The organism is Nemorincola caseinilytica (assembly GCF_039540515.1).
Classification (GTDB): Bacteria; Bacteroidota; Bacteroidia; order Chitinophagales; family Chitinophagaceae; genus Nemorincola; species Nemorincola caseinilytica.
In genome coordinates, this window is sequence record NZ_BAABFA010000006.1 from 1 (window position 1) to 51,381 (window position 51,381).

Sequence of the window (51,381 nt, forward strand, 5' to 3'; positions counted from 1 at the left end):
TGTGTTGGTGGTAACGATACCCGAACCGTCTATAGCCGCCACACCGGGTGCGCTGCTGCTCCATGTAGCACTACCCGAGCTGCTCGACATCACTGTAGTGGCACCCTGGCATACCGCATCCACACCGCTTATGGCATTGGGCTGCGGGTTCACCAGTATACCCTTGATAGCGATACAGCCGGTAGGCAGTATGTAGCTGATAACAGTATTGCCTGCACCCACACCTGTTACACTGCCGGTAGAAGGGTCTACAGAAGCTATAGCAGTATTGGCGCTGCTCCAGGTACCCAGCGGATCACTGTCGGAGAACGTGGTAGAGGCATCTACGCACACTGCCGATGCACCTGTGATAGCTGCCGGCAGCGGGTTCACTGTCACAGAACGTACAGAGATACAGCCGTTAGGCACCGTATAAGTGATATTGGCCACACCTACACCCATACCGCTTACAAGGCCTGTAGAAACATCCACAGTGGCCACAGATGCATTGCTGGTGCTCCATGTACCATTGAGGGTAGAACAATCAAGGTCTACTGTGCTGCCATGACATACAGTAACGCTAGCCGGCGATATAGCCGCAGGCGCTGGTATCACAGTAGCCGTGGCAGAGGTGTAGCAACCCGTAGTAGTGAATGTGTAAGTGATATTGGTATTACCTGCAGCTACGCCGGTAAGCGCACCTGTGCCCGAAACGATGGTAGCCTTGGCAGGATCGCTGCTTACCCATGTACCGCCCGCAGTGCTGCTAAGCGTATTGGTAACGCCTTCGCATACGGTAAGGTTACCGGCTATGGCAGCGGGCAACGGATTGGCAGTAACAGAGACAGGCACATTGGTCACACAACCCATGCTGGAAGTAACGGCCATATTATAGCTGTTGGTACCGGTAGCAGTAGGTGTCATGGTAGCTGTAGCGCAGTTGAGGCAGGAAAGACCCGCAGCACCGCTCCATGTATACGAAGATGACGGCATCACACCGGCTATCTTCACATTGTCTATGAGCCAGTAGAGAGAATTGGCATTATAAACGAAACGGACCTTCACATCGGCCTGGTTAGCAGCGCCGGGTATATCCATGCTGAACTCAGGATCGTTGGCATCCCATGCGCCATTATCGCCATTATCCGTTATTACCACCATCGGTCCGGTCACCTGGTTCACAAGCTCTGTCCACGGACCACCATTTATAGAGTACTCTACCGCAGCTGAAACATCCGGAGAGAACGAATACAGGTACTGGTTGAAAGTGAGGCGTACCGACCCATAGCTACCCATAGTAGAGAAAGAAGGAGAGGTAATGATGGTATTGGTACTACCAGTGCCTTGCAGATAGTGAGAACCATCTCCGTTGAAAGGCGCTATACCGGGAGAAGGTACTGTGGCCCAGCCGGTACCCAGTGTTGTGTTCACCGTCCACGGTGCTACACCGCTGTTGAAGTTCTGGCTGTGCAGTACCGTCTGCGGATCGGGCGAGCTGGCTGTGAACGTAGTACCATCACCAAGACATACCACGCCCGATGTAGATGGCGATATGCTCACTACCGGCAGCGGGTTCACTGTTACCTGGCGGGTGATGACGCAGGTATTGGTATTGGTGTAGCTGATGGTAGCGAAACCGGCCGTAACGCCTGTGACAATACCTGATGACAGGCCTATAGTAGCCACAGCCGGATCGGTAGACAGCCATGTACCTGTACCACCATCGGGGTGTGTAAATGTAGTGGTACCTGCCACACACGTCTGGAAGGCCGTAGGTGTGGTTATTGCCGCAGGCGTAGCATTCACCGTTATGTTACGCGTTACATAACATGCCGGACTTGTTGCATAAGTGATGTTGGCAGTACCCGCAGTAGCACCGCCCGTTACTGTGGCCACACCTGCAGCGCCCGTTACTGTGGCCACGCCGGTATTGCTGCTGGTCCATGTACCTACGGTAATGGTATTGCCCAGTGTTATGGTACGTCCCTGGCACACCTGCGAAAGTGCGCCTGTGATAGCCGCAGGAGGCGCAGACACTACAAAGCCTGCAGCATTGGATGGGAAGGATACGTTACATGAGTTCTTTACTACACAATAATAATATTTGGTGCCTACAGCAGCTACCGATGGCGAGTATGTAGCATTGGTAGCGCCCGATATAAGTGTACCGCCTGTATTCGAGTTGGTGGTACCATTATCGTACCACTGATAGGTAACGGTACCGGTAGCAGTAAGGCCCACACTCACAGGTATACCCTGGCAGGCGTTGGTAGTAGCAGGCGGTTGTACAGAAATGGGAGAAACGTTCACCAGAGAAAGTACACCTTCAAAACCGGCGCCGGTCACAGACCCATCAGAATAGAACTCGAAAGTAAGGGAGCCATCTGCGGCAGTAGATGTGAAGTCGGGAGGGAGACCATAGTACTGGCCTACCAGTGGCGCTCCCGTGCTGTTACCATTATATATCTTCAGCCAGTCGCAGCATGTCTCTACGGCAAAGGAGTTGAAGTGTATCTGCACTTTGCTGCCTGTTGCCGATGGGTAGAAGGTATACCTCGATGTTCCGGCAGATGCGTTATAGCTGCCTGACGGGCCGCCATCATCATAGAACATGCCGCTGCATATATTGGCAGACAGGTTGGTGTTGAACGACATGATGTAGCATGTGGTCATAGTGAAGTACTGGCTGGCCGTAGTAGCCGATGAAGCTCCGCAAGACACTATGCATTTGTAGTAGATATTGGCCGTAATGGTAGTATTGAATGTAGAGCTAGTAGCACCCGGCACGTTCGTCCACACAGAATTGTCCGGAGAGGATTGCCACTGGTAGGTAAGGCCCGAAACAAGTGAAGTACCGGAAAGCGCCAATGATGTAGCATATGCCGAGCAACCGTTGGTAACAGAAGCCACTATAGTGCCGGGCGTGGGGGTGCCGCTACAGGCCGGCAGCGCGGGATAGCTTTGCCAGCTCACATCATCCACATATATATCGTTACCATAGGCACTTGTAGCCCTTAATATAAAGTAGTTGGTAGCGCCGGTAAAGCCCGCCGGCAGGTTATATGTATATTGGTACCAGCCATCTGAACCTACTGTTGGCGACAGGCTTCTTGCCCTGTTCACGGTGCCCAGCAGTGTAGCGCCCGTCAGGTTGGCAGCAGTATTCACATATACATCTATCTTGTCGGCAGTACTGGGGTACAGACCATTTTCCCTGTACATCCAGAAGCTCACGTTGGCAGCAGAGGTACCTCTCGCAACGAGCGTAAACGCTGGGGTGATTATCGAACGTACACCGCCATTCGCACTCCACGAGTTGAACATGGCCATACCGGCGCCCGAATGCGGCCCGATGCCGGTGGGGTGGGCGGAAGTGGTGACCCTCGTCCATGTATTGCTTCCCGATGTCAGAAAGTTCGTCCATCCGGCAGGTACGAAGGTCGTTCCGTCAAAGCTCTCGGAGTTCAGTATCTGAGCTCGCCCTGCTAACCCTAAAAGGCAGAGCAACGTTGATAATAAGTAAATTCGCTTCATAGATTATGCTACATTTTAGTTATTAACACTTTCAATTAATATCCCCCGTTTTAATGCGACAAAGTCTAATTGCCATTAGGCAAAATGAAATAAACAATTATTTACTCTTAGTTTAAAGTTAAAGAAATAATACCTGATCTAACAAAATATTCTGAGAAAAAACTTTAACTAAAAGATAAAATTCATGATTTTCATGACGGTTACATATTTGAATCATATATAATTCATCTTGTTTTTTCAGGATTTTGCCAAAAGAATATGTATCATATCCGAAAAGTAATTTTTAGTTACTATTTTGAAGAACAAAAACAAAATAGATGTACATACCTCGGAAAGCCTTGCCGGTCGTGCTTCTTAGCCGCTCAGGTCATATTTACCGGGCTATATGTATGTACACACATGGGAGAACTGCCGTAAATGGTCGTTGAGAATATTAACCGATGGTGCTGGCATTCTGCCGGAAGGCAGCAAGCCGAACAGCACGTTCGTTCAGCATGACCGGTAATGATGCTATGAGTGAAAAAGGATCTGGTGCAGCTATATTAGCCGCAGGTCAAACGTATATACCCGCATGTTCGTCTTGTAGTAATAGATGATCGCTTTTCTATGTGATCTTATTTCCTTTGCTTACATTTACACATTACACTTGCATCAGTAGGTGTGAATGTTGTATGTGGGGTATACGGAATGAACATTTCTATCGACCACTACCAAAAACCTAAAAAAATGAAAAGACTACTATCTCTCTTTCTGCTTGTGGCTGCCGCAGTTCCTTCGTTCTCTCAAACAGCCACCTTCAGCCTTCCTGTAACGCCCTGCAACAACGATGGCGTTCTCACTGCCATCTTCACAGGCCTCACACCACCGCTCACCGTGCAGTGGACCACTATGGGCACTACCGGTACCACCATCACGCACAGTGGTGTCATGGGCATGACCGATGGCCTTACCGGCTATAGCGGCGGCCCCGTATACATTACCGCTTACGATGGCACCTCTATGGCCAGCAACTACTATCCCGGCACACCACCACTTACTTATACGCTTACATCCACACCCAATATATGTCCGGCGCTGGGTAGTGTATCGGGCACTGCAAGCGGCGGCACAGCGCCCTATACCTTTCAGTGGTACGATAGGTCTACGGGCTCTGTCGTAGCCTCCGGCGCCACTGCCAGCCTGCCCGAGGGCGACTATGGCGTTATAGTGACCGATGCTGCAGGATGTACCTTCGGCTCGCGCTACATCAGCGATACGGGCGGCTCTATAGGCTATGTGGGCTATACCGCTACCGTAACGGCCACACCTGCCAACTGTACCGATGGTACCGCCACTGTTGTAGCCGTAGGCGCTAGCGCGGTACCGCCACTCAGCTACCTCTGGAACACAGGCGCTACCACACCCGGCATCACAGGCCTTACAACAGGTAGTTACCAAGTAGAGATAACCGATGCCCTTGGCTGCCGCGCGACTACCGACTACGGCTCGATAATGAGCATCTACGACTCGCTCAATGTATTCGTACCGCAGACCACGGTTATTAGTGTTCCATCTACCATTACGCCTGCTACATGTACATCATCCGATGGCGCTATAGCTACTTTCCCATCGGGCGGTACGGCACCCTATACATACTCGTGGAGCAATGGCGCTACTACGGGTTCGCAAACAGGCCTCACAGCAGGTTTCTATTACCTTACCGTTACCGATGCCAATGGCTGCATAGGCACCAGCGGCATGAGCGTGACCGCTGCTACGCCTATACTCATCACCGCATCCAGCTCGCCTAGCCTTTGCACCAGCTCTACGGGCAATGCCAGCATCATCATCACCGGTGGTACGGCACCATATAGCACCACATGGTATACCACACCGGTGCAAACAAGCCCTACTGCCACATTGCTGCCCCCGGGCACATATGGTTTCCAGGTCACCGATGCGGTAGGCTGTGTTACCACCGGCGCGGTAACGGTTGCTCCTATCAATATCATTACAGGCGCGTTCACATCTACCAGCCCGCTCTGCGCACTGTCTAACGGTACTATCAACGTTACACCTGCCGGTGGTGCAGCGCCCTATACCTACCTGTGGAGCACAGGCGCTACTACAGCCACACTTGGTAGCGTACCCCAGGGTTCATACTCTGTACGCATCACCGACAATATGGGTTGCAAAAAGAACCTTTCTTATTACCTGCCGTCCTACTCTCCTGTAGGTGTAGGCCTTTCTACTACCGATGCTACCTGTATCTTCAACAATGATGGCTCTATCATAGCCACACCGTTCGGCGGTACTGCGCCATATAGCTATGGCTGGAGCACCGGCGGCACAGCTGCTACCATCACAGGTGTAGGTACAGGCCACTATTCTATTCATGTTACCGATGCCAGCGGCTGCACCGCCAGCAACCATGCCTTCCTCAACTACGACCATACCAATACCAGCTGCTACTGCACCATAGAAGGCACCATATACAACGATGCCAATGCCAACTGTACGCAGGATGCAGGTGAGAACGGCATCAACCACATACAGGTACACTGCACAGGCATAGGCTACACCTATACCGATGCTGCAGGTCATTATTCGTTCATAGTGCCATCAGGCTCTTATACCGTTACAGAGACCGTTCAGTCCTACTACCCGCTCTCTCCCTGCCAGACCAATGGCATACCGGTACTAGTTGCCGCAAGCACTGCATGTGTGCATACTATAAACTTTGCAAATGCTGCAGTACCTGTACACAACCTGCGCATCAGCACATCGAGCCTGGTACCTCCCGTACCCGGCAATGTATATAAGCAGCGTGTAGTGGTAGTGAACGAGGGCACCGTTACCGAAGACTCTATACAGAGCTCTTACCGCCACTTCGGCCAGTTGCTGCTGCCTACATTCACACCATCATCAGTGTATGCACCGGTCACCGGCGTACCATACAACTATATGTCTCCTGCATTGGGCTTCCCATCACTTGCGCCCGGCACCAGCCAGGACTTCGTGCTGAACTACAATGTACCCACCACCATACCGCTGGGTACCGTGGTGAATTTCAGGGATAGCGTGGGCTGGAACTCGCCTGTAAGCACATGGCTCGCCGACAATACACCTGCCAATAATGTCGCCCAGCACGCAGCCATAGTAGTAGCCTCATACGACCCCAACTACAAAGAGGTTACACCGCGCGGCACAGGCGCCAATGGCATCATCTACGCCAATGACACCGTGCTGGAATATACCGTACACTTCCAGAACCTGGGCACATGGTATGCACAGGATGTAGTAGTACTGGACACACTGGACAGTGATGTGGACTGGACCACGCTGCACCCTGTGTACGAGTCTGCTCCGTGCAAGATATCGCTCTACACCGCCGGCACGCAGAAGGTGGCCAAGTTCACGTTCAACAACATCAACCTGCCTCCGCAGATGTTCGACGACCTGCGCAGCAATGGCATGTTCACCTACACCGTGCGCGTGAACCCAGGCATAGCAGTAGGTACCCAGATCAGGAACCGCGCATCTATCTACTTCGACTATAACGAGCCTGTTATTACCAACTGGACGCTGAACACACTGGGTAGCACAGGCGGCCCATCGGTGGTGAACAATACGCCACAGGCTACAGCGAACACGCTCACCGTTTACCCCAACCCTGCCGGCGATGTGTTCCATGTCGTGGTGAACACAGAAAAAGGCGGCGCTACTACCATGATCATCACTGATGTGACCGGCAAGACCATGCTGAACAAGACAGTGACTCTGGCGCCCGGCACACAGGCCATCGCTACAGATATCCGCAATTTCTCTGCAGGCATCTACTTCGTGAATGTGCATGTAGATGGCGCTTCTTACACGCAGAAACTCGTAGTGGTGAAATAACCCCTACCCGGAAATACCTATACTACAAAGGCCCCGAACTCACGTTCGGGGCCTTTGCTTTTATGTCTATCTTCTATGACCTCATCAGTGCTCTACATGCACTGTGCAGGTAAGAGTATCCAGGCCGCTCACTATGGTATCGTCTATAGACATCATGTAGTGGCTCTCGTGCCCCGGGCGGGCATCGTGGCTGTATGTGCCACGGCCCCATATGGTCTTGCCATCGGCCGTCTGCACAGGTATGGTCACCTTGTTCGATACCCATGCACGCACCACCACACCGCTGCCCATCTGGTGCAAGTTGGTAAGCCGTAGCAGGTAGGGCGTATCTGTCACCGCAGATACGACAGATATATACCTGCCACTCAGGTCGCCTTCGCAGTAGTTGTAGCAAGAGTCGTAGGTGCCTGCCAGTATGGGTGCATAGTCGGGCGCGGCCACTATCCTCAATACTGCGTTATATGTCTGCACGCCGAATTTTTTGCTGTCCACTTTCAGTTGAAAGGGATGATCGCCCGCAGGCAGGCTACCCAGTTTCAGAGTGAACACACCACCCAGCAAATGAGTAACGGTAAGCGACGCAGGCGTTACCGTCACAGAAGATGGTAAGCCCTCTACAGTACATCTCAATGCATTGTCAGCTATATCGCCCTTCGTTACTTTGATGTAGAACGAGAAGTTGTAGTCTATACCGTTCTGCGTGCTCGATACCGAGTCGTACTTCATGGTATAGGCAAAATCATCCGTGCCATTGTTATCGCCACCGTTCTTGTTCTTTCTGCACCCCAATAGCAATGCAGGTACCAGCAGTGCCAGCCAATATCTTTTCATAAGATAAAGTTAGGCAGAAACTCGTTCGCACGGCTATAATGTACACAGGTGCGCCCATATACAGCATGACCTGCAGTTACTTATTAACTGCAGGTCATGCTGTATATGATGCCGTAACGGCTGTGTATACTTTTACTAAATATGCTGCCTGAAGTATTCCAGCGTGCGTTTCAGGCCTTCGTGCCTGTCTACCTTTGGTTCCCAGCCCAGTATCTCTTTGGCCTTGGTTATGTTCGGCTGGCGCTGCTTGGGGTCGTCCTGAGGCAGCGGCTCGAAAACTATCTTCGACTTAGAGCCAGTAAGCGCCAGTACTTCCTCTGCAAATTGCAGCAGGGTTATCTCTGCAGGGTTGCCTATGTTCACAGGTTTGTGGTAGTCGCTCAGCAGCAGCCTGTATATACCTTCTACAAGGTCGTCTACATAGCAGAACGAGCGCGTCTGCGAGCCATCTCCATATACGGTCACATCCTCGCCCCGCAGCGCCTGGCTCATGAAGGTAGGCAGCGCACGGCCGTCATCTAGCCTCATGCGCGGGCCATAGGTATTGAATATGCGTATGATGCGGGTCTCTACATTGTGGTAGTTGTGGTAGGCCATAGTGATGCTCTCCATAAAGCGTTTGGCCTCGTCATATACACCACGCGGGCCTACGGGGTTCACATTGCCCCAGTATTCCTCTGTCTGCGGGTGTATCAGCGGATCGCCATATACCTCCGATGTAGATGCCACCAGTATGCGTGCGCCCTTGGCCTTGGCCAGGCCCAGCAGGTTGTGCGTGCCCAGTGCGCCCACCTTCAGTGTCTGTATAGGCATCTTCAGGTAATCTATGGGGCTGGCCGGCGATGCGAAATGCAGTATATAATCTATGTTGCCCGGCACATGTACGAACTTCGTCACATCGTGATGATAGAACTGGAATTCCTTTACGGGGAACAGGTGCTCTATGTTCTTGATGTTGCCGGTGAGTAGGTTGTCCATGCCCACCACCTCGTACCCTTCGCGCAGGAAGCGGTCGCACAGGTGCGACCCAAGGAAACCGGCAGCGCCGGTTATGAGTATTCTCTTTGCCATGTAATGCTATTAGTGTCTTGTGTTTAGTCCATTGTACCGCGCTCGCGTATGATGCTGCCATCCTGCACGGCCAGTGTCTCCCTTACATGGGGGTGCACTACCTTGCGGCCTATGCTTTCGTAGTAGAAGCCCAGTGTCTGCATCTTCTCCATAGAGTACACGTTGCGGCCGTCGAATATGGCCGGGTGTACCAGTATGCTTGCTATGCGGTCGAAGTCGGGGTTGCGGAATTCGCTCCACTCTGTTACTATTATTAGTGCACTTGCGCCCTCCAGTGCATCGTACTGGTCTTCTGCATAATGCACCTTATCGCCCATCAGTTGCCTTACATTGTTCATACCCTCGGGGTCGAACACGCGCAGCTTCGCACCTGCGCCGGTAAGCTCCTCTATCAGGTCCAGCGCCGGTGCATCGCGTATATCATCGGTCTCGGGCTTGAAGGAAAGCCCCCATACTGCGAATGTGAGGCCCGAAAGGTCGCTGCCAAAATAGTTGCGCACCTTGCCACCCAGTATCTTCTTCTGCAGGTCGTTCACATGCATCACCACGTTCACCAGCTTGTAGTCATAGTCCATTTCCATGGCAGTATGGGCCAGCGCCTTCACATCTTTAGGGAAGCAGCTGCCGCCATAGCCTATACCGGGGAACAGGAAGCGCTTGCCTATGCGGCTATCGGCGCCCATACCTATACGCACCCAGTCTACATTGGCGCCTGCTTTTTCGCACAGGTTGGCCATTTCGTTCATGAAAGATATACGCATGGCCAGGTAAGAGTTGGCAGCGTATTTCGTCATTTCCGATGAGCGCTCGTCCATAAAGTATATGGGGTTGCCCTGCCTTACAAAAGGCTGGTACAGCTCATCCATAACCTTGCGGGCCTTCTCCGAAGACGAGCCTATCACCACCCTGTCGGGCTTCAGGAAGTCGTCTACGGCCACGCCCTCGCGCAGGAACTCGGGATTCGATACCACATCGTACAAAGACCTGTCCAGCCTTTGTGCCAGCACGGCGGCCACCTTTTCGGCAGTGCCTACAGGTACGGTGCTCTTGTTCACTATCACGGTATACTTGGTAATGATCTTGCTCAGGTCGTCGGCCACCTGCAGTACATATTGCAGGTCGGCAGAGCCATCCTTGCCGGGGGGCGTAGGCAGCGCCAGGAATATCACACGCGCATCGGCTATACCCTCTGTTATAGAGGTAGTGAACTGCAGCCTGCGCTCCTTTATATTGCGCTCCAGCAATACATCCAGCCCAGGCTCATATATGGGGGTCTTGCCCTGTTTCAGGCTTTCTATCTTGCGCTGGTCTATATCTATACATACAACATTGTTGCCGGTCTCGGCAAAGCAGGTTCCTGTCACCAGCCCTACATAGCCGGTACCTATTATCGCTAATTGCATCTTAGTTGCTTAACTTTTTAGGGCGTAAAAGTAAATAATATTTTGCTTGTGTCCTTGCCTGCCTGCATATATTCATGCAGTTATACATTCGTCTCAGGCCAGCAGCAGGAATACCGCAGGCGCTTTTTCCAGCGCAGGGGTATCTTTTTTCCATTCGGCCACCGTACGCGTGCTTATATATTCGTCCGCAGCGGTCACATTCATGGCTATGCATATGCGTGTACCCGGTGCACAGGTACGCAGCAGGTCTTGCAGCAGCGGGTTGTTGCGGTAGGGCGTTTCTATGAAAAGCTGGGTCTGTTTTTCCCTCTGCGAGCGTGCCTCCAGGTCTTTTATGGCCTTGCTGCGGGCAGGCTCTTTTACCGGCAGGTAGCCATTGAAGGCAAAGCTCTGCCCGTTCAGCCCCGATGCCATCAGGGCCAGCAGCAATGAACTGGGACCAGTGAGCGGCACCACCTTTGCGCCCATAGTGTGGGCTATGGCCACCAGCGCACTGCCGGGATCGGCCACGCCGGGGCAGCCTGCCTCGCTCATTATACCTATGTCCACACCCTGCTTCAGCCATGTACGCAGCAGGGCGGTATCGGGGCCGTTGTGCTTGTCTATCTCAGAGAAATGTATGTCGTCTATCACCAATGTAGCATGCAGCGACCGCAGAAAGCGCCTCGCCGTGCGTATGTTCTCTACAAAATAGTGCCTGATACCGGTGGTATACCTGGCCACATCGGGCGACAGGGTATGGTTGGCGCCCTCTGCTACCGGCAGCGGTACCATATATATGGTGCTTCTTGGTGCGGTCATGCCCTTGCTGGCTTTTTTGCAGGGTGAAGGTAATGTTTTTATCGCCCGCCCACCCCTGCCATGCGCGCAATAGCCCTAATTTTGATGCATGATCCTGCCACCCTCCTTCTACCAGCGGGCCGATGTACTTACCATAGCCCGCGAGCTACTGGGAAAGGTCATCGTCACCCGGTTCAATGGCATCATCACATCGGCTATGATAACCGAGACCGAGGCCTATGCAGGCGCGCCAGACCGTGCCTCGCACGCCTTTGGCAACAGGCGCACCACCCGCACCGAGGTGATGTATGCTACCGGGGGTGTGGCCTATGTATACCTGTGTTATGGTATTCACCACCTGTTCAATGTAGTGACCAATGCAGGCGATATACCCCATGCCGTGCTGGTGCGTGCCGTAGAGCCGCTGGAAGGCATAGAGGACATGCTGCTGCGGCGTGGCAGGCATATGGTCACGCCCCAGCTCACGGCCGGGCCCGGTGCGCTCAGTGTGGCGCTGGGCATACATACCTCGCATACAGGCACATCGCTGCAGGGGCCGGAGATAACGATAGAGGACAGGGGCATAAAAGTGCGCCCCAAAAACATAGTGGCCACACCGCGCATAGGTGTTGCCTATGCGCAGGAAGACGCCCTGCTACCCTACCGTTTCTACATTAGCGGCAATGCCTTTGTAAGCAAGGGCAAATACCTCACAGAGCTATGATAGCATTTTTAGCCCCTCCCGAACCTCCCCAATGGGGAGGAGGTGGTTTGAAACCGTATTACTCATTATTTGCTACGGTATATAAATGTCTAATACCAATTTGACTTCAAAATTCGGCACAGGAAAATTTCACGTTATAGCGCTCATAGTTCACCTCCTCCCCTTTGGGGAGGTTCGGGAGGGGCCAAAAAAACGCCTGTTTTCATTGTCTAATTGGTATAAATGGCATTATACCATTTCGACATTTACATTTTGCATGCAAAATGTTTCCTCTACATTCAACAGTTCATCACTTCCCCTCGGGGGAGGCCGGGAGGGGCTAAAAAAAAGACCGGCACATGTGCCGGTCTTTTAAATATTGTACGCTATATCTATTAATACAGCTTAGGACAAGACCAGTTGTAGTTGGGGTTCCTTTCGCGCTTATTGATACGGCCGAAGTATATGAGCGATATCTCGTAAGCACCTGCGCTGCGGGTAGCAGGTGTGAAGCTGGATATGTTCACATCATAACTGATACCTATACGCATCTTAGACCACTCTATACCTACATAGGGCGATACGGCATCCTGGTAGCGGTACCAGCCGCCCAGGTAGAAGATGGTGTTCTTCTGGTATTCCTCGTCATGCTCGGGGTTCAGTACGAAGCCCACAGCAGCGCCTACGGCCACCTCTGTAGAGCCGCCCTGCTGCTGGAAGATACCACTTGCATACAGTACGGTATTGGGGTTCATATCGAAAGAGCCGCCCACATATGCGGTATGGCGGGCATGTATCTTGTTCTGATCCTCGTTCAGGAACGTCTCTACAGGTTTTGTGAGGTGGTACTGCGAGTAGCCCAGGTAGAAGGTAACATGGTCTGCCACCTGGCCCGAGTACATAGCACCCAGGTTTATATCAGGATAGGTAAGGTCCGTATTGTTGAACTTCTCGTTGGTAGGATATGCCAGTGTACCATTGCCATTGTTGTACATGTCCTCGAACGTCAGCCTTGCAAAGTTCAGGTTCTTCTGTACCAGGTTGGCCTGCAGGCCTATAGACAGGTGCTGCAACCTGTCGCGGCCAAAGGCCTTGTGATATGCCAGCGAGCCACCTACTGTAGTATTGGTAAGGCCACCCGAGCCCGATTTGTCGTAGAAACCAAGTATACCTATACCCAGCGCATCGCCCTCGGGCAGCTTGCCTTTCAGTGCGGCTATATCGAAGGAAAGTGATGCGGTAGTATAAGGGTTTGGCGACACAGAGCCCCACTGAGAGCGGTAATTGCCCGAAAAACGAAGGTCATCGGCAACGAGACCCGTCATTGCAGGATTCAGTGTGAGCGGCGATGTGAAATATTGAGTGAAGTGTATATCCTGTGCCCTCAGGCTGCCCGATAAAAGTGTCACTACACATACTCCGGATAATAATTTCTTCATCTTGGTCAGATATTTAGGATCGGTGGCTATGATAAACGAACCACCAAATTAAGCCAATAATTCCTTCCATACAAGACATTCAAAAATTTATTTTAGTTGGGTAGTAATTGCTATCAGATAAATTTTTTTATTCTCAATGCATATAACACCTCTTTAACGTGTTCTTCGGGCCGGCATTATTTTTATAATATGAACATATTCTTTCCTTCAAGAACGTATTCCCGCCATCTGCATTCATCCTCATTTTGTTGTTCTTCATCCCAACCACGACATTTGCTGTGTTTCTAAAATGTGTGCCCACTAACGGGCAAAACAGGTATGACCAAGGTAGAACAGATAGCACGATGGTGCCAGGGCGAATGGCTGGCAGTGGCAGACAAGGATGCCGCACTGACAGAATTGTGTATAGACAGCCGCAATATAGAAGACCCGGCAACTACCCTTTTCATAGCCCTGCGGTCGCCCATGCGCGATGGCCACGGCTTCATTGCCGATGCCTGGCAGCGCGGAGTGCGCAACTTTCTCATATCCCACCCCATAGACACCCTGCCGCAGGATAGCAATGTGATACTGGTAAAAGACACCCTGGCAGCACTGCAACAGGTGGCTGCGGCACACCGCAAGCAGTTCCACATACCGGTGATAGGCATTACGGGCAGCAATGGCAAGACCATAGTGAAGGAATGGCTGGCAGCCCTGCTCAGCGAAGACCGCAGCATAGTGCGCAGCCCGCGCAGCTACAATTCGCAGATAGGCGTGCCGCTTTCGGTATGGCTTATGGCGCCGGAACATCAGTTGGCCATCTTCGAGGCAGGCATATCGCAGCCCGGCGAAATGGAAAAGCTGGAACGCATCATTCACCCCGACATAGGTATCTTCACCAACATAGGCGAGGCCCACAGCGAGGGCTTCCTCAATACCCGGCAAAAGATAAATGAGAAGCTCATACTCTTCCGCCATGTGAAGCAACTGGTATACTGCAGCGACCAGGTGCAACTGCACGAGTGCATAGTACAGTATACGCACGCCCTGCGTGGCAATGACAGCAGCAGCGGCATACAGCTATTCACCTGGTCGCGCAGGCAGGCCGCCGACCTGCAGGTGACACATACCCACAGCACCAATGGCAAGACCACCATACAGGCCCTCTACGATGGCAGCGAGATACAGGTGACCATACCTTTTACCGATGAGGCCTCTGTAGAGAATGCCATACACTGCTGGTGTACCCTGCTGCTGCTGAGCGTGCCGCAAAACGATATACGGGAACGCATGATGGGATTGCAACCCATCTCCATGCGCATGGAGATAAAGCACGGCATCAACGATTCTACCCTCATCAACGACACCTACAATTCCGACCTCACATCGCTGCAACTGGCGCTCAACTACCTGGGCCAGCAGCGGCAGCACAGCTACCATACCGTCATCATGTCCGACATACTGCAGCCCGGCAAGCGCGACCTGGACCTGTACGACGAGGTGGCCGAATACATGAGCCGCCGCAATGTGCAGCGTTTCATAGGCATTGGTCCGGCGCTGTACAAGAACAAGGCATCTTTCCGCAAGTACAAGCAGCTGCGCAGCATATTCTTCCGGTCTACCGAGCATTTCCTGAAGAACTTCCACATGCTCTCTTTCGATAAAGAGGCCATACTGCTGAAGGGCGCGCGCGCCTTTACCTTCGAGAAGATAAGTGTGCTGCTGGAACAGAAGGTACACCAGACCGTCATGTCCATAGACCTTTCGGCACTGCGCCACAACCTTGATGTGTACCGCTCTCTGCTGAGGCCCGGTGTGCGCACCATGGCCATGGTAAAGGCATTTGCCTATGGCAGTGGCAGCTACGAGATAGCCAACCTGCTGCAGTACGCAGGCATTGACTATCTGGCAGTGGCCTATACCGATGAGGGCGTGGCCCTGCGCCGTGCAGGCATAAAGGTGCCCATCATGGTCATGAGCCCCGATGCCACCTCCTTCGACAGGATGATAGCGTGGAAGCTGGAACCCGAGCTGTACAACTTCCGCTCGTTCGATGCGTTCACGGCCATAGCAGCTACACTACAGGTGAGCCAGTACCCTGTACACATCAAGCTCGATACGGGCATGCACCGCCTGGGCTTCAATGCCGCCGATATGGATGCACTTGCAGAGCGCATAGCAGCACAGCCGGGTATAAAGGTGGCCAGCATATTCAGCCACCTGGCGGCCAGCGACGATGCTGCGCAGGACGACTTCACCCGCCAACAGGCAGCCGCCTTCGATACTATGAGCGGCAAGCTGGTGCAGCACCTGCCCTATACACCCATAAGGCACCTGTGCAATACCGCAGGCATAGCCCGCCACACCTCGCTACAGTACGATATGGTGCGCCTGGGCCTGGGCCTCTACGGTATAGACAGCAGCGCCAGCCTGCAGGGCAGGCTGCGGCAGGTAAGCACCCTGCGCACCAGCATAGCACAGGTACGCCATGTACCCGCGGGCGATAGCATAGGGTATGGCCACCACACCATAGCCCCGCGCGATATGCGCATAGCCACCATATGCATAGGCTATGCCGATGGCTACCCCCGCAGCCTGGGCAATGGCAAGGCCCATGTCATCATCAACGGCAGGCCGGCGCCCACAGTGGGCAGTATATGCATGGATATGTGCATGACCGACATTACCGACATACCCGGCGTGGCCGAGGGCGATGAGGCCATCGTGTTCGGGCAAGACCTGGCAGTTACTCAACTGGCCTCATGGGCGGGTACCATACCCTACGAGATAATGACCGGCATATCGCAGCGGGTGAAGCGGGTATATACCAACGGGGAATAACTAGTTTCCGGCTCTTATACAATGATCGCCAATAAGTACGATATGTTAATTATCGATATTGTCTCGGCGGCTGGTAGTATTTTTGTCTAAAGCGCAGCGCTATGTTCTCCAGGAAGATACCCGTTTATTACCTTATCATCTGCATCGTTGTCTTCTCCGGCGCCAGCTATCTTATATCATCGATGCTACTGAAAAAGAACCGGTCGGAAGAAGCACCTGCATCGGCCGATATGGCGACCACCCCCGATTGCGCACCCGGGGTCACGCGCCTCACAGGCTTCAACCATATAGGCCCCATAGCCAATGCAGCCAAAGACTGCGAAGCAGGGTCGCTGATGCCGCTGAAGATGAACATAGCCAGCTATATAGAAAGGGAACAGCAGGCAGGCAATGCCATACAGGCATCGGTATACCTGCGCCGCCTGGCCGATGAAAGCTGGATGAACGTGAACCCCAACGATGTGTTCCACCCTGCATCGCTGCTGAAGGTGCCCCAGCTCATAGCCTACCTGAAGAAGGCAGAAAGCGAACCCGGCCTGCTGGAAAAGAAATTCCTATTCGAAAAACCACACCAGGACATGCCCAACCAATATTACTCTGCCCGCACTTTGCAGCCGGGGCATAGCTATACCATAAAAGAGCTTTTCCACTTCATGATAGTGTACTCGGATAATAATGCCAATATGGAGCTGGTAACAAGAATGGATATGAATGTCTTTGAAGGAACATTCAAAGCCATGAAACTGACCATACCCAATATGCACGATTATAGCTACCAGGTAAGCACGCGCGATTATTCAAAGTTCCTGGAGCTGCTTTTCAATGCCTCCTACCTGTCCATAGACGCATCGGAATATGCCACAGAGCTGCTGGCAGAATCTACTTTCAAAGAAGGCCTTGTAAAGAAGATACCTAAGAACATAGCCGTAGCGCACAAGATGGGCGAATGGGGCGATGGCAATACCGTAGAGCTGCACGACTGCGGCATAGTGTATGTAGATAAGAATCCCTACATCATATCGGTAATGACGCGCGGCAGGGATATGGCCCGCCTGTCCGACATAATAGCCAACATATCCAGCATGGCCTACGACGTAATGTCCACGCCGGCCTTCGCTACACAGGCCACAGCACAGCGTTAGTCTCCTTTTAGTAGTTGCATCACCTTATCGGCATCGGCCTGCGTATTGGCATTCAGTATCTTGGCGGCATCGGGGGCATCCAGCATACGCACATTCGCCTCGTTGAAGATAAGCGCCTTGCGCGGACACTTATACCCATTGGCTATATGCTGTAGTAGTATCGCATATGCGGCAGGCTCCCATATCGTCACCAGTGGTTCGGGCAGCCCATCCTCCGGCCCGCGAAATGTAGTAGCTATACCTTTTGCATCCCTGTTAGCTATCAGGTATCTCAGTGTACCGGCATCCAGCAGTGGCAGGTCGCAGGCCACTACCAGCCACGCCACATCCGGCCGCGCCCTGAATGCCGATAAGATGGCTATGAGCGGTCCGCCACCCTCATAGCTGTCGGGTAGTGTGTGGTATGCGGCATCTATCTCGTCCTGCTGCTCTGCCCTGCACGATATGTATACATGCTCGCACAACGGCGCCAGCATATCTGCCATATAGTAGCGCTGCTCGCGCCCATGCCACGGTATGGCACCCTTGTCTCGCCCCATGCGCACACTGCGCCCGCCTGCCAGTACCAGCCCGTACAATGGCGCCATATCACTCCTCTCTCCTGAAGTCACGTTTGCCTCCCGTTTTTTCTATCAGCCTTGTTTCCTTTATCACTATGTCGTGGCTCATGGCCTTGCACATATCGTATATGGTCAGTGCTGCCATAGTGGCGCCTACCATGGCCTCCATCTCTATACCCGTCTTTGCGGTTATGCTGGCAGTGCAGTCTATCACTACTTCCTGCCTGTCGTTCACATGTATCTCTATATCGCAGCTATCCATACCCAGCGGGTGGCACAGTGGTATCAGCTCACCCGTTCTCTTTGCGGCCATTATACCGCCTATCACAGCGGCCTGGAACACCGACCCCTTCTTCGACCGTATATCGCCATGCTCCAGGTGGCGCATCATTTCCTGCGGCAGCACCACTATGCTGCGCGCCCTGGCCGTACGCAGTGTGGCCTCTTTGGCCGCTACGTTCACCATCTTTACACGGCCCTGTTCATCCAGGTGAGATAATTCGTTCATCGTTTATACTATTCGTTTGAAGGGCCAGATCATGTATACTGCCCCCTGTTCATGTTCATCTTTGTCCTCGGGTAGTTCCATAAAGGCATTGGCCGCTACCAGGTTGGCATGATCGCCCGATCCGTTGCCCTCTATGGGCATGGCCACCAGTTGACCTGTGTCGCTCACATGTACCCTTACCTGTAAGAAGTATTGCAGCCTTGGCGTGAAGGTAACATGCGCTCCCAGCACAGCATAGTGTGGCCTCACGGCCTCGCCATGCAGCGATGCATGCAGCCACGGCACCAGGTACCTATAGGTACACATAAATGCCGATACAGGATTGCCCGGGAACGCGAATACCAATGCACCCGATGCCCCATACCGCCCGAACCAGAAGGGCTTGCCCGGCCGCTGCCGCACCTTGTGGAACAACTGCTCTACCCCCAGTACCTGCAGCGCCTGCGGCACATGATCGTACAGCCCCATAGATACGCCTCCGCTCAGTATCACCACATCGTATATGGCCAGGCACTCGCCTATCTGCTGCCGCATGATGGCGGCATCATCGTTCATATGCTTTGTACCTGCCTCTATGCCATAGTACCGCAGCGCAGCCTTTATGGCATAGCTGTTCGATCGTCTTATCTGGTATTCACCGGGTACTTTGTCCACATCCACCAGTTCGTCCCCTGTAGATATGATCACCACCCGCGGCACCTCCCTTGCCTTTATACTATCCTGTCCTACCGATGCCGCTATGCTTATCACGGCAGCATCTATCATGATGCCTGCAAGGGCTACGGCATCGCCTGCTTGTTTGTCTCTACCCTTGCGGTGTATATTGGCACCCTGCCTTATGGCATCGGGTGTTATAGTAGCCATGCCCTCTTTTATCTCCACATCCTCATACCGCACTACGGTATCTGTGCTAGCAGGCAGGGCACAGCCAGTCATCAGCTCTATACATTCATCATCGGCAGTTATATCTATGGGCATATCTCCCGCGGCCATGGTAGCTTTTATACGGAAAGAACACATGCCTTCGGCAAAGGCCCGGTAACGAATGGCGATGCCATCCATGGTCACACGGTCGTATGGGGGAAGGTCTCTGTCGGCAAGTATATCTTCTGCCAATACCCTGCCCACTGCCTTGTCCAGCGGCACTTCTGCCACCCCATAGGTACGGGCATGGTCCAGTATTATCTTTTCTGCTTCTGTTACGGAGATCAAGCGATGGTTTTATTGCTCAAAGCTACATCATTTGCCTAGCCCGGCGCACACCTCATCACCTATCCACTACTATGCGGTATACGGCATTGCCGGCATCGGTCTGCAGCTCCAGCATATATACGCCATTGGCCAGGCCTGTGGGTAGCTGTATGCGGTCATCTACCACGCCATTGCGCACATCCATATGGCGGCTGTATACTTCGCGCCCTACAAGGTCGCGCACTACTATACCGGCAGTTGTCGCACCTTGTACATTACCCGTTATAGCGAACTGGCCATTGCTGGGGTTAGGTACAACACTCATAGCCAGTGCGCCACCTGCAGCACCTACAGCTAATGTGGCAGGCAGTACGCGCATACGCACAGAGTTGAACGAGTAATAAGCGCACACACCACTACCCCTCACATGGCAGCTCACAGAATCCTCGTCTCGCAACTCATCGGTCACAAATGTGGCATTGGTAGCACCGTTCACAGGTATATTGTTCACTATCCACTGATATTTGGGTGTGCTACCGCCTCCTGTCACGGTAGCGGTCAGCGTAGCGGTCTTCCCGGCTTCAACGGTCAGGCCAGGCTTTGCGTTCAGGCCCACTACAGGCAGGTAGGCCGCATCTACCGACATTGTGACCCCTGCCGACGATACGGTATCGGCAAAGATGCATGGCAAAGTGCTTGCAAGTTTGCACACCACCACATCGCCATGGGTGGGTACATAGTTATAGGTGAGCCCGCTGCCTGCAAAGGCACCATTCCTTAGCCACCATATGGCAGGTGCTGTTCCGCCATTGGTGGGTTTGGCTATGAAGGCCGCCATACTGCCCTGGCACAATGTGCCCATAGGCGCTGTGGTGGTACTTACCGCCGGCAGCACATTACTGGTCACATGCATCGCTATATCGTCATGGGCATAGTTGTCGGTCACACATAGCTCTGTGCTACTGAGTCTGGATGTGATCACATCGCCCTGCACGGGTGTATACAGCAGTGTATCTGCCAGCTCGCCCTGTATTATCTCGCCGTTCACATACCAGGTATAGGTGGGGTCCACACCACCATACACAGGCGTGGCTGTAAATAGCACCGCAGTACCTGCACACAGTATGCCCGGCGCGTCCGATGTTACGGTAACAGACGGTGTCACCATTGGCTGTATGGTAAAGGTATCGGAACTGGCAGTGGTGCCGCAGTAGTTGGTAACCGCATAAGATATCATTGCCGTACCGGCGCTCACACCTGTGAGCAGGCCACCCGCATCTACCGTAGCCACAGCCACATTGCCCGACGACCATATGCCCGATGGCGTGGCATTGTTCAGTACTACTACCCATGCAGGGCATAGTATGTTCATGCCTGTTATACCAGGCACCACAGGCAGCTCCTCTACAAATACTTTCTTTGTGGCCGTGCGTGTCACACAACTGTTGGTTGCGGTATAGCTGATGGTATCCAGCCCGCGCGCTATGCCCGACACAAGGCCACCCGCCACCGTTGCCGATGCATTGCCGGCGGCCCATACGCCACCCTGCAGCGCATTGGATAGCAATATGCGGTCGCCTGCGCATACCGTATCATCACCTGTTATAGCAGGCATGCCCACTATGTTCTCTACTTCGTTGGTCATCACCACAGGATTGTCGTCGAAGTATATACCTACACGATGCCTGATGTGCGTACCATCGGGTACACCGTTACGCGCATTGATGTTGAATATCACCATGCCCTTATTGTCGTCATGCTGAGAGCTGTCTGCCAGTTGTATGTCAGGGAAGTCGAAACGTGCTATGGTATACCCGCCATCGTTCATCACAGATATGTTCATGGCATGCGATGCTATCACGGGCGCTATGCTCGCAGGGTCCAGGTACTCCGATAGTGTATCCAGTACATGCACGTTCTCTGCGGCGGCATTGCCCATGTTCTCGAAGCGTACACGGTACTGCAGTTGCGCACATGGCAGTATGTTGCCCGCAGGCGTTACCATTATATCGTTCGGGTCGTAGGAAGACTTAACGGTATCTATGCGACTCACAGTATTGTTGGCCAGGTCGGTCTCTCCGCTGCCTGCCGTTACTGTTACAGTACTGGCTATTGTATCGCCCGGCATCAGCCAGTTGGTAGGTGGCTCATAGCGCTCCAGGTATACTGTCATATAGGTAGGCCCTGTAGATACAGTATGCGGTGGCAGGTTCCACGTTATGGTATTGCCCGCTACCGTTGTAGGGGTTATGGTAGCATACTGGTAGTCGTATTTGTGGCTGAATGTAAAGGTCACCGTAGGGCTGGTGGCATCGCAGTGATAATTATTGATCACCATATCGTACCGCGCAGTATGCCTGCCGCATCGCATAGTACCTGCAACAGCCACATCCACACCGGGCGTGCCAGAGCAATTGGTGGCTATATAGTTGGTAGAGAATGTGGCATCGGTGGTAACGGTATCATACAGTACCCCCCCCGGCAGGCAGGATATAACAAAACCCGAATGCACCACCATGGGCCTGAACCCATACACCGTTCCGGGCGCACCATATACCTGGTAGAAGAAACCACTGGTAGATACCACGGTATCTATAGGCACCCCTGCAGAATCTATCGCGGTTAGCACGGGCAGCATATTGTATGCCTCACCACCGTCGAAGTTGCAGTTGGTATTATTGTCGCTGTAGAATTTCACAGGTATTGTGCGGCAGAAATAATGCTCGTAAGAAAATGACACCGAATCACTGGGTACGCCACCGTTCAGCAGCACATGCTTCACAGTATAGCTACCCGGCGAGCTGTACACATGATATACCTGTGCCGTTCCGCTCGTGGTACCGCCCAATGCCTGTACGGCATCGGTACCATCGCCGAAGTAAGTATGCACCGCCATAAGTGGCCCATATGCGCAAGACGACACATGAAAGCGTGTAGCATAGCACGATGTATCTGTTGTGGGCACTACGCTATGCACATCTATTCCTGCAGTAGCCGTTATAGCTACCTCCGAAGAAATGCGCGACAGCCCGCTTGTGCCGCAGCTCACCACATTGCGGTACTGCACAGCCGCCGATACCGGCGCGCTATACGTCCAGTTGGTAGCTCCTGTTATGTTTGTCCAACCCGCACCTGTGTTCTGCTGCCACTGGAAATCTATACCACATGGCGCACCTCCCATTTCCACGCTCAGCGATACCGTACTGCCCACACACGCTGTGGTGGCCGATGCGTTCGCCGTAGCCGTGTCCGGCATACCCGAGCATGGTGCCGATGTACTTACCATCACAGGTGCAGAGGCACTGCACCCTGTGACCACAGTATAAGAAACAGTAGTAGTACCCGGGCTCATCGCCGTTAGCACACCTGTGAACATGTTCACGGTCGCTACGGCATCATTATCGCTTGCCCATGTACCGCCTATCGTAGCACTGGATAGTGTAGCTGTAGAGCCGGGGCAAAAGGCCGATGCCGCGCCAACTATAGCTGCGGGAAGAGGGTTCACGGTAACATATGCAGTACGTCTGCAGTTGCTGGGAGTAGCGAAGGTAATGACACATGCTCCCGCAGACACTCCTCTCATCGTTCCCGCGGCATCAATAGTGGCCACCGATGTATTAGAGCTGCTCCATGTACCCACGGGCCCGCTGCTGAGCGTAGAGGTACCACCCACGCATATCTGCATGGTCCCGAAAATACTCATAGGCAAATTATTGACCGTCACCACGGCCTCCGCCCGGCAACCATTGGGCATTATGTAGCTCACACGCGCTGTCCCTCCACTAAGCCCCACCATTATACCCGATGCAGGGTTGATGGTGGCAACACCAGCATTGCTGCTGCTCCAGGTGCCACCCGGCGTTGTACACGAAAGTGTGGTCACCAATCCGTCGCAGAATGCCAGGTCACCCAGTATAGCTGTCGGCGGCGCATTCACCGTTACAGTAGTAGTAGTGCGGCATGTGGTAGGCAGCGTATAGGTAATGATCGCCGTGCCCGTGTTCTGGCCTGTCAGCACTCCGGTTATGGTTATTGTGGCTGTGGTGGCATCACTGCTGCTCCATGTGCCGCCTCCGGGTATACCCGTTAGCGTAATGGATGCATTCTTACACACCATCTGCCCGGTCAAAGACACCGGCAGAGCATCCACTGCCACCGCCATTGTCTTATAACATCCCGTTGCAGACAGCATATACGATATATTGGTGATACCCGCCGCCAGGCCCGTTATCACTCCCGTAGGAGAAATGGTACCCACCACCGGTACACTGCTTGTCCATATACCACCTGCGGTAGTACAATTCATGGTAGTAGTACCACCTACGCATACATGCCCACTACCCGCTATGTTATCGGGCAGTGCGTTCACGGTCACCACCATCGATGTGAAGCAACCCGTCGACAACGTATACTTCACCGTAGCTGTACCCGCTGCTATGCCCGTGAAAACACCTGTAGCGTTTATCGTGCCCACGGCCGGTGCAGAGCTCTCCCATGTCCCCCCGGTCGATGCCGAGCTTAATAGTATACTGCTGCCCGCACATACCGATGCTGCACCGGTAATGGGCGATGGCAGACCGTTCACGGTCACTACACTTGTGCCCTGGCAGCCTGTAGCGGGCACATACCTTATGGTGGCCGTACCCACGCCTACTCCCGTCATAGCGCCCGTAGACATGTTCATGTATACTACCGATGGCGCATTGCTGCTCCATGTTCCCCCTGCCGATGCTATACTCAGTGTTACGGTAGCGCCCAGGCATACCGATGTAGTACCTGTTATATCCCCCACGGTCGGGTTCACTGTAAATATCTTAGTGGTATAACAGCCTGTGGTTGTCGTGTAGGTCACCACCACCGTACCCGCCGATATGCCGAACAGTGCTGCCACAGTGCCTACCGTACCTACTGCAGGCGGGCTGCTGCTCCATGTACCGCCTGCCATGGGGCCTATTGTCAGGGTATCGCCCTGGCAAAGGGTAGAAGGACCCGATATAGCTGCCGGGGTGGCATATACCGTCATCACGGCGGTAGATACATTGCCGCTCTCGGTATACGAAATGGTGGTAGTGCCCGGCCCAAGGCCTGTCACCACACCTGTCGATATATTTATAGAGGCTATACCGGGCGCACTGCTGGCCCATGTGCCCCCCGGCGGCGTACAGCTAAGAGTAACGGTATGACCTATGCATACAGTAAATGCCCCGGTTATGAGCCCCGTAGTGGCTTTTGAAAGAAGGGTGCAGGAAAGCAGCACCAGGAAGAGTAGGATCTTTTTCATTGGGTGTATTTTCAGGTATAGAATATATTTTTTCAACTAAGAGCGGGATGCCACCATGCCAACGCACGATCGCATCCCGCTCATCATATACCATTATGTCACAGACCCTACTGTATCATTGCTCACTCTTCCTGTTATCTGTCCACAACAAAACGGAACACTTTGAGCTCATTGCCATTGCGCAGCCCCAGCATATATACGCCATTGGCTACGCTTGCCGGTAGCTGCACCATAGTATCTATGCTGCCCCGCCTTGGTGTGGCAAGTGCATTGTATACTGTACGGCCCAGCATATCGTTCACTGTTATCAGCACATCATTGGTGGTGGCCCCACCCATATTGGCCTTTATCCTGAAGTCGCCATTATTGGGGTTCGGGAATATGCTCACATTCACATCGCCGCTTACATGCGGCACACCCACAGGCAATATGGTCACGAATACCGAGTTGAATGAAGTGATACTGCATGTACCGCTACCCGTTACCCTGCACGTCACCGAGTCGTAGTCCGATAGTGTAGTAGTGGTGAATGTGCCTGTGGTCACCCCTGCTACAGGGGTACTGTTCACATACCACTCGTATATGGGCATTGGTCCGCCATCTATCACATTGGCCACAAAGGTGATGGGGTCACCCGCATTCACTGTAAGACCGGGGATGGCAGCAATGCTTATTATAGGCAGGTACAGCGGGTCTACGGTCATGTTTATGGTACCACTGGCCACGGTATCGGCCGTGCGGCACTGGTAATTGCTGCCCATGCGCACATGCACCACATCGCCATTGGCAGGTGTATAAGTATATGTTGCCCCTGTGCCAGACAGTGCGCTGTTCACATACCACTGGTAACCCGGTGCTGCGCCACCCATTACATTGGTAGCGATGAATGTGGCCGGTGTGGTGGCACATGTGGTATCGTTAGGGCTTACCGATATCAGCGCCACAGGCATACCTGTGGGCAGTACCGTCATGGTTATGGTATCCGCCACTACATTGGGCAATGTACACGCCTCGCTGCTGGTCATCATCACAGATACCATATCGCCTGTAGCAGGCAGGTAGGAGTATGCCATTCCTGCGCTCACTATTGTTCCGTTCACGCTCCATACATAGGCAGGTGTGGTACCGCCATGTGCAGGTACTGCGGTGAATATCACAGGCGATCCCGAGCATACTGTCAGGTCGGGTGTAGATACCGTTACCGTTGGTACTGCTATGGGGCTCACTGTCACTGTCTTAGTAGCCGTGCGCGATGTGCAGCTATTGCTCACCGTATAGCTTATCACAGTGGTACCGGCCACTATACCCGTCACTATGCCGTTGGCAGCTATGGTGCCTGTAGCAGGGGTGCTGCTGGCCCATACACCACCCGGTGTCGTGTTCGACATAGTATCGGGATGACCAAGGCATACATGATCGGGGCCCTGTATAGGCGCTATGCCTATTATGTTGTTCACCTGGTTGGTCATCACCACTGCATTCTCGTCAAAGTAAATACCCACGCGGTTCATGATGTCCGTACCATCGGGCAATGCAGTGAGTGTCTTTATCCTGAATGTGAACATACCATTGCACAGGTTGTGGTGCGAGCTATCGGGCAGGTTTATACCTGCAAAGTCGAACTTGGCTATGTTGCGCACACCATCGTTCACTACCGATGCCGTCATGCCGTGGCTGGCCGATAGTACCTCCAATGTAGCGGGTATCACACCCGCAGGCAGTGTGTCCAGCACATGTATATTGCGTGCCGTATCATTGCCGGTGTTCTCAAAGCGCACCCTGTATTCCAGCCATGTGCATGGCAGTATGTAGCCGGCAGGGGTCACGGTCAGGTCGTTGGGGTCATAACCGGCCCTTACCGTATCTGTCCTTATAATGATGTTGTTGGTAGTATCAAGGTCGCCGGTGGTGGGCGTTACGCTAATGATGGCATTCGCTGTATCGCCGGGCAGCAGCGGCGCCAGTGATGAGGGACGCTGCACGCGTACTGATATGGTGCGCGACGAGAAAGAGTTCAGGCCCGTAAGGTTCCATGTAATGACCGTACTGCCTACCGATGCCGGGGCAGGCGATGCAGAATAATAGGCGTATTTCGGACTGAATTTCAACATCACCGTAGCCGATGTGGTAGCACATGTCGGGTTCGATACTACTATCTCGAAGGTCTGGAAGGTCTGCCTGGCTATCGATGTAGCGCTTACCCGCAGGTCGTGTGCAAGTGCGCCGCCACAGCTCAGGCCTATATACCTTGCGGGGTATATATCGCTGGTAGAGACAATGGTATCATACACCACACCGCCTGCGCAAGCCGACACCACACCACCTGTCAGCATCACGGGGCGGAATGCGTAAATGGTGCCTACGCCACCACGCGCCCTGTAGTAAGTGCCGCTCGTTATCAGCACTGTATCTATGGGCACACTGTTAGAGTCTATGCGTATGGCCACAGGCGTTACATTGAAAGGCTCTGCCACATCTTTGGCACAGTTGCCATTATTATCGGCATACAGGAGCACAGGTAGCGTATAGCATGGCAGGTAGCTGAAGCTGAATACTACCGTATCTACAGGTGTGCTGCCCACATACAGCTCGTGCCGTACGGTATATGTTCCTGCCATGGAGTACATATGGTCGAACGATACACTGCCCGATGGCATGGCGCTCGTAACAGTGGTACCATCGCCGAACGATGTGACTACACTGAACGCGCTGGATACACCACAGGCCGTTACCGTGAAGTGGGCCAGGTCGCAGTATGTAAGACCTGCATCAGAAATAGCTGTATGCGAGCCTATGGAATAATTCACGGCCACATATACAGGCCCCGAAAATGCCGACAGCCCGCTGGATGCACACGTCAGCTTGCAGCGATAGTAATAGGCTGCTGTGGGGTTGTAGGTATATGGCACTGTATTGGCTCCCGGCAGGTCGCTCCACGAAGCGCCGTCGGCAGAATATTGCCATTGTTTCAGGTGGCCGCATACCGGCGTATAGGCAGGCAGGTTCAGCGTCAGCGGCGTACCTATGCACACCAGCGGCGCACTGGCCGTTATAGCGCCCGGCACCGGTGTGCCCGAGCACGATGACGATACTGTCACTACGCGTGTTGCACTGCCGCATACACCCGCTGTATAAGTAATAGCCGCAGTGCCCACGCCTGCACCATATACTATGCCGCTAGCGCTTACGGTAGCCACGGCCGTAGCGCCCGATGCCCATGTACCACCCGCACCGCCCGTAGGGCTCAGCGTGGTAGTAGCGCCTGCACACAGCGTGGCCGTACCTGTTATAGAGCCGGGCGTAGTATTTACCGTCACCACTACGCTGGCCGCACAGCCCGATGATATGATATATGATATGATGGTAGTACCTGTGCCGATACCTGTAACAACACCTGTAGAGACCCCCACAGTACCTACCGACGGACTGGTAGATACCCATGTGCCGCCGCTGGTACTATTGCTCAATGCGGTGGTAAGGCCCACACATACCTGTGGCGTGCCTGTTATTGGCCCTACGGCCGTATTCACCGTTACTATCTTTGTATTAGAGCATCCGCTTATGGCATAGGTTATAGTGGTGGTACCTGTAGTAAGGCCTGTCAGCAGCCCTGCGCCATCTATGGTGGCTACCGATGGCACATCGCTGTTCCAGGTGCCGCCGGGCATCATGCCCGAGAAGGTCACTGGCGCACCTATACATACCGCCGAAGGCCCTGTAATAGAAGGTATGGGATACACCGTCAGTGCCGCTGTGCTGGTACACCCATTGGTACCTGTATAAGAGATAATGGTAGTACCCGCCGACACCCCCGTAACCACACCTGTACCAGTGCCTATAGGTGCTACTGCTGAAGTAGTGCTGCTCCATGAGCCTCCCGCAGGTGTACTGGTGAATGTTACTGTTGCACCTGTACATATGGTCGATGGTCCTGTTACCGGTGTGGGCGATGCGTTCACGGTCATTACCTGGTAGGCAAAGTCGGTACCATCGGTATAGGTTATTGTAGTAGTGCCTGCTGCTACGCCCGTCACCACGCCTGTAGATGAGCCTATGGTGGCCACTGTCACATCGCTGCTGCTCCAGGTGCCTGATGGTACTATATTACTAAGGGTAGTTGTAGCCCCGGTACACACCACGGTCACGCCCAGTATGGGAGGCAGCGCCGCCTGTGCTGCGAAAGAAAAAAGTACCGAAAGGAAAATAAGGCCAAGGTATCTCATGTATCCACTTATTTACGAAAACTTCATTGCCGGACGCATTTATCTGGCATCCGGTTAATTAGGCGCATTTGCGATATTGCCCGTTAGAAATAAAGATATATATTTTATCGCCAAATGGCATCCATCCGGCAATAAAACAATTGCAAAATTACGGAAACTGTCTATATCAGATGGCAACTATCCTGTCTCCTTGCAGGCGTGGCACTACAGGATGGAGGTCGGCGGTCACACAGTACTCCATATCGCGCTCCAGCCCAAAGGCCGACAGGCGTCGGTAATGCGAGCTGTCCTTAAGGAACTCTATGAAATGGTCGCCGCCTGAGCAGTTGTATAGATGCCTTGCGCCCCTTGCAGCATCACAGTTCACCTCGAAGGCATGTTGCAGCCTGTGTACTACGGCACCTGCAAAAAGTGTGTCCTCCAGGTTGAATTTGTCCTTCCACGATGCACAACCGAGCAATATGTTCTTGTCCTGTTTCAGCAGGTATTCGCACAGTACGCTCAGGTTCAGGAAAGATCCTATCACTATCTCGGCAGCATCCTGCACCATGTGCAGCAGCCGCGTACCGTTGGTGGTGGTCAGCACCAGTGTTTTACCGCTTACGAACGATGTCGGGTATTCCAGCGGCGAATTGCCGTGCTGCAGCCCCTCTGCTACCTTGCCATCACGCTCACCCGCCGTCAGGCTGTTGGGCAGGCTGGCCCCTATGGCTATACAGTCGCTTACCGACGCCACAGGTATCACGCTCTCTGCGCCATTATGTAGCGCTGCTGTAATGGTAGATGTGGCCCTGAATATGTCTATTATGACAACTATAGCGCCTTTTGTATCATATAAATGAAGCAATGCCGGCGAAAGGCATACTTCCAATGAAGGTTTTTCGGTTCTTGTCATTGTAGCTGCAAAGATGGTTATTAAAAAGCCCCCGTTGGAACGGGGGCTCATAAATTTTATCGATCACAGAATTAGTATACCCACATATCGTGCTCTTTGTTGAAGATCTCTTCAGCGGCGCGTTTGCCCTCATACAGAGACTCCATAGGAGACAGCTGTTTGTCCTGGAAGCTCTCGCCATAACCACCCGATATAGAACCGTAAGGGTTGCTCACCTTCGTGATACGGGCCGAGAACATACGGCTTTCGAAGAATTCGTCCCATGTAGGCCTGAACATATCGTTGTATGGATTCACGGCCTCATAGTTGGCCAGCAGGCCACGGATATCCGGATAGTGCAGCCAGAAGAGCGCCTGCGAACCACGATACTGGTTAGTAGCGTCATCATATATGTCCTTTACGGGCGCTATACCTATGATACGCACTATCATCTGGCCCACATTGCGGTCGAACATCCAGTCTTCCTTTATCCTGTACTTGGTTATAGACTCCGGCTTGAAGTCCGTCACCTTCAGTCGCATAGTTTCAGAACCATCTATCGGGTCTATCACATAGTCCGTATCCACCTTACCTGCTATCTGTGCCGAAAGCTCTTCTTTCGTCATCACAGTGGTAAAACGGTCGTCGAATGTGCTGTATGCTACTATCTTACCCTTCTTTATGGCGTCTATGAGAATTTCTATGAACATACCGCCACCGGTGTGCTCATCGCCGGCATACCTGAAGGCTATGTTCTGCTTCTCCAGGGTATTTATTTCGCGCCATACCCTTTTTTTCCACAGTATGTCCGCCTCGCGTACATACTGCCATTGTACCGGCACACGCTTACGGTCTTTCAAAGGAACACGGTCGTATGCGCCATCGGCAGTGCGCGAAGGCAGCCATTGGGAAGTGACACCTGACGAAGATGCGGGCACTGAAGGATCGGCAGTGCCTGTTTGGGCAAACAAAGAGCTACCCGACATCATAAGAGTTGCGGCCAGTGTAAGTTTGCATGCATTCAGAATGGTCATATACTTTCTTCGTTTAAATATTTTTACACTAGGTTCGATCAATACAAAGATAACACTATCGAGTTCAAAGTACGCGGCTGTCCATCAGGACCTACCGCCTTTATGTTCTCGATGAATATCTTATCCCCGGGACGCGCACTTTCTACAGCCTTCTTGATGTTGGCGTTGTCAGTGAAACGGCAACCAACAGCCCTGTTCTCTGTGTTGAAAGGACCAACGATGTCGCGGCCCTTAGGCAGTGCGCTGTACTGGAATGCTATTATCTTGAATTTCGCGTCGAAGTCGAAGTTCTCCAGCAGGGCAGCAGGGGCTATCTGTATACGGAACTTCGCAGCCTCCATAGGGCCACCGGCAGAACCGCCTACCTTGGCCACAGGGTCAGGTATACGTTTTACACGCACTTCCATGGTACCCACTGTCTTGGCGCCCTCTTTGGTCTTTGCCTTTATGTTCACCTGTACCTTGGTACCTGTCTTGGCATTATCTGTACGAATGATGAAGTGGCCTTTCGCAGAAGAATCCCTTACAGTAGCTCCGGGTATATCCAGCGATACGTCCTCTACAGAGTAACCGGCAGCAGCCACAGTAACGGGGTTGTCAACGCCTATGTAGAACACGTTCATCTTGTCAAGCTGCATAGAGGCACCGGTAGTACCCACCATGTACTCGAATTTCCAATCCCTTATTATAGGTTCGCCTTCGGTCTTCAGTACTATCTGGCCACGCACTGTCTGCAGGCCTGTACCCTTGGCTACGGTCTCCCATGGCACAACACCATTTACAGGAGGCTTCGTAGAGCCACCACCGCCCATCAGCTTTACTTCGGGCTTATTGGCCTTGTTAAAGGCAGCCAGCATGATAGATGCTTCTATCTTCTGACCCTCCAGTGCATAGCTGGTAGTAGGCAGCGCCACAGCGCCTATGGTATCGAACTTGATATCCTTCAGGTGCGCTTCCTGGAACAGCTTGTTGATGATGAGCTGCTGGCTGGCACGAACGTCGTTCTGGAATTTAGAGAACAGGGCCAGTGCTGCTATAGCAGGCATGTGCTCGAAGTTCTCAACGTTCCAGTCGGCCTTTGGGTTGTGCTCGTTCTTATCCGCAGGCTTTATGGCCAGTGGCATAGATTTCGACATCGCAGCCGTATCCGCCTGGTTTATCTGCTGCAGCAGGAACTCCCTCATGGCCAGTATCCTGTTCCTCAGCGTATCGCCACCTTTCTTCTCCACCAGCAGCAGCGTAGTAGCGTCGATGTTGTCCATCTTGTCGGGCATAGTGCTGTCGGTATGCGAGTAGCCACCGGCCTCCATTACTATCCTGCGCTTCCACTGGTCCAGGTACTTCACCATCTCATCGCTCTTCTTTACTACCTCATCGGCCTTCTCTTTATAAGGTCTTACTTTTTCCGTTTGGCCGGGAGCGTTCATATTCTCTATGATCTGCTGGTATACTTCATTGGTCTTCAGCTCTATCGACTGATTCGATTTGTCGATACTCACACTCAACGTCTTAAAGGCGTTAAGGATCTCGTTAGATACGTTTAGGGCCAGCAGGGCTGTCAACACCAGGTACATGAGGTTGATCATTAGCTGCCGCGGCTCTTTAGGTATAGACATTCTTTATCTTTTACTATTCGTTAGTAATATTTTTTCCCTGTTATATTAGCGACCCTGCATTGCAGAAAGCATGTTGCCATATATCTGGTTAAGGGTGGTCAGATTCTTGGCAAGAAGCGCTATCTGGTCTTTAGTGTTCGTAGCATCCTTCGCGCTCGATGCCATTGCATCAGAGGCAGTTACCAGGTTGCTGTAGAACTTGTTCATCGCTTTCAGGTGATTGTTCGCATCGGTCAGTTCCACTTCATATATCTGGTTCAGGTTGCCCAGGTTCTTAGACAGTACCTTTACCTGCTCGTGGAACTTCATTGTATCGTCAGCTGCTACGTTGAAGGCACCCATTGTCTTGGTAGCGCCTGCGAAGGTATCTTTCATTTTGCCCAGTGCGTCAGCAGCTTCGCGTGCGCTCTGTGAGTATGCGCCTGTGGCCGATGTCACTTCTGTTATATCTTTCATCTGCTCTACTGTGTTACCGAACTTCTGGAAGTTCTCACCCAGCCTTTTGATGATAGTAGGGTTCACCTGTGAGTCCTCCAGCATCTTATCCAGTGCCTTGGCAGGAGATTCCTTCTTTATTGCGTTCGCATTCTTCTCATGAGCTTCTACATGGGGGTTCTTGGTGATATCCGGATAGAAACGCTCCCAGTAGTAATCCGCATGAGGAGGAAGTATACCGAGCATCGCAAAGATGAATGCCTCAACAGACATACCTGCGGTAAGCATGATGCTACCACCGGGCCAGTGCTGTATCTTGAAAAGTGCTCCCAAAAGTACCACAGATGCACCAAGACCGATGATCAGGTTCTTTACATATTTACCCCTGTCGGTTTCAAAAAATAGCGTGATCGAACTCATTTTTATCCGGTTTTACTTGTCTTGTTAGTATTTAATATAATAGTTGATGTGAGTGTTGTTCTATTTACTATTACCTCATAGGACGCCTGTTGCTCAGGGCAGGTACCACTTCTGTATACACGCAGCGGAAACCTATATATGCCTTAGAAGTATCTTCATATTCATAATCGCGGGTACTTACCTGCAGGTAGTACTGTATGTCGCGCCAGCTACCGCCACGCACCACCTTACGCTTCATGAACAGGGGCGTATTGTCGTTGGTGTTGTAGGTAACATTGGGGTTCATATCTGCCATCTGGTTGTAAGAACCGCCGAAGTATGCCGAGCTTGTCCACTCCGATACGTTACCTGCCATGTTCTTCAGACCATAGTCGTTGGCATTATACTTATCCACCGGCACTGTGTACAGGCCACCGTCAGCAGCGTAGTTGCCGCGCAGGGGCTTGAAGTTGGCCAGGTAACAGCCCTTCTTGTTGATGATGTAAGGACCGCCCCAGGGATATGGCGACATATTGCGGCCACCGCGTGCTGCCCACTCCCACTCCTGCTCTGATGGCAGGCGGAAACGGCTTTCGGTATACATCCTTGCCTTTTCACGCTCTGTCTTCCACAGTTGTGTCCTCCATTCGCAGAAGGCCTCGCACTGCTTGTAGTTCACACCTACCACAGGGTACCTGTTGAAGCCCGTGAACCAGAAGTACTGCATAGCTATAGGCTCGTTGAACGCATAGTTGAACTGGCGCATCCATACCGTGGTATCGGGATAGATCTCCGGATCGTGGTCCTGTACATATTTCGTACGCGAGTCGTTCCTGTTCTGTACCGAGCTTGCGAGGTCGAAAGTTTTGTAGTGATACCTCAGCTTGCTGACATCGAACTCCTTACGGCCCCAGCCAGATTGTTCTGCAGGTATGTACAGCGATGCCAGCTGGTCCTGTACTTCAGGGTCGCGCCAGTTGATCCTCTTCCTGTAATCGATATGCTGCGAACCATCGGGCATATCCTTGAAGTCTCCCAATATGAAGTGCGCTATAGAGTCTCTCACGAAGTTGGTGAACTGGCGGTATTCAGCATTCGATACCTCGGTAGCGTCCATGTAGAAACCTACTATCTGCACAGTATGCACACTAGCGTCGTTCCTGCCGCGTATGTCTTCATCGCTTGCCCCCATTTTATAAGAACCCGACGGGATATACATCATACCTATAGGTAATGGTGCTCTGTAATTCATCCTTGTCTGATCACCTACAAGCTGGCCGTTCGAGCCCGGATTTCCGCAGCTTGCAGCAAAAGCCGACAACGCTAAAGCCAAGACCTTCAGGGAAGTTTTTTTCATACTACTGTCTATTGTTTTTGCAATTATTGCACCTAATATTTTACGCTTGTTACTGTCTGTCACACAAAACCGATGCACAATATTCAAAGTTTTTTTGAAAAATGCAAGTTCCGGCGAAAAAATGTCGTCAATTCAAACTTTTAAAAATTTGAAATGAAGGCACTGTTTTAACACTATTTTTTATTTGGTGATATGGGTCAAAGCCGCACTGACACTGCTTACCGGCGGCAAGCAGGCCTCTTTTGAGCAAACAAATATAGACAAATTATCATCAAAATACTTTTTTGCAAGAATTGGCGGTATGGATATTTCTTTTTCACAACTAAGCATAAATGCCCCTGGTACATAGGCCTGGCGCAGCTCGCGGGACGCAGCCCCGGCGCCCTTTCCGGCACATACCACTGTATACTGTCCCATCACATGCCGCTGCACCTGCAGCGCCCAGTACGCGAACGAATAGGCATACCGCACCACCGTGCCGCTTATACCATGTAGCATACGCTCTGCACGGTCTATCCACTCGCTGCGCTCCATGCACATGCCGCACAGCAGCAGGCCATGTGCCATATAGCTGTTGGCCGATGGTGTAGCGCCATCATATAGGTCCACTTTGCGCACAGGTATATCGTGCTGGCCTGCAGGTGTGTAATAGAAGTAACCATCCTCGCTGCCAAAGTCGCGCACGGCCAGCTCTGTTATGTCTGCCGCGCTGGTTATGAGGTCATTATCTCCCGTGGCCGATGCCAGTTGCAGCATGGCCTGCACCAGGTATGCCAGGTCATCCAGCTTGGCGGGTATGCGTGCGCTGCCATTCTTCCATGTATGCAGCCATGTGCCATCTACCTTGTAGGTACGCACCATCCAGTGCATATGCGCTGTGGCCTGCGCCAGGTATTCATCGCTATCCAGTGTGGTACCTGCTTTGCACAGCGCCATGTTCATCAGCGCGTTCCAGCCCAGCAGGCATTTGTCATCGGTCATGGGGCGTATACGCTCTTGGCGGGCATTGTACAGGTTCTGCTTTACCTTACCTATCACGGCCAGTACCTCTTCCGCAGGTATTTGTACCGTAGCGGCTATATCTTCTATGGCGGCGTTCACATGCAGTATATTAGTGCCCTCCCAGTTGCCTGCCGCAGTTACGTCATAGTACATCGCAGCTATGTTGTCCACATCGCCTGCTGCGGCCAGCCATTCATCGTACTGCCATGTATAGTATTTGCCCTCTTCGCCCTCACTATCTGCATCAAGTGCGCAGTAGAAGCCTCCGCTCGTATCTTTTAATTCCCTGTTCACAAAATCTATGGTCTCTATCACCACTTTCTTATAACTTTCATTCCTGGTGATGGCATATGCATCGCACAGCGCCAGCACCAGCAAAGCATTATCGTACAGCATCTTCTCAAAGTGGGGTATCAGCCAGTCGCGGTCGGTGGCATAGCGGGCAAAGCCTCCGCCTAGCTGGTCATATATACCGCCCTCTATCATGACATCCAGGCTCAGTAGCGCATGTGCCAGCGATGGCTCGTGACCTGTATACTTATAGTGTTCCAGCAGGTAGCTTATGGCCATAGTACCGGGAAACTTCGGCGCATTGCCAAAGCCACCCTTCTCTGCATCGGCCTGCGCCAGCAGGTTGTTGGCTATCTGCCTGCACATATCCGTGTTCAGCACGGCATCTGCTGCTACCGATACCCGCATAGATGCCTGCCGCAGGTGTTGCAGCATCTGGCCTGCCTGCAGTGTCACTTCATCATGCTGTTCGTGCCATATCTCGTGCATGCGCTGCAGCACCTGCGGCCACGATGGCCTGCTGTAGGCAGGCCTGGGCGGGTAGTAGGTACCACCGTAGAATGGCACCCTATCCGGCGTTACGAAAACGTTCAGCGGCCAGCCGCCACTGCCGTTTATGGCCTGCACGGCATCCATGTACATATGGTCCACATCGGGGTGCTCTTCGCGGTCCACTTTTATGCACACGAAGTATTCGTTCATCAGCGCAGCTACCTGCTCGTTCTCAAAGCTTTCGCGCTCCATCACATGGCACCAGTGGCATGCGGCATAACCTATGCTCACCAGCACGGGTTTGTTGTGCTGCCTTGCGGTCTCAAATGCTTCGTCGCCCCATGGGTACCAGTCCACCGGGTTGTGCGCATGCTGCAGCAGGTATGGACTCTGTTCTTTTATTAGCCTGTTCGCCATGCTGTAAAGGTAGAATGGAAAATGCACAGCGGCTATACGGCAAGGTGTATTTCAAATTATCGGGCGATAGCGAGGACATTAACGCCCTCTCCCCGGGAGAGGCTTACACATCAGCATGGTCGGGTTGCAGGTCTATGTTGTCTATTCCTTTTAGTCTCAGGTATACTCTTGCTGCGGTCAGCACATCGTTCATGCAGTACTTGCTTATCCTGTCCAGGTCTTTGTCCTTCCAGAACACTTCTCCCACCTGGCTGCCATCCATATCCGTCTTGGGCGATGGTATGCCCAGTATGGTGGCCAGCAGCGATAGTGATGTATAATGCTTTACATCGCCGAACTTCCACAGTTCCATGGTATCTATATGCTGCACCTCCCATGGTTTCTTGCCCGATAACTGCAGCGCCGGTGGCAACGGTACATTATTGATCACCGACCTGCGGCAAATGAACGGTATATCGAACTCTTTTATGTTGTGCCCGCAGAAGCGTATATCGCCTTGCAGGCCTATTATTCTGGCTATCACATTGTTAAATTCCTGCAAGATCTTTTTTTCGTCCTCGCCCGCTATGGCTTTCAGCCGCAACTTCCATCCTGTAGCGGAATTATACATGCTGCCGAAGCCGATACATACTATCCTCGCGAATTCCGAATAGATGCCCGCTCTTTCGCCATACATAGCGGCCGGATCCGGCTGCTCATCGCCTGTATGCCTTATCAGGCGGGCCTTTCGGGTCCACTCGGCCTGCATTTCCACAGATAGGTCCGCCCATTCGGCCTGTACGGGCGCGGTCTCTATATCAACGAACAAAATACCTCCTTGCTGCTCCATTATATAAAACAGTATTATATTTGCGGTGTGATCTTCACTTCTACTTGCTAACAGTTTTGACAAAATAATCAAACTCCAGAATTATGAGCCAAATCGATCGTATCGATCCACAGGAACCATTAAAGAACAACTCGCCCAAAAGGAACAGTTCCATGATCTACTGGGTGGTCATCCTCATACTGCTCGCAGGCTGCATCTACCTCTTCATGAGCAAGAGCCAGATGGCACAGCAGAACGCTGCCGATATACAGCAGAAGAACCAGAGCTTCGACTCCCTCAATACAGAGCAGGCCGCTCTGAAGGCCGAGTTCGATGCCGCTACCGTGAAGATAGACCAACTGGTGACCGACAACTCCAAGCTCGATAGCATGCTGAAGAGCGATAAGGCCGCCATGAGCAAACTGCAGGGCCAGATACGCAGCATACTGAACAAGAAGAATGCCACCCAGGCCGAACTGGACCAGGCACGCGCCCTCATAGCCAGCCTCAACGACAAGACCAAGGAGTACGAAGCACGCATAGCCGAGCTGGAAAAAGAGAACACGCTGCTCACCGGAGAGAACAAGGTGCTCACCCGCGAGCGCGATTCTACCGTTACGCAGAACATAGCCATGAAGCAATTGGCATCGGTACTGCATGCCTCCAACATAAAGCTGGAAGCCGTGCGCCTGAAAAAGAACGGTAAGGAAAGAGAGACATCTAAAGCCAAAAGGGCCGATGTGATGCGCGTTACCTTCGATATAGATGAGAACCGTATAGCCGAGAGCGGCACCAAGCTGCTGCACCTGCGCATACTGGCCCCCGATGGCACTACGCTCAACAGCGCTGCCAATGGCTCGGGCATGATCACTACTTCAAAGGGCGATCACCTGTCCTACACGCTGGCAAAGAGCATATCGCTAACACAGAACCAGAAAGTGAACGGCGTGACCGCCGACTGGCACCAGAACGGCGACTATGCCAGGGGTGTGTACAAAATAGAGATATACCACGAAGGCTACATCATAGGCGCCGGCGAGGTATCATTAAAGTAATGATAATGAACGAAGCGGTATAACAAAGCGGCAGTGATGAACGTCATTGCCGCTTTCGCTTTGTTAACGGGCCTTATCACTTAACAATTTTATAATGCAGTATCTTTTTTTGTTCACAAGGTGTGTTCTAATATTGCACCCGATCAGTGTAGCAACATGGAAGTTTTCCCAGGAAAAATACTCGTAGTGGACGATGAACCGGATATAGTCGAGTTCATAACTTATAATCTGAAAAGCAAGGGCTACCTTATAGCCGCCGCAAGAGATGGTGTAGAAGCCATACGCAAGGCAAAGGAGTTCCGCCCCAACCTCATCCTGCTCGATGTGATGATGCCTAACAAAGACGGCATAGAGACCATAAAAGAGCTGAGGAACCTTCCCGAGTTCGACGATACCGCCATCATATTCCTCACCGCGCTCAACGATATGAAGTACGAGATAGAGGGATTGAAAATAGGCGCCGACGACTACATCACCAAGCCCATAAAGCCCGAGCTCCTCGTTACCCGTATAGGCTCTGCCCTCAGGCGCTTCCGCAAGGACGAGACCCAGGACCAGAAGCAGACCTTCGGCGACCTGGAGATCAATAAGACCAAGTTCACCGTCACCTACCAGGGCAACGATATAACGCTGGCCAAGAAGGAATTCGAACTGCTGTCGCTGCTGGCCTCCAAGCCCGGCAGGGTCTTCCTGCGAAACGAGATACTGCAGCGCGTATGGGGTACCGACGTCATAGTAGGCGACCGTACCATAGACGTGCACATACGCAAGATACGCCAGAAGGTAGGCATAGACCTCATCACTACCGTAAAGGGTGTGGGCTACAAGTTCGAGATGCCATAAGCATCGCGGAAAGAATTATGGCAGAGCTTATTATTCTTCCTAATTTAGTATCATGTCTCTGCTCTCTTCCAAGAACCTCTCCCCGGGTCTGCTTTCCTCCATCACTGCGGCCATCACGGCCATAGCCAATGCGCTGATGAGCATGCTCATCAGCAACATATGGTATGTGCCCCTCATTGTCTTCGGTGTCACCTTCATCATCTCTTACCTGCTGTACTATTACACCCTGCAGCGGTTCATTTACCGGAAGATAAAGCTCATCTACAAGTTCATCTACCAGACCAAGGCCACCCGCCGCGAAGAGTATTTTTACGAGAACGTACTGCCGCAGAAGTCTATAGAAGAGGTGAGCGAGGACGTGCAGAAATGGGCATCGCAAAAGAAAGATGAGATAGAGCTGCTGAAGGCCAACGAGCAGTTCCGCAAAGAGTTCCTTATGAACCTGGCGCACGAGCTGCGCACACCCATTTTCTCTGTACAGGGCTATGTAGATACACTGCTGGGCGGTGCGCTCAGCGATCCTAATGTGAACATAAAGTTCCTCTCCAATGCATCCAAGAGCATAGACCGCCTTGTGCGTCTCGTAGACGACCTCGACGAGATATCGAAGCTGGAATCGGGCAAGATACCCCTCATACAAGAGGCATTCAGCATACAGGAGCTCATAAAGGAAGTGTATGAAGAGCTGCTCTTCAAGGCAAAGGACAAGCACATAAACCTGCTTATGAAAAAAGGCACCGAGCGTCCCCTGTTCGTCTATGCCGACAAGCAGAAGATAAAACAGGTACTGGTGAACCTTGTGGACAATGCCATAAAGTACGGCAATGAAAAAGGCTCTGTGATAGCCGGCTGCTACGAGGTAGATGAGAAGAATGTATACATAGAGATATCGGACGATGGGCCCGGCATTGCCGAAGAGCACATGCCCCGCATATTTGAGCGTTTCTACCGTGCCGACCGCAGCCGCGCCCGTGCCATAGGCGGCACCGGCCTGGGCCTGGCCATCGTAAAGCACATAGTAGAGGCCCATGGCCAAACGGTGACCGCGCGCAGCAAGCCCGGCGTAGGCTCTTCCTTCGGTTTCACGCTCGATACGGCCACTACCTGATCTCAGGCCTTGCCACCCGTCATCACATTAATGATGGTATCTGCAGCAGTATCATAGTTATATCTATTGCACAGTGCCTGTACCTGTGCGGCATAGGGCGCAGGGCCATCGGCACAGCGGCGTATGGCCTGCGCTATGGCAGTGGTATCCAGCGGGTCGCAAAAGGTGGCCACATCGCCATACAGCTCCCGGTACACAGCTATGTCAGAGCATACCACCTTGCAGCCATGGTACAGCCCCTCCAGCACCGGTATGCCAAAGCCCTCGTACAGCGATAGCGATACCACTATCTCTGCCCTGCTGTACATATCCATCAGTTCCTGCTCAGGTACATCCCTCAGCACCTTTATGTTATCGCGCTGCAGGTCTTCCTCATTTATGCCCGTCTCGCTGAATACCCTGTTCTTATCGCCCATCATCACCAGCGTATGTGTGTTCTTCAGGTCGCTCTCGCAAAATGCCTTTATCAGGCTATGGTGGTTCTTCCGCTTGTTGAAGCTCCCTACCGATAGTATCATGCGTTCCTTCGGCCTATCCTGCCGTTCATGGGTCAGCATGGCATCAGATATACCGTTATACGTCACACTCACACCTTGTGCGGGCCTGTGGTATATGTTCGTTATCTCGCGCTTTATGGTCTCGCTTACGGTAAATATGTGGCGCGCGCCCTTCACCACACGCGGTATCAGTATGTTGTACCACATAGCGAATCGCTTCGAGTTCCACTCGGGGTGGTGGTAAAATGCCAGGTCGTGCAGGGTTATGAAGTTATTGCTGTATAGCAGCGGGGCCGTATTGCAGGGGTTCCACAGCGGGGGTCTGCCCTGCCGGGCCAGGTATAGGGGCAGGTCTGTCTGCTCCCACGCATGGCCCCTGCGTTTGCCTATTATGGTCACCCCCAGCTCATTTGCCACATCCTTGTTATATATGTCCGGCGGAGCAAGGAGAACGCATTCTTTATATTTTTTTTTAATTTTCCTGCAACATTCAATTCCATATCTTTGCACACCTGAAACAGGCTGCGTTAAGAAGCGCGCATTAACATACAGTTTCATATTATCAAGAACAGCAAATGGGTTATCCCGTTCGCAAAGTATCAACAAATTCAGCAAACGTGCAAAATATCGACCGCATATATGCCTTAAGCAAGCGCAATGTGATATTAAGGTATAAGAATTCTTTTGCGGGTTTTTTGTGGGGCTTCTTCAAACCTTTGCTGTACCTGCTCATTTTTACGGTCATTTTCAAGCAGCGCTCCGGTATAGACAATTATGTGCTCTATGCCACTTCGGGCCTCATATTCTGGTTCTTTTTTTCCAATTCCACCAGTCAGTCCGTCAGTAGCATCATCGGTTCGGCAGGCCTGCTGAAGGCGCTCAATATCCCCTCCTACTTCTTTCCCCTGTCAGAGGTATTGGGCGAATTGTTCAATCTCCTGCTCACCCTCATTGTGTTTCTTATCATTATGCATTGGGGCGGTCTTGTATACGACCTCCGCCTGCTGCTCATAGTACCCTGCGTGGCCATGTTCGCCATCTTCGTCTATGGCCTCAATCTGCTGCTCTGCTCCATGAATGTCTTCTTCCGCGATATAGGCATCATTTGGGGCACCATTCAGCCGGCCCTATTCTTCCTTACCCCCATAGCCATACCCGAGACCGATATACCCACCGAGTATCGCACCATCATCGTCAACAACCCTATATACTTTTTCATTCGCCTGGGCAGAGGCATCTTTTACAACCCCGAGCCGCCATCTTCCCAGCTCTGGATCAGCTGCGCCATTATAGCGCTCTCCATGTTCCTGGTAGGCCAGTTCGTTTTCAACCGCTTAAAGAACCAGTTCATTTCAGCTATCTAGGGCATGAGTAAAGATACCATCATAAAGGTCGAGGACGTAAGTGTCAGCTTCTGGCAGAACAATGTCGGTGTCTATTCTTTAAAAGACCTCATCGTCAAGCGCAAGAACCCCTTCAAGAACAAACGCATACTCAACGATATAAATGTAGAGATCTTCCGTGGCCAGAGCATGGGTATAGTAGGCCGCAATGGCTCTGGCAAAAGCACCCTGCTGCGCACCATAGCCGGCATCATAAAGCCCGAGACCGGCACCATTACCGTCAACGGCACCTTTGCGCCTATACTGGCCATAGGCGCCGGGCTGGAATTGGAGCTCACCGGGTACGAGAACATATCTATGCTGCTGGCGCTCTACGGCACATCCAATGCGGCCACCAAGCAAGAGGCCATAGACAAGATATCCGAGTTCTCAGAGCTGAAGAGCGAGGTGCTGCGCATGCCGGTAAAGCAGTACTCATCGGGCATGGTGGCACGCCTGGCCTTCTCCATATCGCTCGCCAATGATTCCGATATACTCATCATAGACGAGGTGCTGGCCGTGGGCGACCAGGGTTTCCAGGCCAAGTGTATGGAAAAGATATACGAGATAAAACACAAGGGAAAGACCATACTCTTCGTATCGCACTTCCCCGATGATGTGATGAAGATATGCGATACGGCCATACTGCTGGAGAACGGCTATGTGACCCATGCCGGCCCCTCCAGGGATATCTGCGACAATTACAAACAATTGTTCTGATACGGCCGCCTCATACACTGCATCTTTTTACCTTTATTACCTTTAGTACAGAAACTCCGGTATACCAGTATCATCAATGAAAAGGAACTTTGCCAAAATATCGACCGAACAGGGCACCGTAAAAAGTCTCTTCAAATTCGCCTCCTTCGTGCTCACAAAGCCGGGGTTCGAGCTGGTGAAGAAGATAGCCAAAAAAGCCCTGCGGAAATTCGGCCTTTACAAAGAGATACACCACAACTACAATGAATGGATAAGTGGCAAGCTGGATATAAGGGTACTGAAAAAAGAGTACTACGGCCAGATACGCCAGGTATCCATTCAGCCGGTGTTCTCCATCATCATACCTGTATACAACCCTCCTCCCCAGTTCCTTATCGAGGCCATAGAATCTGTTATCGGCCAGCTATATGGCAAGTGGGAGCTCTGCCTGGCCGATGACGTATCGCCCAACCCCGAGATACGCAAGATACTTACCGACTATTCATCGCGCGATAAGCGCATAAAGGTCATATTCCGCGAGACCAATGGCCACATATCGGCCAATACCAATAGCGCCCTCTCACTGGCCACAGGCGACCACTACCTGTTCATGGACCACGACGACCTGCTTACGCCCAACTGCCTCTTCGAATTCGTAAAGCATATCAATGCCTACCCCGAAGATGAGGTCATCTATTCCGACGAGGACAAGATAGACGAAAAGGGAGAGCTCTCATCGCCCCACTTCAAGCCCGACTGGGCGCCCGACAACCTGCTGTCGCGCAACTATATGGGCCACGTCATAGTGGTGAGCAAGAACATAATGGCACAGGTAAAAGAGTTCCGCCTGGGCTTCGAAGGCAGCCAGGACCACGACTTCCTGCTGCGCGCCACAGAGTGTACCAGCCACATAGGCCATATACCCAAGGTGCTCTACCACTGGCGCATACACCAGGCATCGGTGGCCAGCGGCGGCGAGGCCAAGCCATATGCCTTCATAGCAGCGCAAAAGGCGCTGGAAGAAGCGCTGGAGCGCCGCGGCACACCGGGTACCGTATCGCACATACCCGAGACCCTGGGCGGCTACCGCATGCACTACCAGGTCACAAAGCCCGGCAAGGTCAGCATCATCATACCCACCAAAGACCAGGTGGCCCTCCTCAAGACGGCCATCGACTCTATGCTCACCCGCACCACCTATCCCGACTTCGAGATAATAGTGCTCAACAACAATAGCAGTACGCCCGAGTTCTTCCAGCTAATGGAGGAATACAAGCAAAGCCATGGCGACATATTCACCTGTGTAGAGGCCAACTTCAAGTTCAACTTCGCACGCCTCATGAACATAGGCGTGGCCCACAGCAAGGGCGACTACATACTGCTTGCCAATAACGATATAGAGGTCATACAGAACGACTGGATGACCGAGATGGTATCTTTCGCGCAGCGCAGGCATACAGGCGCCGTGGGCGTAAAGCTGCTCTACAAAGATGATACCATACAGCATGCCGGTGTGGTGCTGGGCCTTGGCGGCGCTGCAGGCCACGTCTTCGTGAACATGCATCGCAACGACCGCGGCTATTACAACTACGTTCGCTCGCTCAACAACTATTCGGCCGTTACCGCTGCATGTGTCATGTTCCGCAAGGAGATATATACCGAGGTAGGCGGCATGGACGAAATGCTGGATGTAGAGTACAACGATGTGGACCTCTGCCTCAAGTTCCTCACCCATGGCTACTTCAACGTCTATGTGCCCGATGTAGAGGTATATCACTACGAGTCTGCCACGCGTGGCCATCCATTCCAGAGCAAGGAAGCATGGGCGCAGCACGAAAAGGATTTCGGCATATTCCGCGGCAAATGGCAGAAGCTCATAGACAACGATCCCTTCTACAACCCCAACCTCAGCGTACACTGCACCGACTTCCAGCTGAAGATAGATATGCCCGGGCATAGCGGGCCGGAAGAGGAGACCCGTGTAGTACGACCCGGCAAAAGCGTGCTGGTAGTACATACCGAAGCGCCCGATCCTGATAAGGATGCTGAGGCGCACAGCATCAGCAACATCACCGAGATGCTCGTGAACCTGGGCTGCGATGTCACCTTCTGGGCCCCCGGCCTCTCGGCCGATATGCCCGAGGTACAGCAGCTCATAGCCAAAAAAGTAGAGGTACTGCACGGCGAAGAGTATGCATCGCCCACCGATGGCTGGAAGGAGTACATCACTGCCCACATCGACGAGATAAATATCGTGCTCCTTAGCAGGCCATCGGTATCGCGCCCCGTTATGGAATACCTGCGCGCGCAGCGTTACGGTGGCAGCATCGTCTATTATGGTCACGATCTCGGTTTCGTCACAGCAGGCCGCGAGGCCGCTGCCAATGGCGATGCATCTATCATGGCAATGGCCGAGGCCGTGAAGGTAGATGAGTTCTTCATGTACCACAGTGCCGATCGCGTGCTGCTCACCAGCGAAGAAGATGCGGCATACCTGAAGACCAACATCCTCACCCCCGTACACCTCATACCCGAATACTTCTTCCAGGACGATGAAACACCCGTTCCTTTCGATAACAGGCAGGGCATAGTATACATAGGCGGCTTCGGCCATCTTACCAATACCGATGCCATTCACTGGTTCCTCGACGAGGTATATGCCGGCCTTGAGGAAAGGGGCATACACCTCACCATAGCAGGTACGCATATACCCGAGTCGGTACTGGCCTACAAGCGCCGTTTCCCGTCGCTCACTATACTGCAGAATGCTTCTGTCTCTACCATCAACGATCTGTATACAAAGGCCAGGGTGGCCATAGCCCCCATGAGGTTAGGCGCCGATATTCGCGAAAGCGTGCTGAAGGCCATGGCCAAGGGTCTGCCCGTATCGGGCACCGACAAGGCATTCGAAGCCCTCGCAAAGGACAATGAGCTCACTTATAAAGGCCGCAACTCTGCCCGCGAGCTTTTCGACGATATAGTACTGCTGCACACCGATAAGGCCGCATGGGAGCGTCTTTCGCGCTCCGGCAAAAGTTACATTCGCCGCCACTACAGCAAAGACAATATGAAAGAAGCCTTCAAAAAGGCTTTCAGGAACATATAAGTTCCTATAGGCTCTAAAATAGAGAAGGCATCGCGCTCGCGATGCCTTCTCTATTTTAGGGTCATTGTCACCTATTTACCGGTGTTACCCAGTATGTTCGTTAGTGTCTCCTTCAGGCTAGCCCCGTCAAAGTTCTTGCGGGCATATGCCATACCTGCTGCAGACAGTTGCTGCCACTGCGCGGCATTGCTATATATATCTTCTATGGCCTGCGCCAGCTCTTTCTCAGAGTTGTGGCCGGCATATACAAAGCTATTGTCCTTCGGTATACCCTCAAATGCAAGGAAGGTCCCCGCCACAGGTACACCATTGGCCATGGCCTCTACCACACGGCCCTTCATCCCTGCGCCTATGCGCATGGGCGCTACCACTAGTCTGGTCTTTGCATATAGCTCTTGCAGGCTATCGGGCGCCGTATCTGTTACTATGTTCAGCAGCTTGTATCTCTTCTTATGGTCAAAGATGAACGATGGTGTATTGGCCGCTGCTATCGTTAGCGCTATACCCTTTTCGTGCAGTGGCTCGTACATTTTCAGCAGCCACTTCATGGCATCCTGGTCGGGTATGTAGTTGCCCTCGCCTACCATCAGTATGCCTTCCCGCTTTTCAAAGCCGTTCACGCGCTCTTTTATGTCAAAGTGGTAAGGCGGTATGTAGTGCAGTTGCTTCGATATATATGTTCTCAGGTACTCTATCTCCTCCCAGCTCACCATCAGCGAGTGGTCGGCATGTGCATACACAAAATCTTCCTGCGCCTTCAGCAGCTTCGATTGCAGGTCGAAGACCAGGTCTCTCTTTATCACTATCTCCCTGTCCACTTTCAGGTGGCTCAGCTCCCTGCCGTAGTTGATGACGGTACCCTTATAATTGTTGTTGCGCAGCAGTATCATATAGGGCATGCTTGCAGCTATCCTGCACATTAGCACCGCCTCATAGTACTGCATGTTCTCTTTCACATGGTCCTGCCTGTCGCCCATCAGCACTTCTACGCCCCTTTGCTGCAGTTGCTCCACCGTCTGCTGCGATTGGTGAGAGTAAGTGCTCAGGAAGGTCACCTTATATTTCATATCCAGCAGCAGGTCCACCAGTTCGTTCACATTTTTCCACGCCGGGTTACGGTCCGGTGCCGGCAGGTCCTGGTCTATTATCAGTACGCTGCGGTACGCCATGTCCTTGCTGCGCACCTGCTGTATCCTTTTTCCCTTCTTCGTTCTTGTCTTCAGCTCTGCCTGCCATTTGTCTCTGAAACGTTGCCTGTCGGCCACCAGCAGTTTTTTGGTCTGCTCACTCATGTTCCTGCCACTTCGCGCCTCTTCAAAGTGCACCACTACCGATGTCGGCTGGTACAGCACCCTGAAACCGTTCTTGCGCGCCTCGAAACACAGGTCCGTATCCTCGCAGAAAGACTCTGAGTATCCCTCGTCAAAGCCGCCTGTCTTTTCCCACGCCTCCTTCGATACCATCATCGCCGAACCCGATACATGGTCTGCATCCCGCACATAGTTATATTCAGCCTTTTCGGGATCATCGCCGCTGCCATAGCCCCATACACTGGCATCCTGCCATACTATGCCGCCCGCCTCTTTCAGTGTATTATCGGCATTCAGGTGTTTCGCTCCCACTATGCCTGTCTGCTCGTGCTTCTCAAAGGTGTGCAGCATTTCCTGCATCCAGCCCTTCCTTACCAGCGTATCATGCCCCAGGAACAGGTACATATCGCCCCGTGCACGTTTTACGGCCTGGTTCAGGCTTTTGGTATGGCCTATGCGTTTATCGTTGCGCACTACCACCAGGTTCTGTATATGCATGCTCAGTAGCTCACTACCCCTTTCCGAGCCGTCGTCCACTACTATTACTTCATAGTTGGTATATATCGCCTTTTCTACTATCGATCGTATGCAATAGTACACATGCTCTACCTCGTTGTTCAGCGGTATTATCACTGTTACCTTAGGCGCCATCGCTACAGGCAGCGATATCATCAGGTGTTTCTGCTTTCTGCGAATAGAGAAGATAGGATCGAAATCGGAGGTCACATCATAGCCGGGAAAGAAATACCCTGCCTTCAGGTGCAGAAAACTCTGCACGCCCATGGTAAGGCCCTTATGACGTACTTCTTTATAAAGGTCCCTGATGATAACACCTTTCTCAGAACTCCTGATAAAGGTATTTATGTAATGCAGGTATCTTTTTATTTTTTTCATGTTTCAGGTTAGGCAAAGCATACCATACACAGATATACCAGATCTTTAATATTAAGTTTTTTCAAAATGCAAATGTACTGTTTTTTTCTTAGTGTCTGCCGAAGAAAAAATTAAGAACTTCTTAAAAGATCTGCGATACGACCCAAAAAATAACCGTTATTTAAAATTGGACCATTGCTATATAACAAAATGAAATATATTTATACATCATAATTTAGTATATTTTATGAAAAATATTTTCGGTTATTGACTTTTTAGCACGATTTTTGCTGAACAAAGGTATATCGAGTTCAATTTGGAAATGAAAGATCCTGGTGCATTAGACATGAGGCTGGAAAAAGTACAGACACCTGCCATTCCGCAAACGGATATGGCAAGTATTCGTTTTATGTTCCAGGAAATGAACCAACAATACCTGGAGCATCAGCCCGCATCCTATTATGTTACCGCAAAACGCATAATGGATGTGGCTATATCTTCTTTGTTCATTCTCACCATTATGTCGTGGCTTACCCCTATCCTGGCCATACTTATCAAACTCACCTCCAAGGGCCCCGTCTTCTTTGTGCAAAAACGCACTGGCTACATGGGCACCGAATTCGATTGTTTCAAGTTCCGCACCATGTATGTGAATGATGAAGCACATATAAAGCAGGTATCTATCAACGACAAACGCATCACTTGGATCGGCAAGTTCCTCCGCGTCACTCACCTCGATGAAACGCCCCAGTTCTTCAACGTTCTCCTTGGCGATATGAGTGTCGTAGGCCCACGCCCACACATGCTTTATCATACACGCTATTATTCCGAGTGTATACCCTACTACAATCTGCGCCTCGAAGTACTGCCCGGCATGACAGGTATGGCACAGATAAAGGACTATATAGGCGAGATAAGCGTAGAAAGAGAGCTTCGCAAAAGGATACAGTGGGATATATACTATATGAAGAACCGCAGTATCTGGCTAGATATAAATATTCTTTTCACCACCTTTGGCTGTGTATTCGTAAAAGCATACGAGCTTATTACCGGTAAAAGCAGCAAATAAGAGAACGATAAAAGAACTCAAGTAAGCCACGCCTTTGGTGTGGCTTTTTTCATTCCTATCGGCATCAATAAAACAGTGAGTTTAGTTACAAGTGAACAAAGACACTGTTATCTCTTCTGCCGACATGGACCGATCACTCCCCTGCAACAAAGCTTAACAAAGCTTATGTCATCATTCTTCAAACGCTCAACATTCAATACATGTAATGATCATCACATCCTTTTGTCGATCATATGCATGTCTTTCCCCCCACAATTGTTATGCTCTCAATTATACCGTTTATACATAGAATGGCGGCATGGCGAATTATAGGACGTAACACCGCCCTCCCCGTTTGGGGGAGGGTTGGGGAGGGGCTTATTACAGGTTTTACAAATGCCGGATATTAAAGTCTAAATGGTACATGACGATGCATGGGGAAAAGTGCGCAAAAGAAACACAAAAGCTAGTATCTGAAGCCTCATTAACGCCCAACAAGCCAGATCTTATATGTCCTACCGGTTAGCATCTCTGCATACTTAGCGCGTCCTCCATACTTAAGTCGATATAAAAAAGATCCGCCGGCAAATACCGGCGGATCCATATGATCTTGCTATATCATTCTTCTTTACTTCTGCATTACGAAGTGGAAGGTGCGTACCTCTGTGGCCGTGCGCAGGTTCAGCATATACATGCCGTTGGCAAGGTCGCCACCCAGCTGCAGCTGCTCATCTATCGCACCGTTCTGTACCCGTACCACACCACGGTATACCACCTGGCCCAGTACATCCACTACATCAACGTTCACCTCCTTAGCATCACCACCCACAGTACCCCGTACCGTGAACCTGCCGCTGTTCGGGTTGGGCAGCAGGCGCACATCCGTACCAGTGGCCGTGGTGCCCACACCCAGAGGGCTCACCTTCATCGTCACCGTCTCAGTGCCCACAAGGCCTGCACAGTAACCGCCGCTCGTCACCTCTGCCGTCACCTCATCGCCATCCTGGAGCTCGTTGCTCATGTACATCGCGTTCGTAGCGCCGCTCACCACCGTCCCGTTAACCGACCACCTGTACAGGGGCTCGCTGCCGCCATTGGCAACATGAGCCGTCAGCCTCACGTTCTGGCCCTCCGATATCGACAGCCCGGGGTTCGCGCTTATCGTCACCACAGGTGCCTGGGGCACCACCACACGCATCTTCACATCGCTGCTCACAACATCCTGAAGCCTGCACGGGAAGTTGCTCGTCATCTCGCACGTTATCACATCACCATTGGCAGGTACATACGAGTATACAGGACCCGCACCTACCGTCACACCGTTCTTCTTCCATACATAGAACGGTGATGTACCGCCTGCCACGTCCGTAGCAGTATAGGTCACTGTA

The 51,381-nt window shown here is 52.2% G+C and carries 32 protein-coding genes; 11 read left to right on the forward strand and 21 right to left on the reverse strand.

Features of this window, described 5'->3' with window-relative positions; genetic code table 11:
* Window positions 1-3,513: Ig-like domain-containing protein (locus ABD843_RS03830; RefSeq protein ID WP_345078773.1), on the reverse strand; the 3,513-nt coding region annotated here is incomplete at its 3' end.
* Window positions 3,514-4,239: 726 nt separating this feature from the next.
* Between ABD843_RS03830 and ABD843_RS03835 the strand changes: the two genes are divergently transcribed.
* On the forward strand, window positions 4,240-7,392 hold the full coding sequence (locus tag ABD843_RS03835) for a DUF7619 domain-containing protein (protein ID WP_345078776.1): 3,153 nt from the start codon (window positions 4,240-4,242) through the stop codon (window positions 7,390-7,392).
* Window positions 7,393-7,476: 84 nt separating this feature from the next.
* Here the strand turns inward: ABD843_RS03835 and ABD843_RS03840 are convergent, their stop codons facing one another.
* From ABD843_RS03840 to ABD843_RS03855, 4 genes are all read right to left on the reverse strand, one after another.
* Window positions 7,477-8,223, reverse strand: a complete 747-nt coding sequence (locus ABD843_RS03840; RefSeq protein WP_345078779.1) for a hypothetical protein — start codon at window positions 8,221-8,223, stop codon at window positions 7,477-7,479.
* A gap of 135 nt (window positions 8,224-8,358) precedes the next feature.
* Window positions 8,359-9,294: a UDP-glucuronic acid decarboxylase family protein gene (locus tag ABD843_RS03845; RefSeq protein ID WP_345078782.1), complete on the reverse strand. Its 936-nt coding sequence runs from the start codon at window positions 9,292-9,294 to the stop codon at window positions 8,359-8,361.
* Window positions 9,295-9,317: 23 nt separating this feature from the next.
* Complete coding sequence (locus ABD843_RS03850) at window positions 9,318-10,697, reverse strand: UDP-glucose dehydrogenase family protein (RefSeq protein WP_345078785.1); 1,380 nt, start codon at window positions 10,695-10,697, stop codon at window positions 9,318-9,320.
* A 93-nt stretch (window positions 10,698-10,790) separates the two neighbouring features.
* A complete protein-coding gene (locus tag ABD843_RS03855; RefSeq protein WP_345078788.1) occupies window positions 10,791-11,498 on the reverse strand; it encodes an SAM-dependent methyltransferase in 708 nt (235 codons plus the stop codon).
* A gap of 88 nt (window positions 11,499-11,586) precedes the next feature.
* Between ABD843_RS03855 and ABD843_RS03860 the strand changes: the two genes are divergently transcribed.
* Window positions 11,587-12,201: a DNA-3-methyladenine glycosylase gene (locus tag ABD843_RS03860; RefSeq protein ID WP_345078791.1), complete on the forward strand. Its 615-nt coding sequence runs from the start codon at window positions 11,587-11,589 to the stop codon at window positions 12,199-12,201.
* Window positions 12,202-12,575: 374 nt separating this feature from the next.
* Here ABD843_RS03860 and ABD843_RS03865 read toward each other — a convergent pair whose 3' ends face one another.
* Window positions 12,576-13,619, reverse strand: a complete 1,044-nt coding sequence (locus ABD843_RS03865; RefSeq protein ID WP_345078794.1) for a PorP/SprF family type IX secretion system membrane protein — start codon at window positions 13,617-13,619, stop codon at window positions 12,576-12,578.
* A gap of 318 nt (window positions 13,620-13,937) precedes the next feature.
* Here ABD843_RS03865 and ABD843_RS03870 point away from each other — a divergent pair, with 318 nt between their 5' ends.
* A complete protein-coding gene (locus ABD843_RS03870; RefSeq protein ID WP_345078797.1) occupies window positions 13,938-16,442 on the forward strand; it encodes a bifunctional UDP-N-acetylmuramoyl-tripeptide:D-alanyl-D-alanine ligase/alanine racemase in 2,505 nt (834 codons plus the stop codon).
* A 101-nt stretch (window positions 16,443-16,543) separates the two neighbouring features.
* Window positions 16,544-17,584 carry a serine hydrolase gene (locus tag ABD843_RS03875; protein ID WP_345078800.1) on the forward strand — a complete coding sequence of 347 codons (1,041 nt, stop codon included), beginning with the start codon at window positions 16,544-16,546 and terminating at the stop codon, window positions 17,582-17,584.
* Here ABD843_RS03875 and ABD843_RS03880 read toward each other — a convergent pair.
* The 12 genes from ABD843_RS03880 to ABD843_RS03935 all read right to left on the reverse strand — a co-directional run bounded on the left by ABD843_RS03880 (window position 17,581) and on the right by ABD843_RS03935 (window position 38,093).
* On the reverse strand, window positions 17,581-18,171 hold the full coding sequence (locus tag ABD843_RS03880) for an NTP transferase domain-containing protein (protein ID WP_345078803.1): 591 nt from the start codon (window positions 18,169-18,171) through the stop codon (window positions 17,581-17,583). The genes ABD843_RS03875 and ABD843_RS03880 overlap by 4 nt on opposite strands.
* A 1-nt stretch (window position 18,172) precedes the next feature.
* A complete protein-coding gene (gene moaC, locus ABD843_RS03885) occupies window positions 18,173-18,652 on the reverse strand; it encodes a cyclic pyranopterin monophosphate synthase MoaC (protein ID WP_345078806.1) in 480 nt (159 codons plus the stop codon).
* 3 nt (window positions 18,653-18,655) lie between these two features.
* Complete coding sequence (locus ABD843_RS03890; RefSeq protein ID WP_345078812.1) at window positions 18,656-19,864, reverse strand: molybdopterin molybdotransferase MoeA; 1,209 nt, start codon at window positions 19,862-19,864, stop codon at window positions 18,656-18,658.
* 55 nt (window positions 19,865-19,919) lie between these two features.
* The gene (locus ABD843_RS03895) at window positions 19,920-25,124 is read right to left on the reverse strand and encodes a DUF7619 domain-containing protein (protein WP_345078815.1); all 5,205 of its coding nucleotides are present in this window, start codon (window positions 25,122-25,124) and stop codon (window positions 19,920-19,922) included.
* 134 nt (window positions 25,125-25,258) lie between these two features.
* A complete protein-coding gene (locus ABD843_RS03900) occupies window positions 25,259-29,347 on the reverse strand; it encodes a DUF7619 domain-containing protein (protein ID WP_345078818.1) in 4,089 nt (1,362 codons plus the stop codon).
* A 166-nt stretch (window positions 29,348-29,513) separates the two neighbouring features.
* On the reverse strand, window positions 29,514-30,242 hold the full coding sequence (locus ABD843_RS03905; protein WP_345078821.1) for a 2-phosphosulfolactate phosphatase: 729 nt from the start codon (window positions 30,240-30,242) through the stop codon (window positions 29,514-29,516).
* A gap of 71 nt (window positions 30,243-30,313) precedes the next feature.
* A complete protein-coding gene (gene porN, locus ABD843_RS03910) occupies window positions 30,314-31,255 on the reverse strand; it encodes a type IX secretion system ring subunit PorN/GldN (RefSeq protein WP_345078824.1) in 942 nt (313 codons plus the stop codon).
* Between the two features lie 38 nt (window positions 31,256-31,293).
* Complete coding sequence (porM, locus tag ABD843_RS03915) at window positions 31,294-32,871, reverse strand: type IX secretion system motor protein PorM/GldM (protein WP_345078827.1); 1,578 nt, start codon at window positions 32,869-32,871, stop codon at window positions 31,294-31,296.
* Window positions 32,872-32,916: 45 nt separating this feature from the next.
* Window positions 32,917-33,726 carry a type IX secretion system motor protein PorL/GldL gene (porL, locus tag ABD843_RS03920; protein ID WP_345078830.1) on the reverse strand — a complete coding sequence of 270 codons (810 nt, stop codon included), beginning with the start codon at window positions 33,724-33,726 and terminating at the stop codon, window positions 32,917-32,919.
* Between the two features lie 70 nt (window positions 33,727-33,796).
* On the reverse strand, window positions 33,797-35,062 hold the full coding sequence (gene porK / locus ABD843_RS03925; protein WP_486348208.1) for a T9SS ring complex lipoprotein PorK/GldK: 1,266 nt from the start codon (window positions 35,060-35,062) through the stop codon (window positions 33,797-33,799).
* A 180-nt stretch (window positions 35,063-35,242) separates the two neighbouring features.
* The gene (locus ABD843_RS03930; RefSeq protein WP_345078836.1) at window positions 35,243-37,264 is read right to left on the reverse strand and encodes a thioredoxin domain-containing protein; all 2,022 of its coding nucleotides are present in this window, start codon (window positions 37,262-37,264) and stop codon (window positions 35,243-35,245) included.
* A gap of 103 nt (window positions 37,265-37,367) precedes the next feature.
* Complete coding sequence (locus tag ABD843_RS03935; RefSeq protein WP_345078839.1) at window positions 37,368-38,093, reverse strand: 3'-5' exonuclease; 726 nt, start codon at window positions 38,091-38,093, stop codon at window positions 37,368-37,370.
* An 83-nt stretch (window positions 38,094-38,176) separates the two neighbouring features.
* Here ABD843_RS03935 and ABD843_RS03940 point away from each other — a divergent pair, with 83 nt between their 5' ends.
* The 3 genes from ABD843_RS03940 (at window position 38,177) to ABD843_RS03950 (ending at window position 41,078) form a co-directional block, all read left to right on the forward strand.
* Window positions 38,177-39,127: a hypothetical protein gene (locus ABD843_RS03940; RefSeq protein ID WP_345078842.1), complete on the forward strand. Its 951-nt coding sequence runs from the start codon at window positions 38,177-38,179 to the stop codon at window positions 39,125-39,127.
* 156 nt (window positions 39,128-39,283) lie between these two features.
* Complete coding sequence (locus ABD843_RS03945; RefSeq protein WP_345078845.1) at window positions 39,284-39,970, forward strand: response regulator transcription factor; 687 nt, start codon at window positions 39,284-39,286, stop codon at window positions 39,968-39,970.
* Window positions 39,971-40,022: 52 nt separating this feature from the next.
* Window positions 40,023-41,078, forward strand: coding sequence for a sensor histidine kinase (locus ABD843_RS03950; RefSeq protein ID WP_345078848.1), 1,056 nt, complete (start codon window positions 40,023-40,025; stop codon window positions 41,076-41,078).
* A gap of 2 nt (window positions 41,079-41,080) precedes the next feature.
* On the opposite strand, the gene ABD843_RS03955 is transcribed toward ABD843_RS03950, so the two are convergent.
* Window positions 41,081-41,992 carry a glycosyltransferase family 4 protein gene (locus ABD843_RS03955; protein WP_345078851.1) on the reverse strand — a complete coding sequence of 304 codons (912 nt, stop codon included), beginning with the start codon at window positions 41,990-41,992 and terminating at the stop codon, window positions 41,081-41,083.
* A 200-nt stretch (window positions 41,993-42,192) separates the two neighbouring features.
* On the opposite strand from ABD843_RS03955, the gene ABD843_RS03960 reads away from it, so the two are divergent.
* The 3 genes from ABD843_RS03960 to ABD843_RS03970 all read left to right on the forward strand — a co-directional run bounded on the left by ABD843_RS03960 (window position 42,193) and on the right by ABD843_RS03970 (window position 46,762).
* Window positions 42,193-42,939, forward strand: coding sequence for an ABC transporter permease (locus tag ABD843_RS03960; RefSeq protein ID WP_345078854.1), 747 nt, complete (start codon window positions 42,193-42,195; stop codon window positions 42,937-42,939).
* A 3-nt stretch (window positions 42,940-42,942) separates the two neighbouring features.
* Window positions 42,943-43,677: an ABC transporter ATP-binding protein gene (locus tag ABD843_RS03965; RefSeq protein WP_345078857.1), complete on the forward strand. Its 735-nt coding sequence runs from the start codon at window positions 42,943-42,945 to the stop codon at window positions 43,675-43,677.
* Window positions 43,678-43,753: 76 nt separating this feature from the next.
* Complete coding sequence (locus ABD843_RS03970; RefSeq protein ID WP_345078860.1) at window positions 43,754-46,762, forward strand: glycosyltransferase; 3,009 nt, start codon at window positions 43,754-43,756, stop codon at window positions 46,760-46,762.
* Between the two features lie 71 nt (window positions 46,763-46,833).
* Here ABD843_RS03970 and ABD843_RS03975 read toward each other — a convergent pair whose 3' ends face one another.
* Window positions 46,834-48,966, reverse strand: a complete 2,133-nt coding sequence (locus tag ABD843_RS03975) for a glycosyltransferase (protein ID WP_345078863.1) — start codon at window positions 48,964-48,966, stop codon at window positions 46,834-46,836.
* Window positions 48,967-49,267: 301 nt separating this feature from the next.
* On the opposite strand from ABD843_RS03975, the gene ABD843_RS03980 reads away from it, so the two are divergent.
* Complete coding sequence (locus tag ABD843_RS03980; protein ID WP_345078865.1) at window positions 49,268-50,014, forward strand: sugar transferase; 747 nt, start codon at window positions 49,268-49,270, stop codon at window positions 50,012-50,014.
* 607 nt (window positions 50,015-50,621) lie between these two features.
* Here the strand turns inward: ABD843_RS03980 and ABD843_RS03985 are convergent.
* The coding region (locus tag ABD843_RS03985) for a T9SS type A sorting domain-containing protein (RefSeq protein WP_345078868.1) at window positions 50,622-51,381 on the reverse strand (760 nt) is incomplete at its 5' end.

What these genes read in the sequence shown, in the direction of transcription:
- ABD843_RS03945 (WP_345078845.1), top strand. Translation starts at nt 39,284, where the DNA reads ATGGAAGTTTTCCCAGGAAAAATACTCGTAGTGGACGATGAACCGGAT.
- ABD843_RS03975 (WP_345078863.1), bottom strand. Translation starts at nt 48,966, where the DNA reads ATGAAAAAAATAAAAAGATACCTGCATTACATAAATACCTTTATCAGG.
- porK (WP_486348208.1), bottom strand. Translation starts at nt 35,062, where the DNA reads ATGAAAAAAACTTCCCTGAAGGTCTTGGCTTTAGCGTTGTCGGCTTTT.
- moaC (WP_345078806.1), bottom strand. Translation starts at nt 18,652, where the DNA reads ATGAACGAATTATCTCACCTGGATGAACAGGGCCGTGTAAAGATGGTG.
- ABD843_RS03935 (WP_345078839.1), bottom strand. Translation starts at nt 38,093, where the DNA reads ATGGAGCAGCAAGGAGGTATTTTGTTCGTTGATATAGAGACCGCGCCC.
- ABD843_RS03965 (WP_345078857.1), top strand. Translation starts at nt 42,943, where the DNA reads ATGAGTAAAGATACCATCATAAAGGTCGAGGACGTAAGTGTCAGCTTC.
- ABD843_RS03840 (WP_345078779.1), bottom strand. Translation starts at nt 8,223, where the DNA reads ATGAAAAGATATTGGCTGGCACTGCTGGTACCTGCATTGCTATTGGGG.
- ABD843_RS03875 (WP_345078800.1), top strand. Translation starts at nt 16,544, where the DNA reads ATGTTCTCCAGGAAGATACCCGTTTATTACCTTATCATCTGCATCGTT.
- ABD843_RS03980 (WP_345078865.1), top strand. Translation starts at nt 49,268, where the DNA reads ATGAAAGATCCTGGTGCATTAGACATGAGGCTGGAAAAAGTACAGACA.
- ABD843_RS03865 (WP_345078794.1), bottom strand. Translation starts at nt 13,619, where the DNA reads ATGAAGAAATTATTATCCGGAGTATGTGTAGTGACACTTTTATCGGGC.
- porM (WP_345078827.1), bottom strand. Translation starts at nt 32,871, where the DNA reads ATGTCTATACCTAAAGAGCCGCGGCAGCTAATGATCAACCTCATGTAC.
- ABD843_RS03835 (WP_345078776.1), top strand. Translation starts at nt 4,240, where the DNA reads ATGAAAAGACTACTATCTCTCTTTCTGCTTGTGGCTGCCGCAGTTCCT.
- ABD843_RS03930 (WP_345078836.1), bottom strand. Translation starts at nt 37,264, where the DNA reads ATGGCGAACAGGCTAATAAAAGAACAGAGTCCATACCTGCTGCAGCAT.
- ABD843_RS03855 (WP_345078788.1), bottom strand. Translation starts at nt 11,498, where the DNA reads ATGACCGCACCAAGAAGCACCATATATATGGTACCGCTGCCGGTAGCA.
- ABD843_RS03860 (WP_345078791.1), top strand. Translation starts at nt 11,587, where the DNA reads ATGATCCTGCCACCCTCCTTCTACCAGCGGGCCGATGTACTTACCATA.
- ABD843_RS03905 (WP_345078821.1), bottom strand. Translation starts at nt 30,242, where the DNA reads ATGACAAGAACCGAAAAACCTTCATTGGAAGTATGCCTTTCGCCGGCA.
- ABD843_RS03845 (WP_345078782.1), bottom strand. Translation starts at nt 9,294, where the DNA reads ATGGCAAAGAGAATACTCATAACCGGCGCTGCCGGTTTCCTTGGGTCG.
- ABD843_RS03940 (WP_345078842.1), top strand. Translation starts at nt 38,177, where the DNA reads ATGAGCCAAATCGATCGTATCGATCCACAGGAACCATTAAAGAACAAC.
- ABD843_RS03895 (WP_345078815.1), bottom strand. Translation starts at nt 25,124, where the DNA reads ATGAAAAAGATCCTACTCTTCCTGGTGCTGCTTTCCTGCACCCTTCTT.
- ABD843_RS03880 (WP_345078803.1), bottom strand. Translation starts at nt 18,171, where the DNA reads ATGGCGCCATTGTACGGGCTGGTACTGGCAGGCGGGCGCAGTGTGCGC.
- ABD843_RS03950 (WP_345078848.1), top strand. Translation starts at nt 40,023, where the DNA reads ATGTCTCTGCTCTCTTCCAAGAACCTCTCCCCGGGTCTGCTTTCCTCC.
- ABD843_RS03870 (WP_345078797.1), top strand. Translation starts at nt 13,938, where the DNA reads ATGACCAAGGTAGAACAGATAGCACGATGGTGCCAGGGCGAATGGCTG.
- ABD843_RS03970 (WP_345078860.1), top strand. Translation starts at nt 43,754, where the DNA reads ATGAAAAGGAACTTTGCCAAAATATCGACCGAACAGGGCACCGTAAAA.
- porL (WP_345078830.1), bottom strand. Translation starts at nt 33,726, where the DNA reads ATGAGTTCGATCACGCTATTTTTTGAAACCGACAGGGGTAAATATGTA.
- ABD843_RS03900 (WP_345078818.1), bottom strand. Translation starts at nt 29,347, where the DNA reads ATGAGATACCTTGGCCTTATTTTCCTTTCGGTACTTTTTTCTTTCGCA.
- porN (WP_345078824.1), bottom strand. Translation starts at nt 31,255, where the DNA reads ATGACCATTCTGAATGCATGCAAACTTACACTGGCCGCAACTCTTATG.
- ABD843_RS03850 (WP_345078785.1), bottom strand. Translation starts at nt 10,697, where the DNA reads ATGCAATTAGCGATAATAGGTACCGGCTATGTAGGGCTGGTGACAGGA.